The sequence below is a fragment of the uncultured Shewanella sp. genome, from assembly GCF_947501225.1.
Lineage (GTDB): Bacteria > Pseudomonadota > Gammaproteobacteria > Enterobacterales > Shewanellaceae > Shewanella.
On sequence record NZ_CANMUW010000024.1, the window covers coordinates 1 to 57,671 of the forward strand.

Annotated in this window: 49 protein-coding genes, 1 tRNA gene and 2 pseudogenes (1 of these 52 running past the window's edge); 27 read left to right on the forward strand and 25 right to left on the reverse strand. The window is 49.6% G+C overall.

Annotation, left to right across the window (positions count from 1 at the left end):
- Positions 1 to 116: 116 nt before the first annotated feature.
- Positions 117 to 193: transfer RNA gene (locus Q1B47_RS20525), tRNA-Arg, on the reverse strand.
- 248 nt (positions 194 to 441) lie between these two features.
- Between Q1B47_RS20525 and Q1B47_RS20530 the strand changes: the two genes are divergently transcribed.
- Entirely contained in the window at positions 442 to 3,069 is a 2,628-nt protein-coding gene (locus tag Q1B47_RS20530) for a diguanylate cyclase (RefSeq protein ID WP_299798206.1), read from the forward strand.
- Positions 3,070 to 3,146: 77 nt separating this feature from the next.
- Here Q1B47_RS20530 and rep read toward each other — a convergent pair whose 3' ends face one another.
- A complete protein-coding gene (gene rep, locus Q1B47_RS20535) occupies positions 3,147 to 5,159 on the reverse strand; it encodes a DNA helicase Rep (RefSeq protein WP_299798209.1) in 2,013 nt (670 codons plus the stop codon).
- 266 nt (positions 5,160 to 5,425) lie between these two features.
- On the opposite strand from rep, the gene Q1B47_RS20540 reads away from it, so the two are divergent.
- The 8 genes from Q1B47_RS20540 to Q1B47_RS20575 all read left to right on the forward strand — a co-directional run bounded on the left by Q1B47_RS20540 (position 5,426) and on the right by Q1B47_RS20575 (position 16,358).
- Positions 5,426 to 6,022 carry a TetR/AcrR family transcriptional regulator gene (locus Q1B47_RS20540; protein WP_299798212.1) on the forward strand — a complete coding sequence of 199 codons (597 nt, stop codon included), beginning with the start codon at positions 5,426 to 5,428 and terminating at the stop codon, positions 6,020 to 6,022.
- A complete protein-coding gene (locus tag Q1B47_RS20545; protein WP_299798215.1) occupies positions 6,019 to 7,137 on the forward strand; it encodes an efflux RND transporter periplasmic adaptor subunit in 1,119 nt (372 codons plus the stop codon). Before Q1B47_RS20540 ends, Q1B47_RS20545 begins: the two co-directional genes overlap by 4 nt.
- A 12-nt stretch (positions 7,138 to 7,149) precedes the next feature.
- Positions 7,150 to 10,233 (forward strand): multidrug efflux RND transporter permease subunit, encoded by a 3,084-nt coding sequence (locus Q1B47_RS20550; protein WP_299798218.1) that lies wholly within the window; start codon positions 7,150 to 7,152, stop codon positions 10,231 to 10,233.
- A gap of 151 nt (positions 10,234 to 10,384) precedes the next feature.
- On the forward strand, positions 10,385 to 10,645 hold the full coding sequence (locus tag Q1B47_RS20555) for an accessory factor UbiK family protein (RefSeq protein WP_299798221.1): 261 nt from the start codon (positions 10,385 to 10,387) through the stop codon (positions 10,643 to 10,645).
- A gap of 417 nt (positions 10,646 to 11,062) precedes the next feature.
- A complete protein-coding gene (locus tag Q1B47_RS20560; RefSeq protein ID WP_299798224.1) occupies positions 11,063 to 11,878 on the forward strand; it encodes a phosphatase PAP2 family protein in 816 nt (271 codons plus the stop codon).
- A 96-nt stretch (positions 11,879 to 11,974) separates the two neighbouring features.
- Entirely contained in the window at positions 11,975 to 12,454 is a 480-nt protein-coding gene (locus Q1B47_RS20565) for an Lrp/AsnC family transcriptional regulator (protein ID WP_299798227.1), read from the forward strand.
- Positions 12,455 to 12,777: 323 nt separating this feature from the next.
- A complete protein-coding gene (locus Q1B47_RS20570; protein ID WP_299798230.1) occupies positions 12,778 to 14,136 on the forward strand; it encodes a sodium-dependent transporter in 1,359 nt (452 codons plus the stop codon).
- Positions 14,137 to 14,354: 218 nt separating this feature from the next.
- Positions 14,355 to 16,358, forward strand: a complete 2,004-nt coding sequence (locus Q1B47_RS20575) for a TonB-dependent copper receptor (protein ID WP_299798232.1) — start codon at positions 14,355 to 14,357, stop codon at positions 16,356 to 16,358.
- A 71-nt stretch (positions 16,359 to 16,429) separates the two neighbouring features.
- Here Q1B47_RS20575 and Q1B47_RS20580 read toward each other — a convergent pair whose 3' ends face one another.
- The 8 genes from Q1B47_RS20580 to ilvC all read right to left on the reverse strand — a co-directional run bounded on the left by Q1B47_RS20580 (position 16,430) and on the right by ilvC (position 28,061).
- The gene (locus Q1B47_RS20580) at positions 16,430 to 17,872 is read right to left on the reverse strand and encodes an MBL fold metallo-hydrolase (RefSeq protein ID WP_299798346.1); all 1,443 of its coding nucleotides are present in this window, start codon (positions 17,870 to 17,872) and stop codon (positions 16,430 to 16,432) included.
- A 132-nt stretch (positions 17,873 to 18,004) separates the two neighbouring features.
- Entirely contained in the window at positions 18,005 to 19,144 is a 1,140-nt protein-coding gene (locus Q1B47_RS20585) for an alanine--glyoxylate aminotransferase family protein (protein WP_299798236.1), read from the reverse strand.
- A 295-nt stretch (positions 19,145 to 19,439) separates the two neighbouring features.
- Positions 19,440 to 20,990 carry a threonine ammonia-lyase, biosynthetic gene (gene ilvA, locus Q1B47_RS20590; RefSeq protein WP_299798240.1) on the reverse strand — a complete coding sequence of 517 codons (1,551 nt, stop codon included), beginning with the start codon at positions 20,988 to 20,990 and terminating at the stop codon, positions 19,440 to 19,442.
- Position 20,991: 1 nt separating this feature from the next.
- Positions 20,992 to 22,842 (reverse strand): dihydroxy-acid dehydratase, encoded by a 1,851-nt coding sequence (gene ilvD, locus Q1B47_RS20595; protein ID WP_299798243.1) that lies wholly within the window; start codon positions 22,840 to 22,842, stop codon positions 20,992 to 20,994.
- Between the two features lie 166 nt (positions 22,843 to 23,008).
- The gene (locus Q1B47_RS20600) at positions 23,009 to 23,932 is read right to left on the reverse strand and encodes a branched-chain amino acid transaminase (RefSeq protein WP_299798246.1); all 924 of its coding nucleotides are present in this window, start codon (positions 23,930 to 23,932) and stop codon (positions 23,009 to 23,011) included.
- 73 nt (positions 23,933 to 24,005) lie between these two features.
- The gene (gene ilvM / locus Q1B47_RS20605; protein WP_299798249.1) at positions 24,006 to 24,266 is read right to left on the reverse strand and encodes an acetolactate synthase 2 small subunit; all 261 of its coding nucleotides are present in this window, start codon (positions 24,264 to 24,266) and stop codon (positions 24,006 to 24,008) included.
- Between the two features lie 58 nt (positions 24,267 to 24,324).
- Positions 24,325 to 25,998: an acetolactate synthase 2 catalytic subunit gene (gene ilvG, locus Q1B47_RS20610; RefSeq protein ID WP_299798349.1), complete on the reverse strand. Its 1,674-nt coding sequence runs from the start codon at positions 25,996 to 25,998 to the stop codon at positions 24,325 to 24,327.
- 581 nt (positions 25,999 to 26,579) lie between these two features.
- Complete coding sequence (ilvC, locus tag Q1B47_RS20615) at positions 26,580 to 28,061, reverse strand: ketol-acid reductoisomerase (protein WP_299798252.1); 1,482 nt, start codon at positions 28,059 to 28,061, stop codon at positions 26,580 to 26,582.
- Between the two features lie 222 nt (positions 28,062 to 28,283).
- Between ilvC and ilvY the strand changes: the two genes are divergently transcribed.
- From ilvY to Q1B47_RS20630, 3 genes are all read left to right on the forward strand, one after another.
- Positions 28,284 to 29,156, forward strand: coding sequence for an HTH-type transcriptional activator IlvY (ilvY, locus tag Q1B47_RS20620; RefSeq protein WP_299798255.1), 873 nt, complete (start codon positions 28,284 to 28,286; stop codon positions 29,154 to 29,156).
- 168 nt (positions 29,157 to 29,324) lie between these two features.
- On the forward strand, positions 29,325 to 30,152 hold the full coding sequence (locus tag Q1B47_RS20625) for an ABC transporter substrate-binding protein (protein ID WP_299798258.1): 828 nt from the start codon (positions 29,325 to 29,327) through the stop codon (positions 30,150 to 30,152).
- A gap of 130 nt (positions 30,153 to 30,282) precedes the next feature.
- Positions 30,283 to 31,086: a GGDEF domain-containing protein gene (locus Q1B47_RS20630; RefSeq protein ID WP_299798261.1), complete on the forward strand. Its 804-nt coding sequence runs from the start codon at positions 30,283 to 30,285 to the stop codon at positions 31,084 to 31,086.
- 47 nt (positions 31,087 to 31,133) lie between these two features.
- On the opposite strand, the gene cysE is transcribed toward Q1B47_RS20630, so the two are convergent.
- Positions 31,134 to 31,925 (reverse strand): serine O-acetyltransferase, encoded by a 792-nt coding sequence (gene cysE / locus Q1B47_RS20635; protein WP_299798264.1) that lies wholly within the window; start codon positions 31,923 to 31,925, stop codon positions 31,134 to 31,136.
- Between the two features lie 225 nt (positions 31,926 to 32,150).
- Positions 32,151 to 32,396, reverse strand: coding sequence for a Rho-binding antiterminator (locus Q1B47_RS20640; RefSeq protein ID WP_299798267.1), 246 nt, complete (start codon positions 32,394 to 32,396; stop codon positions 32,151 to 32,153).
- Between the two features lie 203 nt (positions 32,397 to 32,599).
- On the opposite strand from Q1B47_RS20640, the gene Q1B47_RS20645 reads away from it, so the two are divergent.
- Positions 32,600 to 34,123, forward strand: coding sequence for a YifB family Mg chelatase-like AAA ATPase (locus Q1B47_RS20645; protein ID WP_299798270.1), 1,524 nt, complete (start codon positions 32,600 to 32,602; stop codon positions 34,121 to 34,123).
- 41 nt (positions 34,124 to 34,164) lie between these two features.
- On the opposite strand, the gene Q1B47_RS20650 is transcribed toward Q1B47_RS20645, so the two are convergent.
- Positions 34,165 to 35,211: an ABC transporter substrate-binding protein gene (locus tag Q1B47_RS20650; RefSeq protein WP_299798273.1), complete on the reverse strand. Its 1,047-nt coding sequence runs from the start codon at positions 35,209 to 35,211 to the stop codon at positions 34,165 to 34,167.
- Positions 35,212 to 35,461: 250 nt separating this feature from the next.
- Between Q1B47_RS20650 and Q1B47_RS20655 the strand changes: the two genes are divergently transcribed.
- Together Q1B47_RS20655 and Q1B47_RS20660 are read left to right on the forward strand one after the other, a co-directional pair.
- Complete coding sequence (locus tag Q1B47_RS20655; RefSeq protein WP_299798276.1) at positions 35,462 to 36,370, forward strand: acyltransferase; 909 nt, start codon at positions 35,462 to 35,464, stop codon at positions 36,368 to 36,370.
- 4 nt (positions 36,371 to 36,374) lie between these two features.
- The gene (locus tag Q1B47_RS20660; RefSeq protein ID WP_299798278.1) at positions 36,375 to 37,295 is read left to right on the forward strand and encodes an acyltransferase; all 921 of its coding nucleotides are present in this window, start codon (positions 36,375 to 36,377) and stop codon (positions 37,293 to 37,295) included.
- 32 nt (positions 37,296 to 37,327) lie between these two features.
- Here the strand turns inward: Q1B47_RS20660 and Q1B47_RS20665 are convergent, their stop codons facing one another.
- The 4 genes and pseudogenes from Q1B47_RS20665 to Q1B47_RS20680 form a co-directional block, all read right to left on the reverse strand.
- A complete protein-coding gene (locus tag Q1B47_RS20665; RefSeq protein WP_299798281.1) occupies positions 37,328 to 37,804 on the reverse strand; it encodes a DUF523 domain-containing protein in 477 nt (158 codons plus the stop codon).
- 110 nt (positions 37,805 to 37,914) lie between these two features.
- On the reverse strand, positions 37,915 to 39,006 hold the full coding sequence (locus Q1B47_RS20670) for a branched-chain amino acid aminotransferase (RefSeq protein ID WP_299798284.1): 1,092 nt from the start codon (positions 39,004 to 39,006) through the stop codon (positions 37,915 to 37,917).
- A 157-nt stretch (positions 39,007 to 39,163) separates the two neighbouring features.
- Positions 39,164 to 39,583, reverse strand: a complete 420-nt coding sequence (locus Q1B47_RS20675; protein WP_299798352.1) for a hypothetical protein — start codon at positions 39,581 to 39,583, stop codon at positions 39,164 to 39,166.
- 180 nt (positions 39,584 to 39,763) lie between these two features.
- Positions 39,764 to 39,928, reverse strand: a pseudogene (locus tag Q1B47_RS20680) (TetR/AcrR family transcriptional regulator); the annotation flags it as partial.
- Positions 39,929 to 40,117: 189 nt separating this feature from the next.
- Here Q1B47_RS20680 and Q1B47_RS20685 point away from each other — a divergent pair.
- From Q1B47_RS20685 to Q1B47_RS20705, 5 genes are all read left to right on the forward strand, one after another.
- On the forward strand, positions 40,118 to 41,620 hold the full coding sequence (locus Q1B47_RS20685) for a flavocytochrome c (RefSeq protein ID WP_299798287.1): 1,503 nt from the start codon (positions 40,118 to 40,120) through the stop codon (positions 41,618 to 41,620).
- A gap of 10 nt (positions 41,621 to 41,630) precedes the next feature.
- A complete protein-coding gene (locus Q1B47_RS20690) occupies positions 41,631 to 41,993 on the forward strand; it encodes a cytochrome c3 family protein (protein ID WP_299798290.1) in 363 nt (120 codons plus the stop codon).
- A 95-nt stretch (positions 41,994 to 42,088) separates the two neighbouring features.
- Entirely contained in the window at positions 42,089 to 42,826 is a 738-nt protein-coding gene (locus tag Q1B47_RS20695; RefSeq protein WP_299798293.1) for a cupin domain-containing protein, read from the forward strand.
- Between the two features lie 58 nt (positions 42,827 to 42,884).
- Complete coding sequence (locus Q1B47_RS20700) at positions 42,885 to 43,349, forward strand: DUF3299 domain-containing protein (protein ID WP_299798296.1); 465 nt, start codon at positions 42,885 to 42,887, stop codon at positions 43,347 to 43,349.
- A 43-nt stretch (positions 43,350 to 43,392) separates the two neighbouring features.
- Entirely contained in the window at positions 43,393 to 44,523 is a 1,131-nt protein-coding gene (locus tag Q1B47_RS20705) for a hypothetical protein (protein WP_299798299.1), read from the forward strand.
- Between the two features lie 176 nt (positions 44,524 to 44,699).
- Here Q1B47_RS20705 and Q1B47_RS20710 read toward each other — a convergent pair whose 3' ends face one another.
- Entirely contained in the window at positions 44,700 to 45,491 is a 792-nt protein-coding gene (locus tag Q1B47_RS20710) for a TetR/AcrR family transcriptional regulator (protein ID WP_299798302.1), read from the reverse strand.
- 341 nt (positions 45,492 to 45,832) lie between these two features.
- Here Q1B47_RS20710 and Q1B47_RS20715 point away from each other — a divergent pair, with 341 nt between their 5' ends.
- The 6 genes from Q1B47_RS20715 (at position 45,833) to Q1B47_RS20740 (ending at position 52,170) form a co-directional block, all read left to right on the forward strand.
- Positions 45,833 to 47,350 carry a flavocytochrome c gene (locus Q1B47_RS20715; RefSeq protein WP_299798305.1) on the forward strand — a complete coding sequence of 506 codons (1,518 nt, stop codon included), beginning with the start codon at positions 45,833 to 45,835 and terminating at the stop codon, positions 47,348 to 47,350.
- A gap of 5 nt (positions 47,351 to 47,355) precedes the next feature.
- Positions 47,356 to 47,724, forward strand: coding sequence for a cytochrome c3 family protein (locus Q1B47_RS20720; RefSeq protein WP_299798308.1), 369 nt, complete (start codon positions 47,356 to 47,358; stop codon positions 47,722 to 47,724).
- Between the two features lie 49 nt (positions 47,725 to 47,773).
- Positions 47,774 to 48,907 (forward strand): hypothetical protein, encoded by a 1,134-nt coding sequence (locus tag Q1B47_RS20725; protein ID WP_299798310.1) that lies wholly within the window; start codon positions 47,774 to 47,776, stop codon positions 48,905 to 48,907.
- A 211-nt stretch (positions 48,908 to 49,118) separates the two neighbouring features.
- A complete protein-coding gene (locus Q1B47_RS20730; protein ID WP_299798313.1) occupies positions 49,119 to 50,192 on the forward strand; it encodes a hypothetical protein in 1,074 nt (357 codons plus the stop codon).
- 205 nt (positions 50,193 to 50,397) lie between these two features.
- The gene (locus Q1B47_RS20735; RefSeq protein ID WP_299798316.1) at positions 50,398 to 51,141 is read left to right on the forward strand and encodes a cupin domain-containing protein; all 744 of its coding nucleotides are present in this window, start codon (positions 50,398 to 50,400) and stop codon (positions 51,139 to 51,141) included.
- Between the two features lie 402 nt (positions 51,142 to 51,543).
- On the forward strand, positions 51,544 to 52,170 hold the full coding sequence (locus tag Q1B47_RS20740) for an outer membrane beta-barrel protein (protein ID WP_299798320.1): 627 nt from the start codon (positions 51,544 to 51,546) through the stop codon (positions 52,168 to 52,170).
- A gap of 49 nt (positions 52,171 to 52,219) precedes the next feature.
- On the opposite strand, the gene Q1B47_RS20745 is transcribed toward Q1B47_RS20740, so the two are convergent.
- Positions 52,220 to 53,728 carry a Na+/H+ antiporter NhaC family protein gene (locus Q1B47_RS20745; protein ID WP_299798323.1) on the reverse strand — a complete coding sequence of 503 codons (1,509 nt, stop codon included), beginning with the start codon at positions 53,726 to 53,728 and terminating at the stop codon, positions 52,220 to 52,222.
- Between the two features lie 167 nt (positions 53,729 to 53,895).
- On the opposite strand from Q1B47_RS20745, the gene Q1B47_RS20750 reads away from it, so the two are divergent.
- Positions 53,896 to 54,099, forward strand: a complete 204-nt coding sequence (locus tag Q1B47_RS20750) for a cell division protein ZapB (RefSeq protein ID WP_299798325.1) — start codon at positions 53,896 to 53,898, stop codon at positions 54,097 to 54,099.
- Between the two features lie 26 nt (positions 54,100 to 54,125).
- Here the strand turns inward: Q1B47_RS20750 and Q1B47_RS20755 are convergent, their stop codons facing one another.
- From Q1B47_RS20755 to Q1B47_RS20780, 6 genes and pseudogenes are all read right to left on the reverse strand, one after another.
- Positions 54,126 to 54,338: a DUF1107 domain-containing protein gene (locus tag Q1B47_RS20755; RefSeq protein ID WP_012144525.1), complete on the reverse strand. Its 213-nt coding sequence runs from the start codon at positions 54,336 to 54,338 to the stop codon at positions 54,126 to 54,128.
- A 692-nt stretch (positions 54,339 to 55,030) separates the two neighbouring features.
- Positions 55,031 to 55,642 carry a thiol:disulfide interchange protein DsbA/DsbL gene (locus Q1B47_RS20760; RefSeq protein ID WP_299798334.1) on the reverse strand — a complete coding sequence of 204 codons (612 nt, stop codon included), beginning with the start codon at positions 55,640 to 55,642 and terminating at the stop codon, positions 55,031 to 55,033.
- A gap of 124 nt (positions 55,643 to 55,766) precedes the next feature.
- Complete coding sequence (locus Q1B47_RS20765) at positions 55,767 to 56,771, reverse strand: serine/threonine protein kinase (protein WP_299798337.1); 1,005 nt, start codon at positions 56,769 to 56,771, stop codon at positions 55,767 to 55,769.
- Positions 56,768 to 57,061, reverse strand: coding sequence for a DUF3630 family protein (locus tag Q1B47_RS20770; protein ID WP_299798340.1), 294 nt, complete (start codon positions 57,059 to 57,061; stop codon positions 56,768 to 56,770). The genes Q1B47_RS20765 and Q1B47_RS20770 overlap by 4 nt, the downstream gene beginning before the upstream one ends.
- Positions 57,062 to 57,084: 23 nt before the next feature.
- Positions 57,085 to 57,384, reverse strand: a complete 300-nt coding sequence (locus Q1B47_RS20775) for a hypothetical protein (RefSeq protein ID WP_299798343.1) — start codon at positions 57,382 to 57,384, stop codon at positions 57,085 to 57,087.
- 128 nt (positions 57,385 to 57,512) lie between these two features.
- Positions 57,513 to 57,671 (reverse strand): annotated as a pseudogene (locus Q1B47_RS20780) (hypothetical protein) (its annotated part continues 336 nt past the right edge of the window); the annotation flags it as partial.

Here is a 57,671-nt window from a genome sequence, read left to right on the forward strand (position 1 = left end):
TGACTGATGGGGCTCGAACCCACGACAACCGGAATCACAATCCGGGGCTCTACCAACTGAGCTACAATCACCACTGACTTTCAACTTACCTTGCTAACATGACGTCCTAATCAATCTGGTGCACCCAGAAGGATTCGAACCCTCGGCCTCACCCTCCGGAGGGGTGCGCTCTATCCAGCTGAGCTATGGGTGCCTGCCTTGTTAGCGCCGCATATAGTATGGATTATTTGCCTCTACGTCCACACCTTTCACGCTTTTTTTTTCTGTTTGCTTAAGTTTTAACTCAATTGTGCATATTTTCATTCACTTTAGATTGTAAAGGTCAAAAAAACGGCGCTAGGTGTCAAGTTTATGGCTTGGCGCTGCTGTTTTTTTATGCTATCAATACATGTTAGTCCAAATCGAGCTTCAAAATAATTAAAATCGCGATTGGCGGATACCATGTTTAGGGAAGAATCGACTCAATATTCTCAATACGAAGTCGGGCGCATGCAAAAAAGGATTGCACGCCTGAGAAACTTAGCTCTTAAGTATAAAAGAGCCGAAGTCACTCAAAATATGCTGCTGGAGATCTCAAATCTGGCGGCTCAAGTAGACACACCCGAAGCCTTCTACTTAGGTATCCACCGCTCCCTGAATGTCCTGCTCCATGCCGATAATTTCTATGTGGCGCTGCTCAACAACGATACGGGTATTCTTGATATTCCTCTTTTCCTCGATGAAAAAGATCCCCATCCCTACGACTCCTACCCCAGAGAGGAGCTCTCAGAAACCTTAGTCAGTGGCATTACCGGCTATGTCCTGAGAACCGGGAAGTATCTGCTCTGTGACGAACCCAAGTTTAATGAACTGATAGCGAGCAAACAGATAGTCAGCAGAGGCGCTCCCTGCCATCACTGGCTCGGTGTTCCCATTAAGGTAAATAACGCTGTTGCCGGTGTCCTGGTGGTGCAGAGCTACTCGCCAAGCATTAGTTTCAACGAGATGGATATTGAACTGATGAACTTTGTCAGTCATCACATATCCGGCGTTATGGAGCGACTTCAGCACCAGGAGCAGCTCGAACAGGCAATTGTTCAGCGTACCAAAGAACTCAGCATAGCTTACGACAAGCTTAAGCAGGAGGTGTTCGAAAGGCGGCGCGCCGAACGACTTCAACGCTCTCTGTTTGAAATAGCCGATCTGGCAACCTCTAATATCGACAGTGAAATCTTCTATTCTGAACTGCACAGAGTTATCAGCCATCTGATCCCGGCAAAAAATTGTTATATCGCCCTGCTCAATCAGCAACTCACCCATATCAGCTTTCCATTTTACGTCAGCCAGGCCAACAGCTCTTTACCCGTCAGCAGGAAAGTATCCGACGGGCTCACCGAATATGTGATAAAAGCCAGAAGGCCTCTGCTGCTGCATAACCGTGAACTCGTGACCTTGGTTGAGGCCGGCGAGATCTATAACCAAACACCGAAACTCAGTTGCACTGACGATATTTATCAGTGGATAGGGATCCCCCTGTTTATCCATGGCCAGGTTCGTGGCGCATTGACGATATACAGCCTCAGCATGACACAGAGTTACCAGAAAAAGGATCTGGAGCTATTGACCTTTGTCTCTCAACATATCGCCACAGCAATAGAACAGAAACTATCTGCGGAGACGTTAAAGAACAGCTACGAACAGCTTGAGGAGAAGGTATTAGAGAGAACACAGGCGCTTGCCATGCTCAATCAGGACCTTGAGAATGAGATAGCTCACAGACGTAAAGTAGAGCAGCAGTTGGTGCACGACGCCAACCACGACACCCTGACAGGCCTCCCTAACCGCTCTATGTTTATGGAGCGCCTATCCCAGGCCGTAAAGCATATTAGAAGACATAGTTTGGACCGGTTCGCCCTGCTATTTATCGATTTAGACAGGTTCAAACTCATCAACGACACCCTTGGGCACCTCGAAGGCGATCGCTTCCTGATAGAAACCTCATCACGGCTTAAACTCTGCATACGCGATAACGATACTCTTGCCAGAATAGGCGGAGATGAGTTTGTCATCCTGCTCGACAGCATCAAAGGTACCGACGATGCCGAAGAGGTGGCAGAGCGGGTACTGACCGAACTATCCCGCCCCTATAAGCTTGCCAACCAGCACTTTATATCCGGTGCGAGTATCGGTATCGCTTTTAGCCACAACCATAAGTCGGATACATGCGAGTCTCTGTTGAGAGACGCCGATGCGGCCATGTATCAGGCGAAAACCAATGGTAAGGGGTGCTATGTCATTTACGATGATGAGTCTCAAAAGCTGATAAACAAAGATGTAAAATTAGAACTCGAATTACAAAATGCCATCTCTAACCATGAGCTGCTTCTGAGCTACCTCCCGATTCAGAACCTTAAGACACAGGCCACAGTGGCTTTAGAACCCAGACTCTATTGGAACCATCCCGGGCTAGGCAAGATCAAGCAGGCACATCTGAACAATATTGCCGAGCACTGTGGCCTGACAACCGAACTGGATATCTACCTGCTGCAGCAGCTCAACAGCGATTATACGACACTGCAGAAACACTCTCTGGATCAGTTGCCGCTACATATCAATATATCCGCCAAACACCTTAAGCATAAGCACTCGGTAAGGCAGCTCAAAAACGCCCTCAAACAGAGTTGCTTCACCCCTGACCAGTTATGGCTGTTTTTCGATGAGAAAGGCTTTATTCTCGATACCGACAACCACATCAATGCCTTCGAGCAGTTAACTAACCTGGATGTTAACCTTGGTTTAACGGGTTACGGCAGTGCCAACAGCGCTCTTAGCAGTCTCACCTTCCTGCCGCTACAAGGGCTTAAACTCGATCCCAGCTATGCCAAACACCTGGAAAGCGAGCAACATATAAAGTTATTAAAAGCGCACTTTCTGACGGCTCAGGCATTAGAGCTAACTGTCTTTGTCGATGGAATAGGAACAACACAGCACAGAGAAGCTCTGCAGGAGATAGGTTTTACTCTGGGACAGGGTCAGGCACTGGGGAAAGTCTTACGCCTGTCGACGGTATCGGATCTGGATTGTGCATAACGCGCTAACCTATGCGAAATTCAGCCAGAGCACAGCTTCACCACTATTAAAGTGAAGCTGCTACCGGTTAACTCAGGCTACTTTTTAAACATATCTCTCAGGTTAGCGATATTGGCTCTGCCCGCCTGCTGTCGCTGCTGCTCACTCTGCGGCTGTTTACGGTTTTCCCAGACGAGATCGTCCTGGGGCAACTCCATCAGGAAACGACTCGGTTCGCAGCGCATGGTCTCACCGAATTGGCGGCGCTCGCGGCACAGAACGAACCAAAGTTCCTTCTGAGCACGGGTGATCCCTACATAAGCGAGACGGCGCTCCTCTTCGACATTATCCTCATCAATACTGCTCTGATGAGGCAATATCCGCTCCTCGGTACCGACCATAAACACATAGGGAAACTCCAACCCTTTAGAGGCATGCAGGGTCATCAGTTGAACCTGATCACCGCCTTCATCTTCACTGTTTCGCTCCATCATATCCCTGAGGGTTAAACGAGTGACCACTTCAGGCAAGGTCATCCCCTCATCGAGCTCATCACCTTCAAGCATTTCGGTAACCCAGCGATACAGTTCGGAGATATTCTTCATCCGCATCTCGGCCGCCTTGGCACTGGTACTCGTTTCGTAGAGATAATCCTCATAATTGATATTACGGATCAGATGCTTCACCGCTTCCACCGGCTCTCCCCGTGTCGCACTCTCTCCCGTATCGACAATAAACTTACCGAATTTATAGAGAGAGGCCATCGCGGCGGGTGCCAAATGGTGATTCAGTTCAGCCTCGAAGATAGCTTCAAACATAGAGATGTGACGCTCGTTAGCATAGTTCCCCAGCCGCTCAAGCGTCGATGGACCGATCCCCCGCTTAGGCAGATTAACTACGCGCAAGAAAGCATTATCATCGTCAGGGTTCACCACCAGCCTGAGATAAGCCATGATATCTTTAATCTCTGCCCTGCCGAAGAATGAGGTTCCGCCACTGAGTTTGTAGGGGATCCTGTTCGTCATCAGTGCCCGCTCAAGCAAACGCGATTGATGGTTCCCCCGATAAAGAATGGCGTAATCACCATATTGAGTCTTGCCGACAAATTTATGCCGAACCATCTCAGCGATAACCCGCTCGGCCTCCTGCTCCTCGTTAGCGGCGATCATCACCCTCAATGGTTCGCCATAGGCAAGTTCACTAAAGAGCGCCTTGTCATAGACGTGGGGATTGTTGGCGATAAGTATATTGGCGGCCCTTAAAATACACTGACTCGAGCGATAGTTTTGCTCAAGCTTAATTAGTTTAAGCTTGGGGAAGTCTTTACCCAACAAGACCAGGTTTTGCGGCTTGGCACCACGCCAGGAGTAGATAGACTGATCGTCATCCCCAACAACGGTAAACCTTGCCCGTTCTCCGACCAGGAGTTTAACCATCTCATACTGACTGGTGTTGGTATCCTGATACTCATCCACAAGCATGTACTGTATACGCTTCTGCCAACGCTCCCTCACCTCCTGGTTATGCCTTAACAGCAAGGTGGGCAGCAGAATAAGGTCATCAAAATCCAATGCGTTATACGCCTTCATATGCTTAGCGTATCTTTGGTACATGCCGGCAAAAAGTTTCGACTGCTCATCTCTGGCAATCTTCAGTGCCTGATCGGGAACGACCAGATCCCCTTTCCAATTGGAGATAGCCGTCATCAGCATCTTGAGCAAGTCTTTATCACCATCGAATTCATCTTCGGTGAGCTCTTTTAGCAGTGCCAGCGTGTCTTGATCATCGAACAGGGAAAAGCCGGGTTTTAATCCTACGACCTTATGTTCACGCTTAATGATCTCCAGGCCTAACGTATGGAATGTGGATATCCACAGGCCACGGGCCTCTTTGCGTCCCATAGACTGAGCAACACGCTCTTTCATCTCACGTGCCGCTTTATTGGTAAAGGTTACCGCCGCAATCGTCCGAGCCTGATAACCACACTTCTGCACCAGGTAGGCGATCTTATTGATGATCACTCTGGTTTTACCGCTACCGGCGCCAGCCAGCACCAGGCAGGGGCCAGAAACATAGTGAACAGCATCATTTTGTCCGGGGTTTAGCTTCATCTTTTAACTTTTACCAGCAAACTAAGAAATATTTTGGGAACCGTGAATCATACCAGAAATTAGTAAAAGCCTTCCTTTTTTATCCAAAACAAACACGGTTAAAACTAATTATATGGCTAAGTGTCTACTACACTGAGTTAAGTTTGACTCGTCTATCTCTCAAATTTTCATTCGTCTGGCGAAATCGATAATTGCGATATTGATGCCGGTAACATAGAATAGTGAATGAACGTTCATTCAGAACATATCCTCATATGAAAGGTATTATGGATAACAAACGAGAACTTATATTCAAAGCTACCGAGAAGATCATTGCCACCAAAGGGCTCCAAGGCCTCTCGATGCAGCAGATAGCTCAGGAAGCGGGTGTTGCCGCAGGCACTATCTACCGCTACTTCACCGATAAGGAGGAGCTGATCGCTGAGCTCCGCAAAGATGTATTACGCGTAGTAGCAAGTCATATTCTGAAAAATTGTGAAGAGGGGACACTCGAACAAAGATTTAAACGAGTCTGGTTCAATATCGTCGAATTCGGACGTCGCAGGACTCTTGCAAATCTGAGTTACGAACAATATATCCACCTCCCCGGCATAGACAGCGACCCCCATCAAGCCTTCGAGAGAAGCACCTTCGAAGGACTACACCATATCTTCAGCGAGGGAAGAGATGCCGGCGTGTTTCACGACTTACAGGATAAAACCCTGTTTGCCACCTCGCTGGAGCCGGCAATAGCTTTGGGAAGAAGCATACGTCGCGGCCAGATGAAATACGATAAAACTGAACTGGAGTTTGTCTGCAACCTCTGCTGGCAATCCATATTGACACCATCAAACACTACTCAGAAGGAGCAATCAGGACAATGAAAAAGTGGACCCTGATTATGCTAATCATCGCACTGCTGGCCTTTGGCTCGGTAATTGGTTTTAACATCATGGTTAAAGGCAAAATTGCCGATGCCATCGCCAATATGCCAGAGCCGGAGTCACCGGTGACGACCATGACACTTATCCCGGAAAACTGGCAGCCCACCATAGATGCTATCGGCTTTGTAGAACCAAACCAAGGCGTCACCATTGCCAATGAACTTTCCGGCGTAGTCTCCGAGATAAACTTCGAAAACGGTAGCGCGATAAGCAAGGGAGATAGCCTGATTGTGCTCGACTCTAAGGTTGAAAAGGCTAACCTGAAGAGCAAAATGGTTCAACTACCCGCCGCCGAAGCCGATTTCAAACGACTTTCACGCCTCTACAAGCAAAAATCGGTATCAAAACAAGATCTGGATAACAGCGAGTCAAAGTACCTGGCGCTCAAAGCCGATATTGAAAGCCTGACGGCCACAATAGACCGCAGAGAGATCGACGCTCCATTCGATGGTTTAGTGGGGATCCGCAGCGTTAATTTAGGTGAGTACCTGCAGGCAGGTACAGATATCGTTCGCCTCGAAGATATCAGCACCATGAAGATTCGTTTTACCATACCTCAGACACAGCTGCCGCGCATCTCGACCGGACAGGTGATCCACGTCTATGTCGATGCCTACCCACAGCAACCCTTCGAAGGGAAGATCTCTGCGATCGAGCCTGCAGTTTTCTATCAGAGCGGCCTGATTCAGATTCAGGCAACTATTCCAAATATCGATGCAAAACTGCGTAGCGGTATGTTTGCACGAGTCGAAGTGTTGCTGCCGGAGATGACCGAGCAATTTGTACTGCCACAAACCGCCATCAACTTTACCCTTTACGGAAACTCTATCTATGTGCTTAACGAAGTAACGGAAGATGGTCAGACATTCAATCGTGCCAAGCAGATCAACGTAGAGGTACTCGAACGTAATGGCAACTTTGCCTTAGTGACCGGTGAGTTGAAGGCAAACGATCAGATTGTCACATCGGGTCAGATCCGTCTGAGCAACAACAGCAAAGTCAAAGTGACCGAAAATAAGGCGTTAACGCCTCCGGCCACTATGCCACAACTATAACGGGAGCTGGCAATGCGCTTTACTGATATATTTATTCGCAGGCCGGTACTCGCCGCCTCGATAAGTTTCCTGCTGTTACTGTTAGGGTTTTACTCACTCAGTAGCATGCAGGTTCGTGAATACCCTGAGATGACCAATACGGTAGTCACCGTATCCACCAGCTACTACGGTGCCGATGCCAACCTGATTCAGGGCTTTATCACTCAGCCTCTCGAACAGGCCCTGGCCCAGGCAGATAATGTAGACTTCATGACATCTGAAAGCTTTTTGGGAAGCTCGAAGATCACAGTTTACATGAAGCTTAATACCGACCCCAATGGCGCCCTGGCCGACATTTTGGCCAAAGTCAACTCGGTACGTTCTCAACTCCCAAAAGAGGCCGAGGATTCGACCGTAGATATGTCTACCGGCTCTCAGACCTCGGTACTCTACATCTCCTTCTACAGCGATGAGATCAACTCCAGTCAGATCACCGATTATCTGGAACGAGTGGTAAAGCCCCAGCTGTTCACCATCGACGGTGTGGCTAAGGTCAACCTCTATGGTGGTATCAAGTATGCGATGAGGATCTGGCTGGATCCGGCAAGAATGGGGGCCTTCGGTCTCTCATCTTCTGAGGTGATGCAGGTTTTACAGGCCAATAACTATCAATCTGCGGTGGGTCAGGCTAACGGAGTATTTACCCTGTTTAATGGTACCGCCGACACTCAAGTTGCCACGGTCGATGAACTTAAACAACTTGTTATCGGCAGTAAAGAGGGGCTCGTAGTTCGCCTCGGTGATATCGCCGATGTCAGCCTGGAAAAAAGCCATGATGTCTACCGCGCCCTTGCCGATGGCCAGGAAGCCGTAGTGGTTGCACTGGACGTAACCCCAACGGCAAACCCCTTGGTTGTCGCCGCCGATGCTCGTGCACTCATGCCCGATATCGAACGTAACCTGCCGGTGTCGATGAAGACCAGAATATTATATGACTCCTCTCTCGCCATCGATGAATCGATTCAGGAGGTGATCAAGACCATAGGTGAAGCAGCACTGATCGTTATTGTAGTGATCACCTTGTTCTTAGGCTCACTGCGCGCGGTCGTTATCCCTATTGTCACCATCCCGCTCTCCCTGATTGGCGTTGCCATCATAATGCAGATGTTTGGCTTTACCCTCAACCTGATGACACTGTTGGCCATGGTGCTCGCCATCGGCCTGGTGGTCGATGATGCCATCGTAGTGGTTGAAAATGTCGACAGACATATCAAGCTGGGCGAATCACCATTCAGAGCCGCCATTATCGGTACCCGTGAGATAGCGGTACCCGTGATCTCTATGACCATTACATTGGCTGCGGTGTATGCACCGATCGCTTTGATGGGAGGCATTACCGGCTCACTGTTTAAGGAGTTCGCTCTCACCTTAGCCGGTGCGGTGTTTATTTCGGGAATAGTGGCTCTGACCCTGTCACCCATGATGTGCTCGAAGATCCTCAAGCCTCACTCTACCCCTAACCGTTTCGAACTGACTGTCGAGAATTTCCTCGAAGGCATGACTAAACGTTACCAGGGGATGCTGAATGCGGTCATGGAGCGCAGGCCTGTGGTTATCGGCTTCGCCCTTATCGTGTTTGCCTCTCTACCCGTGATGTTCAGCTTTATTCCGTCTGAGCTGGCACCTAACGAAGATAAGAGTGTCGTCATGATGATGGGCACAGCCCCCTCTACCGCGAACTTAGACTATATCCAGTCCAACATGGCACTGGTCACGGATATGATTAAGTCACACCCTGAGTCGGCTGCCTCCCTGGCCTTCGTCGGTATCCCTAACTCTAATCAAGCCTTCGGCATCGCCCCCCTGGTGCCGTGGAGTGAGCGTGATAAGAGTCAAAAAGAGATGCAGAAGATGCTTGGCGAAGAGGTGAAGCATGTGCCGGGTATGGCTGTCACCACCTTCCAGATGCCTGAACTGCCGGGTTCATCGGGTGGCCTGCCTATTCAGTTTGTTATCACCACATCCAACTCTTTCGAGAGTCTGTTCCAGATTGGAAGCAGTGTGCTGGAAAAGGTGCAACAGAGCCCATTGTTTGTCTACTCGGAGATCAACCTCAAATTTGACTCCGGCACCATGAAGATCCATATCAAGCGCGACCTTGCGGGTACCTATGGCATCACCATGCAGGATATTGGTGCAACACTGACCACTATGATGAGTGACGGTTACGTTAACCGCATCAACTTAGATGGCCGCTCCTATGAAGTTATTCCTCAGGTAGAGCGACAGTATCGTGCCAATCCTGAGGCGCTCGATGGTTTCTATGTCAAGGCCGCCGACGGAAAATCGATACCGCTATCCAGCCTTGTCGATATCGAGATGATAGCCGAGCCTCGCTCCCTGCCTCACTTCAATCAGATGAATGCATTGACAGTAGGTGGTGTGGCGACGCCGGGCGTGGCTATCGGTGACGCCATCGATTTCCTTAAGACTATCGGTGATAACGATCTTCCTAAGGGCTACAGTTATGACTTCTTAGGTGAGGCGCGCCAATATGTCACCGAAGGTTCGGCCCTGTTTGCGACCTTCGGGCTGGCACTCGCCATCATCTTCCTGGTGCTGGCGAGCCAATTCGAGAGCGCTAAGGATCCTTTGGTTATTCTGGTCTCCGTGCCGTTGGCTATCAGTGGTGCACTAATCGCGCTGGGCTGGACACATATCTTTGGCCTGTCATCGATGAACATCTATACCCAGGTGGGACTGATCACTTTGGTTGGCCTGATCACAAAACACGGTATCTTGATGTGTGAAGTCGCCAAGGAGGAGCAACTACATAACGGTCTGAGTAAGATGGAGGCGATTAAACTCGCAGCCACGATACGTTTACGTCCGATTCTGATGACAACCGCAGCTATGATTGCCGGCTTGATCCCGCTGCTGTTTGCGGTTGGCGCAGGCGCTATCGCACGCTTCAATATCGGTCTGGTGATTGTTTCGGGTCTGGCAATCGGTACCCTGTTTACCCTGTTCGTTCTACCGGTTATCTACACCTATCTGGCAGAGAAACATGAACCGCTTCCGGTATTCGATGAAGAGGGACATATTGCGGCGAGCTAATGGCAACTCGCTCATAGCTTAAACATAAGGCCCGAATAATCTTATATGTTCGGGCCTTTTTATTTACACAGCTTTTATTTTCCAATAATCCCTGGCTCAGGTACAATCTTAACCAATAATCAAAGGCGATAGCCCACAGCGGAAATAGACCATGATCAATCCAAAGAAAATCGAAGAGGTTGCCAAGCAACTGAGCGAAAACCTGCCCAGCGGACTGAAACAATTCGCTGGTGAGTTTGAAGAGAAGAGCAAGCAGGTCCTGCAGAGCCAGTTGATGAAACTGGATGTCGTATCTCATGAGGAGTTCGAAGTTCAGCAACATGTGCTACTAAAGACACGTGAGAAGCTCGAAGCCCTACAGGCCCAGGTTAATGCGCTGGAGAAGAGACTCAACGAGAGTGAAAGTGAATAACTCTCTATTACGCCAGTCGACAATAAAAAAGAGCGCTAAGGCGCTCTTTTTTATTGTCTTGTGCCCCTTATTTAGCTTCTGCACTATTAGCCGCATAAAGTAATAGCTCCCCCCGCCAACACAGCAAGATCTTTCACGATAACTTGCCCTTTTCTCGCCACAATTGATCACAGGCTTGCCCCATAGAGCCGGTAAATTTTGCTTCAATACTCTCATCACTCGCCACAAAAACCGGTACTGTGAAATATGATGTGCATAGTTTTACACCTGTGCTAACTCAATGTTAATGCCTTGTCCTCAATGGAGCTAAATAGTCGGTTTATCTGGCTATCCGCTTGGCAATGCTCCTGTTGCGCGTTAGCCTACAAACCTCTTTGTCAAAGAGCCCTTAACCATAATAGTTGTGAGGCCATTTTTTTGAAGCTGTTATCTTTACTGAAATCTCGCTCTCCGCTTCCCCCTATGGTAATTGGCTGGGCAATTTTAACCATCATACCGGCCCTCTTGCTGATATCGGGAACAAAACTGTTTCCGTTATTATCACTGAATTCTCTCTCGGCAGAGGCGCTATTCTGGTTAACGTCATCGGGAACGGCTCCCTATGGCGTCGCAACGGTACTCCTCATCCTGCTGCTCAGTTACCATCGCCTCAGCAGAGCCCAGTTTATCAGCCTGTTTCTCACCATCTCTTTGGGGATGTTTACCACACTGGGGCTTAACCACTATCTGAAACCTTTCTTTAGTGAGGCTCGTCCCAATGCGGTTTGGTTAGAGCAGCAATACCTGCTCAACACCACAAACTTCTACGATCATACCAAGAGTGAGCGTAAGGCACAGATGTCGGCGACACTGGAACGGCTCGAGCACGCCGAAACAGAGTTGGTGCTCTCACCGAGGATCAAGCAACATTGGAAGAGTGAGGTAGGTTTCGCCTTCCCCTCAGGGCACACACTCTTTGCCATCACTCTCACCATGATAACGAGTTACTACCTGTTATTAGCCGGAAACTCGGTACTGCCGACCATCTTGTTAATCTGGAGTATCACCATGGGATTCAGCCGCATGCTGCTGGGTATGCATTGGGCTCAGGATGTGTTGGCATCGACGCTGCTTGGTGGAACCATCGGACTTTTCAGCCTGTTTCTCACCCATAAAACCTTTCCCTTTGGCCACAGGGGATATATATATTTGAGTGGCAAGCTCAGAGGGAGACGGGGTGCCCTCAAATATTGAAAGCAGCCTGAGCAGCGAAATTGATGCTAATGGGAGCAGATAAGGCTATGCTACTCTCCTCAACGTTAACCTCGAACCTATACGAGACCCGATGCCATGGCAGAGTTACAACTCGACCAGACAGATTTTGCAATTCTTAAGCTGCTTCAGAGTCATGGAAAGCTATCTAATCAAGAGCTTGCTGAAAGAGTAGGCTTATCTCCCTCTCCCTGCTCCAGACGGGTCAAGGCTCTGGAGGAGTCCGGATTCATTGCCGGTTATGCTACACTCCTCTCCGCAAAGCATTTCAATCTGTCATTGAAGGCCTATGTTCAGGTGAGGTTGGAGAAACACTCACACGAGATCCTTGAATCATTTGAAGCACGGGTGTGCAGTTATGATGAGGTACTGGAGTGCTGTCTGCTTACCGGGAGTGACGCAGACTATCAGCTTAAGGTACTTGTCGAAGATATGGGACAATTTAAGGTGTTCTTACTCGATAAGCTCACCACCGATCCGCACATTGCCGGTGTGCACTCAAGCTTTGTGCTCAAACAGGTGAAGAACCAAACAAGCATACCTCTCCCCCAGCCTTAATCCCATGCTATGTCACCTCCCATATAGAGGTGGCATAGTTCAGAATATAAACAAGTCTCCAGTCCCATCGCGCTTTTCAGTGAAATGAGGCCCAAAAAAGTAAATTAATTCGAACGCGACTTTATTGCGGCAACAACAAACTCACCAACAACTCACGCAAACTTATTTCACCAAAAACACCAACACAGCAATTTAAAGTTAAAAAAATGGCAAATCTTGAAACCCAAATCTAAAAAATAACATTTTAGCGACATTAAACACCATTGACCTGTATAGATAAGTCTCTATCATGCGCCCTCTTGAAAACAGAGAGAGAGGCAGGCATGGCCAGCACAAATTCAAATCACTTTAGCTCAAAATTGGGCTTTATCATGGCGGCGGCAGGCTCAGCCGTTGGCGTCGGCAACATCTGGGGGTTCCCGACTCAAGCCGCAACTCATGGTGGTGGTGCCTTTCTGCTTGTGTATCTGGTGCTAATTTTGATTTTAGGGTACCCGATGCTCGTCGCCGAGCTGATGATTGGACGCCACGGACAGACAAACCCCGCCGATGCGATGGCAAAGCTTGGCGGCAACACACTTAGCAGGAGTATAGGTAAAGTTATCGGCTTTACCTCAATTATCACCGCGACCTTGATCTGCACCTTCTACACCATATTGTCGGGTTGGTTTGTCAGCTTCGCTCTGGCTCCCATCGCGGAAATATCCGGATTCTCAGAGGCATCTGATTGGTTGATGGATTTCTCTGTGTCACGAAACCTGCTCTTCACGACCCTCTTCATCTTGATGGTTATCTGCGTAATACGTCAGGGCGTACAGCAAGGGATCGAACGCTGGTCAAAACGTCTGATGCCACTGCTGCTGATTATCCTGATATTGGGCGTGGGCTACATCCTGACCCTGCCCGGTGCGATGACCGGACTTAAGGTACTATTGGTACCTGATTTCTCCCGGGTTTGGGACCCCGATGTTCTCGTCGGCGCCCTGGGGCAAACCTTCTTCTCCCTGAGCGTAGGTGCTGGTGCCATGATGGTTTATGGCGCTTACTTAAACAGGGATGATCATCTGGGTAAGCTAACGGCCTACGTAACCCTTACCGATACCTGTGTCGCCTTTCTTGCGGCACTGATGATTATCCCGGCCATGTATGTGGCTCAACATAATGGGGTACAGATCTTCGCTGAAGATGGCAGCTTGTTAAACTCAGACACCTTAGTATTCACTGTGCTGCCCGCACTGTTTGACACATTAGGGGGCAACTTACAATATCTGTTGGCCTTTATCTTCTTCGTGCTGATGACCATAGCAGGCCTTACATCTGCCATCTCTATCGTCGAAGTCCCCACCAGTTATCTGGCGGAGAAAAAAGAGATGAGCCGTAACAAGGCCACCTATCTGGTTGGCGCGCTGATCCTTGTCCTCTCCCTTACCGTGGTAATGAACTTCGGGCAACTGTTTGGCTTTATGATCACCTTAACCACAGAGCGTGCTCAACCTCTTATCGCCTTAGGGATCGCCATCTATCTGGGCTGGGTATGGCAAAGAAACGGCTTGCTGAAAGAGATCCAGGCTCAGGATGGCGCCGATAACCAAAGCATGTTCTGGCGTATCTGGCCCGTTTATGTGAAGTTTATCTGCCCGCTGCTTATTACACTCATCATAGTGCAACTGTTTAATAAGTAGCATCCCGGCACTTGTACTCCGCTAGGCAAACACTCCTCCCCCGGCCGAGGGAGGAGCAGGCAAAAGGGGGAATTTCGGCAAGCAGATGATATCTGTCGGTGGAGATGTGAGAGAGATCAATCTCAGCTGTGACACATTGTCGCACAACTTGCCTTTACCTTTGTTAACACGCTGAACATCTGCGAAAAAGACGCAACTAAAAATAATAGAGCGTCGTCATGAAACATAAAAAAACAGCACTGGCCTCAGTGATAGCCGCCACCGTGAGCATTCCGGCTCTGGTTTTCCCCCACACATCTCTGGCTTCAGATGAGCCGAGAAACTGTGAAAATACCCGATGTGATGACTATATCGTCATCACCGGAGACCTGATGCGCGAGCCGACAAAAGTCGTCACCGATCCCAAGAAACCCCGACTTCCGCTCCCCTCCTACGATGGGGCAGGATTTCTGAAAACGATTCCAGGGTTCAGTATCAGTCGAAAGGGGGGCGCCGGTGGTGATCCGTCACTAAGGGGCATGGGGGGCTCACGCATCAGCATAGTCGATGATGGTCAACATGTGTATGGCACCTGTGGCGGACGCATGGATCCACCGACAGCCTATATTTACCCGGAGGCCTATGACAGCATCACAGTGATCAAGGGGCCGCAAACCGTGAAATATGGTCCGGTAGGATCTGCGGGGACGGTGCTGTTTGAAAAAGACAGACACAGCTTTATCGAACCGGGCGCCGAAGGACGGGCCAGTATCACTGGTGGCAGTTTCGAACGCCAGGATTATATCGTCGAGCTTAAAGCCGGTGATGAAAACCACTATCTCGATCTCGATGTCAATCAATCCAGCAGCGATCACTACCGGGATGGTGACGGAAACACGGTGCAATCGAGCTATGATCGCAACAACTACAATATCGCACTCGGCTGGACCCCGACGGACACCAGTGTATTTGAACTCGCTTATGGTAAGTCTGATGGCGAAGCCGAATACGCCGACAGAGCCAACAAAGCCCGGGTGATCAACAATGAAAATATCACCCTGTTGACTCAATTCGAGCTCGACTCAGATCTCATCAGCGAAATAGAGTTTCAGGCCTACAGCAACAAGAATGACCATATCATGGATCAGTTCGATCAGGGGGTGAACTCAGGCGTCAATGTTCGCCGAAAAACCTCAGGCGGACACCTATGGATAGAACTCACGCCGGGTGAGAATTTAACAGCGACCTTAGGTATCGACTACATGCAAAGTACCCATGAGGGGCGCGGCATAAACCCTGAGCTTGATAACGGTCTCGACGACCTGCTATCGAAACCATTCAAAGATAATATGCGCTATGAAAATATGGGGTTATTTATCGAATCAGACTACGCCATAGGAGGGGGACACCTGCTATCCGGCTTACGTTTCGACAACTGGGATACAGAGCTGTTTGTCGCACAGACAGGTAAGCGTAATGACAAGTTATTCAGCGGTTTCATTCGCTATGAATACCTCAGTGGTAATAACCAATACTACTTAGGCACTGGCCACGCACAACGGATTCCCGACTACTGGGAGATCATGAAGGCCAGTCCTGACAACGGCTCAGCCAAGGCATTCGAGCTCGAGCCCGAAAAGACAACCCAACTGGACATTGGCTGGATATACCAGGGTGATATCGAACTATCCAGTTCACTCTATTACGGCAAGGTCGATGACTACATCCTGGTAGACTCAAACACTCCTATGACCAGCGCCTATAATATCGATGCGACCATATGGGGCGGTGAGGTTGGCGTAACCTACCCCTTTACAGAGCAGTGGTCGGCGCAAACGACACTCAGTTATAGCCATGGTGATAATGACACCCAGGATACTCCCCTCGGGCAGATATCTCCGCTGGAGGGACGCATATCGGTCAACTATGAGGGAGAGGAGTGGACCGCAGGGCTATTCTGGCGCCTGGTTGCGGCGCAGGATCGTGTCTCTATCGGCCAGGGCAATATCTCGGGCCAGGACCTGGCCGAGAGCAGTGGCTTTGGTACGCTGGCCATCAATGGAACCTGGAAACATGCCGATACCATATTGGTGAGTTTCGGTATCGAAAACCTGTTTGATATCACCTATGCAGAGCATGTGAGTCGTTCAGGTGCCGGTAACGATATCCCGGGTAGCGAGCCCATGTTCCAGGTCAACGAACCCGGTCGAACCGCCTGGGTAAAACTGGATTACTCCTTCTAGCCGGCCTAACAAGCTGTAAGCCCTGCTAATCAACTCCCGCTCCCGGGCTATCGTCAGGGAGCGGGGTAAATTCAAGGCGTTACCCATATCAGCTCGGGTAAACCGCTAAGATCGAGTTTATCGCCATAGGTGGCGATAGCGAGGGCATCGGGACAGATACTGCGGCTCAGGTTCAACTTATCGACCAGACCATTTTGCGCCTCCGGCTCACCATGTATCAAGACCAGTGGCGGCCTGTCTTTAAAGTGACTATACCAACGTATCAACTCGGCCTGATCCGCATGGGCAGAGAGTCCGCCAACCGTATGTATGGTCGCCTTCACATCTATGCTCTTGCCGTGAATAGTGATCTCATCGACACCATCGACGATTGCCCGCCCCGGTGTACTGATGGCCTGATACCCACAGATGATCACATCACACTCAGGCCGCCAAAGGTTGTGCTCCAGATGACACCGGATACGTCCACCATTACACATACCACTGCCGGCAATGATGATGAGCCCCTTGTGTACTTCATTGAGTCTCATCGACTCATCGGTACTGAGAATAAACTCCACATTGGATAGCAGCGGGTGCTGTCCCGGATGCATACGGGTGAAGCGTTTAAAATCATCATCCATCAAGGGATAGTTATTCAGATAAACCCGGGTTGCCTCTATCGCCATGGGACTGTCGAGGCAGATCTCCCATCGCGACAGATCCCACTCCCTGGCATATAGGTGAAACAGGTATAACAACTCCTGAGCGCGTCCCACCGAGAACGCAGGCAGCAAAATATTGCCACGACTCTCACTGATAGCCTTTGAGAAGATCTGTTTAAGCTCTTCGATCGTATCTTCCCAGCTACGATGCACACGGTTACCGTAAGTGCTCTCCATCATCACCAGATCGGCACTGTCGATTAAACAGGGGTCGTTCAATAAGGGCATGCCCGCCCGACCCAGGTCACCACTGAAGACCAGTTTTTTTTGCTCTGCCCCCTCGCCTAAGAAGAGCTCAACTATCGCCGAACCCAATATATGGCCGGCATCTGAGAGGCTTATGTCGACATGGGGAATGACCCGGGCCACCTCACCATAATCCAGTAACACAAACTGAGCCATGGCCCTATCGACATCCTCCTCAATGAAGAGTGGCTCGATAGGCTCCATCTCCTGCTTGGCCCGCTTCTTATTCAGCCTTTCAGCGTCACGGCGCTGAAGCATTGCCGCGTCTTTCAGCATGATGGCACATAACTCTGCGGTGGCCTTATGGGTGTAGATAGGGCCGGAGAACCCAGATTTAACCAGTAGCGGAAGACGACCGGAATGGTCGATATGTGCATGACTTAACACGACGGCATCGATTGTTTTGGGATCGAACAGAAATGGCTCGTGGTTACGTAACTGATCAGCCTTCCCCCCCTGAATAAGTCCACAGTCTAAAAGCAGTTGCCGGCCATCAACCTCCAGCAGATGGCAAGAGCCGGTGACCTCTTGCGTCGCCCCTAAAAACTGCAGCGTCATTCTCATATCCATGGCCCGTTTTATTATCCGTTATCAATTTAAGGATAGACTATGTTCCTACCGATAAAAGAAAAAGCAGCATTGAATTACTTCAATACTGCTTCTGTTTACCATCTGATATTCAAACAAAATCAGGAATTAGTTCAATACATCTTCCAGCGCTTTCAGGCACAAGGCGACATTTTCGCGACGGGCACCGAATCCCATCAGACCGATACGCCATGCCTTACCGGCCAACGCACCTAAGCCAGCGCCGATCTCCAGGTTATAGCTCTCTAACAGTTGTGCACGCACGGCTCCATCATCGATCCCCTCGGGTATATAGACCGCATTGAGCTGAGGCAGGCGTGATGCTTCATCAACCACAAACTTAAGACCCAGCCCTTCCAGCCCCTGACGCAACACCCGGTGCATATCTGCATGGCGCTGCCAAGCCGCCTCTAAGCCTTCGTTAGCCAACAGGCGCAGTGACTCATGCAGGGCGTAGAGCGCATTTACAGGAGCCGTATGGTGATAGCTTCGTTTACCACCGGATGCGCCGCCGCTCCAGTATCCCATCACCAGAGTCTGATCCAGGAACCAGCTCTGCACCGGCGTTTTACGGGCCTTTAGCTTCTCTACCGCTGCGGGAGAGAAGGAGACCGGTGACAGACCGGGCACGCAGGAGAGGCACTTCTGACTACCGGAATAGATGGCATCTATGCCCCACTCATCGACTCTCAGTTCGACGCCGCCCAGTGATGTCACCGCATCGACGATAGAAAGACAATCATGTTGTTTGGCCAGGCCGCACAGGGCCTTTGCATCGGATAGCGCACCGGTCGAGGTCTCCGCATGAACAAAGGCTAAAAACTTGGCATCCGGATGCGCCTTCAGCGCCGCCTCCACATCCTCAGGGTTTACCGGCTCCCCCCACTCGTTGTCGACCACAACGGCAACGGCGCCGACACGCTCGACATTCTGACGCATCCGCTCACCGAATACACCATTACGGCAAACAATCACCTTCTCACCCGCTTCAACCAGATTGACGAAGCAAGTTTCCATACCGGCGGAGCCCGGCGCCGAGACGGCAAGGGTCATCTCATTGGTCGTCTGGAACGCATACTGGATCAGCTCCTTAAGCTCATCCATCATGCCGACAAACAGGGGATCTAAGTGTCCTATAGTTGGACGGGACTGAGCGGCAAGCACCTCCGGGTAAACATCCGACGGACCCGGACCCATCAAGGTTCTACGTGGGGGATTAAACGCATCGATATAGGGTGCAACTAACATCTTCTTTCCTCGGTAAGGCCTTCTCTGAGAGATAAGGGGGTTAAGATTCAGCATCTGACTGATAGTGTCGACACTAACTCCCTACGTATTAATTAGTTATATGAATAAATATTGACATCTGTGTGCCTCATGGCATCTTATTTTTTTGCTTTTATGAGTACAACTGGACTTAAGGCTAACAGCCAGCTGTGCTCTCAATAAATTTAAACTAGTGTTTTAAAAATCACAATAACATAAAAAAGGACGCACTAGCGTCCTCTGTATCATCAGCCTGTTGCTCTGAATCTCTATTATCCTACTCTCTATTATCCAGGAAGAGCTTATAAGCCGGGCTGGATGTCTCCTCCTGATAGACGAAACCAAGCTCAGTTAAGAACTGCTGAAAAGCCAGGTTGTCACACTCCGGCACCTCAAACCCCGCCAGAACACGCCCATAGGCCGCGCCGTGATTACGGTAGTGAAACAGGCTGATATTCCACTTGCTCTGCAGAGTTGTCAAAAACTTAAACAGTGCCCCCGGATGCTCGGGGAACTCGAAACTGAACAGACGCTCATCGAGCTTCTCCGGCGGATGACCACCAACCATATACCTGACGTGCAGCTTTGCCGTCTCATCGTGGGAGAGGTCCTGCACCTCGAAGCCATCCCCCTCAAGAGTGGTTATGATCTCATCGAGTTCAGATTTCCCGCCCGACAGACGAATACCGGCAAACACAACGGCCTTATCACGGCTGCTGAAGCGGTAGTTAAACTCGGTCATTACCCGTTTATTCAGCAGCTCGCAGAACCGCAGGAAGATGCCGGGACGTTCCGGTACCTTAACCGCCAGGATAGCCTCTTTCTGCTCACCGAGTTCGCACCGTTCGGAAACATAACGCAAACTATGGAAGTTAACGTTGGCGCCACTGAGAATAGCCGCGACCTTCTCCCCCTTACCCTCATCGCCCATATACTTCTTCAGCCCGGCAAGAGAGAGCGCCCCTGCGGGTTCGGCTATGGCTCGGGTATCTTCGAAGATATCCTTAACCGCGGCGCAGATCTCATCGGAACTCACTGTGACCACATCATCGACATATTCACGGGCGAGTCTGAACGGCTCATCACCGATCTGCTTAACGGCAACACCGTCTGCAAACAAACCGACCTGTGGCAGAACAACCCGCTCGTCGGCCTCCAGCGCCATCTTCAGACAGGCGGAGTCTTCCGGCTCGACACCGATAATTTTAACTTGGGGCATCACCGCCTTATAGTAAGCGGCAATACCGGCAATCAAGCCTCCGCCACCAACGGGAACGAAGACCATCTCAAGATCCCGCTGCTGCTGCAACATCTCCTGAGCCACCGTGCCCTGACCAGCAATCACGGCCTCATCATCGAAGGGAGCGACATAGATGCGCCCCTCCGTCTCGGCGAGCTCTTGAGCATGAGCATTGGCCTGATCGAAGGCCTGACCGTGTAGCAGTACCTCTCCACCGAGGCGGCGCACCGCATCGACCTTGATATCCGGTGTCGTTTCCGGCATCACGATAACGGCACTTATCCCACGCGCCACCGCCGACATGGCCACGCCCTGAGCATGGTTTCCGGCCGAGGCGCATACCACCCCGCGTCGGCACTCAGGTGCCGTCAGCTCGGAGATCTTGTTATAGGCTCCCCGCAACTTAAAGGAGTGAACCGGTTGCATATCTTCACGCTTAAGGAACACCTGACAGCCGAGTCTGGCCGAGAGTTTATTCAGGCTCGATAACGGCGTCACCTTAGCCACATCATAGACAGAAGAGAGCAGTATCTTCTGCAGATAATAGTGGGCTAAATCTAATTTCTCTTTGGAGGCTAGAGCCAGCATATCAATCCTCCAGCTTACTTGTGTCTCGCACCGCGCCCTTATCGGCACTGGTTGCGAGCATGGCATAAGCCTTCAGAGCCATGGAAACAGAGCGCTCACGATTGAGCGGCTTCCAGGCTTGCTTACCTCTGGCATCCATCGCGGCGCGGCGGCTAGCCAGTTCATCATCACTGATGGCCAACTTGATTGAGCGGGCCGGAATATCGATCTCAATTCTGTCGCCTGTTTCCACCAGCCCTATGGTACCGCCGGATGCGGCTTCCGGTGACACATGACCGATAGACAGCCCCGAAGTACCACCGGAGAAACGGCCATCGGTAATGAGTGCGCACGCCTTACCCAGACCGCGAGACTTAAGATAACTGGTCGGATAGAGCATCTCCTGCATACCCGGCCCCCCTTTAGGCCCCTCATAGCGAATAACCACCACATCTCCGGCAACGACTTCACCACCTAAGATGCCGGCAACCGCGTCGTCCTGACTCTCATAGACCCGGGCCGAACCGGTAAAGGTATGATTTTCTTCATCTACGCCCGCCGTCTTAACGATACAGCCATCCACGGCAATATTACCCGAGAGCACCGCAAGGCCCCCCTCCTGACTGAAGGCAAACTCACGCTTACGGATACATCCCCCCTCACGATCATCATCGACACTATCCCAGCGACACGCCTGGCTGAAAGCCATAGTCGTCGGGATGCCGGCAGGCCCTGCCGAGAAGAACCTGTGTACCTCCTTCTCGCTGTTCTGGACAATATCCCACTTAGCCAGTACCTCTTTCAAGCTAGCCCCCGCCACATGGTGTGCATCGCTATGGATCAGACCGGCCCTGTCTAGCTCCCCCAAAATCCCCATCACACCACCGGCACGATGAACGTCTTCCATATGATATTCGGGTGTAGAAGGCGCTACCTTACAAAGGTGTGGAACCTTGCGGGATAATCTATCGATATCTTCCATGGTGAAGTCGACTTCGGCCTCCTGCGCCCCCGCCAGAAGGTGCAATACGGTATTACTCGAGCCGCCCATGGCAATATCGAGAGTCATGGCATTTTCGAACGCTTTGAAGTTGGCTATATTACGTGGCAGTGCAGACTCATCATCATGCTTATAGTAGCGGGTCGTCAGATCCATGATGCGACGCCCCGCCTCCAAAAATAGTTCACGACGATCGGCATGGGTCGCCAACATTGAACCGTTACCGGGTAACGATAAACCTAAGGCCTCGGTCAAGCAGTTCATCGAGTTGGCGGTAAACATACCCGAACATGAACCACAGGTCGGGCAGGCACTACGTTCGATCTGTTCGCTCTCCTCATCCGAGACCCTGTCATCGGCGCCGGCAACCATGGCATCGACCAGATCCAGCTTGATGAGCTTATCCGATAACTTAGTCTTGCCCGCTTCCATCGGCCCGCCGGAGACGAAGATCACCGGAATGTTGAGCCGCAGTGCCGCCATCATCATGCCGGGGGTGATCTTGTCACAGTTCGAGATACAGACCAGCGCATCGGCGCAGTGAGCATTCACCATATACTCTACACTGTCTGAGATAAGCTCACGGGAAGGCAAGCTATAGAGCATACCGCCGTGCCCCATGGCGATACCATCATCGACGGCAATAGTGTTGAACTCCTTAGCTATACCGCCCGCCTCTTCGATGGCACCAGCCACCAATGAGCCCATATCTTTAAGGTGGACATGACCGGGAACAAACTGAGTGAAGGAGTTAGCAATCGCAATAATCGGCTTTCCGAAATCATTCTCTTTCACACCGGTTGCACGCCATAATGCGCGGGCTCCGGCCATGTTACGACCTTCGGTACTGGTAGCTGAACGTAATTTTGGCATTGCGATTGTCCTTTTGAGGAAGGTTCGAGTTACTGGTTCCTAGTTCCTAGGAGGAGCAACCAATTCAACCTTCTAATTAATTTCTTTAAACCCTAGAGCATAAACTCTCAGGCATCTCTATTCTTTGCTTTTCCGGATTCCAGGTTCTCACTCCTGGAACCTTCTTTTACAACACTTCCAACCAGCCCCACTTATCCTTCGTCTCGCCGGTAAACAGGCCGAAGAAGCAGTCCTGAACCTCCTTCGTCACGACGCCACGTTTACCACAACCGATATCGATACGATCGACGCTGCGTACCGGCACGATTTCGGCCGCGGTCCCCGTCATAAATATCTCATCGGCAAGATAGAGAAACTCACGGGAGATCGGCTCCTCCACGACCTCATAACCCAGATCCCGTGCCAGGGTGATGATGCTATCCCGGGTCAGCCCCATCAGGATAGCGGCCGTGGCCGGTGGCGTGTATATCTTTCCCTTCTTGACCACAAACAGGTTAGCACCGGCTCCTTCGCTGACCAGGCCATTGATATCCAAGGCTATCCCCTCATGAAAACCGTTACGCTTAGCTTCTGTCGATATCTGTATCGATGACAGGTAGTTTCCTCCGGCCTTGGCACCCGTTGGTATGGTATTGGGTGCCAGTCGGTTCCAGGAGCTAACCGCTACATCGACCCCGGCCTCCATGCTGTCTTCACCTAAATAGGCTCCCCAGGGGAATGCCGCCACCATCAAATCACAAACGGCATCTTTGGGAGGAGTGATCCCCATTCCGATATCGCCATAGAAGGCCAGAGGACGTATATATGCGCTCCTCAGATCATTCTTCAGCACACTATCACAACAAGCCTGCATCGCCTCATCAAAAGTGTAAGGGATTGGCATACGGTAGATTTTAGCCGAGTCGAACAGACGCTGAACATGATCGGTCAAACGAAATCCTGCCGGCCCCAGGTGAGTATCATAGACACGGATCCCCTCGAAGACAGATGAACCATAATGCAAGCCGTGAGACATAACATGCACCTTGGCATCAGCCCAGGGCATTACTTCACCATTAAACCAAATGAACTCAGCTCTCTTTGCGGTCATATCTCTTCCCTCAATCTCTCTCAATCTCTTTAGCAACTACAACGTGTTAATTTATCTTGTCTTTCAAAAGCGACTAACTGGCAACTTTTTCCGGCCTTATCGCCTCCATGGTTAGCACCCGGCACTCGATAACATCGATAAGTTTCTCCAGCTGAGTGGTGAGCAGCTCAATCGCACGCTCTCCCTCGACCAGCATATCCAGACTGGCATTCTTAGAGTCACCTGATTGCATATTCATCCCGGTGACTCTGAAACCACGATGGCGCACGACTCTGAGTACGCGCTCTAACACCTCAGGGCGCTGAGCAAGGGTTAAGGTTAATGTGTTGATCATCTCTGCTTCTCCGTCATGTCAGTCTTAAATATGGCCTTGCTTGTAGTCGATAACGTCATCATGTCGATTTATCCATCTCCTCCATCATGTCGCGATTCGAAGCCCCGGGTGGAACGAGTGGCCATACGTTATGCGCATCATCAATCCGCACATGCAGCAGATAAGGCCCTTCACAATTGATCAGGTGTTCCAGCGCCGCTTCAACCTGATCTGTTGTAGTGATGGTTCGACCGGGAATATCGAACGCCGATGCCAGGGTGACAAAATCGGGATTATCGGAGAGGTCGGTCTCGCTATATCTCTCCTCGAAGAAGAGCTGCTGCCACTGCTTTACCATGCCCAGTTTTTGGTTATCTATGAGTAAGATTTTGACCGGTAACTTACGCCGCTTGATAGTGGTCAGCTCCTGCACATTCATCATAAATGAGCCATCTCCGGATACGGCAACCACGGTTGCGTCGGGACGGGAGACCTTGGCACCGATGGCGGCGGGTAAGCCGAACCCCATGGTGCCAAGTCCCGCACTGGAGAGGTGGTCTTCTGGTTTACGGAACCACATATGTTGCGCCACCCACATCTGGTGCTGACCCACATCGCAGCACACCACACTATCTTCGGGTAACTTATCGGCTAAACGATTCAACATGGCAGGGGCGAAGATGAGCTCGCCGGGCCTGTCGTAGTTCCAGCTATGCTCACGCTTAAGCTTAGCGACTTCACTCTGCCAGGGGGCTATCTCAAGCGATGTGCACATGGCCGGTAAGATCTGACGAAGGTCGCCGGCGATGGCGACATCCGCAAGACGCAGCTTGCCCAGCTCTGCGGCATCGATATCGAGATGGATCACCTTGGCGTGCTCGGCAAATGAGGCCAGGCGTCCGGTAACACGGTCATCGAAACGTGCACCGACAACGATTAGCAGATCGCACTCCTGAACGGCAATGTTCGCCGCCTTAGAGCCATGCATGCCTAACATACCTAAGTAACCGGGAGTGTCATGCTTGATCGAGCCCAAACCTTTGAGGGTTGCAACCGAAGGCACGCCAGTGGCGTCGATAAACGCCCTTAACGGATCGACGGCTCCGGCCATTCCGACGCCACCACCAACATAGAGCATTGGCTGCCTGGCTTGCCTGAGCAGAGAGAGTGCCGCATCAATCTTTTCTGCATCAAACTCGGGCTCGGGAGTACGCGCCTGCAGCGGCGTCCTGTACTCGAGCATACCTATCTGGATATCTTTGGGAATATCGACCAATACCGGACCGGGACGCCCCGAAGCGGCAACTTCGAACGCCTTATACAGAGTCGGGATCAGCTCATCCATCTCGGTGACCATGAAACTATGCTTAGTGCACGACAGCGACATCCCCAGAACATCGATCTCCTGGAAGGCATCGGTACCGATCACTGCCGTGGAAACCTGACCGGTAATAGCAACCAGGGGGACAGAATCGAGTAGAGCATCGGCAAGTGACGTCACCAAATTTGTGGCACCGGGCCCGGAGGTTGCAAAACAGACCCCGGTCTTACCGCTGGCGCGGGCATAACCCAGGGCGGCAAACGCCGCGCCCTGCTCATGACGACTCAGCAGATGCTCTACCGGCGCACCATAGAGGGCATCGTAAATAGGCATGATGGCACCACCCGGGTAACCAAATATGTTGGTGACACCGTGAGCCGCTAATACCTTGATGACCGCGTCAGCGCCTCTCATCATCTGCCCCTGCTTCATCTGCCCTTGCTCCATCTGCCACTCTCTCTGTTTCTCGACCTCAGGTGAGTACTCATTGAAACTCACTGTAAGTCTGTGTTTTTAAGGGTAGAGCCCTGTCTAACTCAGCGTTTTACTAGATTATTCTGGGCCCTAAACGAAAAACCCCCCGGTCCTTTCGGAGCGGGGGGTTAGTTGCAATCTTTTACCTGGTTAGGTTGGTCGATGCGCCGTGCGTAGCCCCCGCTGTGATCTAATAATCACGACGGTAATAATCTCAATAATGAGTAGGGCTACTTGGTTAAACATGCTTGACCTGTTTCCTGATTAGTTTGCTAAAATTCTGTCTCTTCACCAGTGAAGAGTTATTAATCAATACCACAAAGCCAATAAAAAACACAACAAAAACCTTTTCACCCACAAGAAACAAACCATTTATCTCTGTTAAGCGATAACCAAAAAGTTGTTCGCTCAAATGTGTTGGCTAACCAGCCTTTCATTAGAAATTATCTTTTACTTCAATGGTTAAACTTTATGCTTTCTATGACTTAGCTTTGCCGACTGACCCGGCAAATGACCGGGCCAATCACCATAAAAAAATATTACTTCTCTTCGACGATGCGCTGCATCTCTGTCATGTAACCACGCAGTTCGGCGCCAATTTTCTCGACGCCCGTGCCACGAATCGCAGCATTGACTTCGATCAGGCGTTGATTATCGACGCCGTTGCCACTGTCGCTCAGACCGGCACCTAACACCTCTGGAGACATGCCGTTAACGTAGTCACGCAGTAAAGGCAGGGCGGCATGGTTAAACAGGTAACAGCCATACTCTGCCGTATCTGAGATAACGATATTCATCTCATAGAGGCGCTTGCGGGCAATCGTGTTCGCAATCAGTGGCGTCTCATGTAGTGACTCATAATAAGCCGACTCTTCGATGATGCCGGAGGCGACCATAGTATCGAACGCAAGCTCAACACCGGCTTTGATCATGGCAACCAGGAAGATCCCTTTATCGAAATAGGTCTGCTCATCGATGCTCTCATCACTTTGAGGTGCATTCTCAAAAGCCGTTTCACCGGTCTCCTTACGCCACTTAAGAAGGTTGGCATCATCATTTGCCCAATCTTCCATCATAGTCTTTGAGAACTCACCGGATATGATGTCGTCCATATGCTTCTCGAACAGAGGAGCAAGAATACCCTTAAGCTCTTCGGCCATCTCGAACGCCCTGATCTTGGCCGGATTAGAGAGGCGATCCATCATGTTGGTGATACCGCCATGCTTGAGCGCCTCGGTCGTTGTCTCCCAGCCCTGCTGAATCAACTTAGCTGCATATCCGGGCTCAACGCCATCGGCAATCATCTTCTCGTAACCAAGGATTGCACCGGTTTGCAGCATGCCGCAAAGAATCGTTTGCTCACCCATAAGGTCAGACTTAACTTCGGCGATAAACGATGAGTGAAGCACACCAGCCCTGTCACCACCTGTCGCACTGGCATAGGCTTTCGCAATCTCGAAACCATCGCCTTTAGGATCATTCTCAGGGTGAACCGCAATCAGAGTTGGCACACCGAATCCACGCTTATACTCTTCACGAACCTCGGTACCCGGACACTTAGGAGCAACCATGATGACAGTGATGTCATCACGAACCTGCATCCCCTCTTCGACGATGTTGAAACCGTGAGAGTAGGACAGGGTCGCACCCTGCTTCATCAGCGGCATCACGGTATTTACTGCATCGGTATGCTGCTTATCCGGCGTCAGGTTAAGCACGAGATCAGCATCAGGGATCAACTCTTCGATAGTACCGACCCGAAAGCCGTTACCGGTAGCCTTTTGATAAGAGGCGCGTTTCTCTTCGATAGCCTGAGCCCTGAGGGCATAGGCGATATTCAGACCAGAGTCGCGCATGTTCAAACCTTGGTTCAGGCCTTGGGCGCCACAACCTAAAATGACGATATTCCAGCCCTTGATGAAGTCACAACCTTCACTAAATTCGCTGCGTTCCATGAAACGGCACTGAGCCAGTTGTGCGAGTTGTTGACGCAAATTCAGAGAGTTAAAATAGTTAGCCATCTGATATACCACCTTCTGTATCGAATTTAGAAAAGTCGCTCATCTCATCTTGCCTGAGCGGTGATTGAGATCACTATAGCGCATGATTTCAATTGCTGAAAATGATATATTCGGGACATAGTATTGCATTTTATGCAACATAAGACGGCTATCGGCCAGACTCTGTTTCCTCGATTAGGAGGAAGCTTTTTAGTCTTTGTCATGAATCTAAGGAGTTCAGTTTTGGATATAAAGACCATCAAGCTATACCTGCACCTGACTGAGAGTCTGCACTTCTCCCGCACCGCTCAGGCTATGCATGTCAGTCCATCGACCCTGAGCCGGGCGATGCAGAGGCTTGAGGATGAGGTGGGGGCCAAACTTTTTCAAAGGGATAATCGCAGTGTCGCTCTAACCAGTGCCGGTGTAGAGTATCGTCACTTTGCCGAACAGACGCTGGATCACTGGACCAAGCTGAAAACCAAGATTGATCCCAAACAAGATCTGCTAAGAGGCAGGCTCAATCTCTACTGCTCAGTAACCGCCGCCTACAGCCACCTGCCCGGATTACTCGATAGATTCAGGCGCGAACACCCACTGGTCGAGATAGCACTGACCACGGGCGATGCGGCCAACGCCGTCAGGGAGGTGAAAAATAACAGCGCGGATATCGCCATTGCGGCACTGCCGGATCCTTTTCCCGACACTCTGCACTTCGCCAAGATAGATGATATCCCCCTGGTCATTATCGCCCCGACTTTTCGCTGTCAGGTACAGGAGTTATTGACTGAATCCTATATCCCCTGGGATCGCCTTCCCTTTATCGTCCCCGAACACGGACCGGGAAGACATAGAACCGACAACTGGTTTAAACAACTCGGGTTATCTCCCAACATCTACGCCCAGGTCTCGGGACAGGAGGCCATCGCTTCTATGGTTGCACTCGGCTGTGGGGTCAGTATCACTCCCGAAGTCGTGATCAGCAACAGCCCGGTCAGAGACAGAATTCAGATAATCCCGAGCCCCATAGCCATTCCGCCCTTCGAGTTAGGCTGCTGCTGCAGAAATAAGAGGTTAGAGGATCCCATAGTGGCCGCATTTCTTAAGGTACTTTAGTGAGATAGCCTGAGCTCGATTTAACATCTCACTCAATAAGCCCTATCCCCTCAAAAAATAGTGCATATCATGAACAGTTCACTTAACAGCGCCTGAGCTCGGTTAATCAAACCAAACGTATAGCCTTTGCTATACTCAGTATCAACGGCGTTCGGCAGAATATTACTAATGACCTTAAGACCTTACAGTTTGGTGTTTGCTCTCTTATTTTCAATGCTCACGGCACCATCGGCGGCGGAGCAGAGTGAGGTGCTGCCTAGGCTGAAGTTTTGCGTAGAGGATACTGAGTTCCCCCCCTTCAATTACTTCAAACGAATCGATGGAGAGAAAGGAGAGTCGGCCGGTTATGATGTCGATCTTCTCAAGCTCGTTTTCGAGCCATCGGGTATCGAGTACAAGGTGGTAGCCCTGCCGTGGCGCCGGTGTCTGAAAGAGGCCAGTGAAGGAATAATCGATGCCGTGATGAGCGCCTCCCTCAACCCTCAACGAGCTAAAGAGTATTTTCACTCTGACGCCTATTATTATCTCAATCCCAGCTACTTCTATCTCAGAACAGACTTCCCTGACGGGCTGGATATACAGGCACTATCGGAACTGGAAAGTCACGGGAACATTTGCGGCATTAAAGGGTTCAACTATGTTAATTTCGGCTGGATAAACCTAACCAAGCTCTATGAGATCAATGAGATATCAAGCCTACCTACCATGCTGGAAAAAAAGCGCTGTCGCTTCTTTTTGGCCCGTAAAGAAACTCTGGCCGGCACCTTAGCCCTTAATAACCTTCACCGGTTTGAACGTCTTCTCGGAAGGAGTACAGTGCCAAATCTCAAACCCGAGCCCTTTCATATGCTGATATCACGCAGGTCCGCTGCGGCCGGGCTAATTCAGAATCTATTCAATGAAAAGGTCAAACAACTTAATCAGAGCGGAGAGCTGGAAAAACTCCTCGAACAGCACCTGCATGAGCTCAGGCTAAATGCCAGGAATAACGACTGACTCCCACAGTTGATAAGCAAATACACGCGAGCTCACCGAGCCGGGCATCAGAAATGATTTGCTCATCTATACTTATTAGCAAACACCCCATCTGTTAATAGATTGATTATGAATCATATATAAACTGCCTATGAATATTTTTGCTATATTCCTGGTTTTATCGGGGTTAACGGGGCTGTGTGCCTCCCTGTTTCCTACGCATCAGATGTGTAACATCCCCGATCATCAACATAAAGGCTGGCTACTGCTGCTTAATCTGATCTTTATGTTTATCCTGGGGTATCTGGGATATATCTGGATGCTTATTAACCGTGAAATCGGCACACTGGAGATGATAGTCGCCACCATATTCTGTGGTGGCGGTATGTTCGTGTTTATCATCACAAAGATGAGCCGGGAAACCATATTAACCCTGCAACAAACGATTAAGGCAAAACATTATCAGGCCCATCACGATCAATTAACGGGTCTGCCCAACCGCAGCCTGTTTTATGAAGAGCTGGATAGGTTGATCGCCATCAGCGACCAAAAGTTTTGCTGCCTGATGATGGATCTCAATGACTTCAAGATGGTTAACGACACATTCGGTCATGCCGAAGGCGATCATGTTCTGCAGATCGTGGCGCAAAGGATAAACAAAATCATTCCAACCGGCGCCCTTGCGGCTAGGCTGGGAGGGGACGAGCTCACAGTGGTACTTCCCCACGCTCAGGATAGCGACGCGCTTACCGTAGCGAAAACGATTCAGCAGGAGTTGCTCAAAGATATCAGTTGCGGAAAACATTCATTAATCATAGGCGTCAGCATTGGCATCGCCGAGTACCCCAGAGATGGAGATAATCGCAAGAGTTTAATGAAGAGCGCCGATATCGCTATGTATCATGCGAAGAAGAATGAAGATAATTTACAGATATTTACGCCCCATATGGGCTGATAACGGCTCTATCAACCCATGAAACCAAATCTCTGTTAAGGATAAGTTTAAGCCACCGCCGTTGAGTCGAGGAAGTTCTGCTCCATCGTCTCGGCCGGGCACTCTGATACGGGTTTACCTACCACCTTAGCGGGTACGCCAACCACGGTCGTGTGGGGAGCCACATCGGTTAAAACTACTGAGCCCGCGCCCACTTTTGCGCCCTGACCCACTTCGATATTGCCCAATACCTTAGCCCCGGCACCTATCATGACACCTTTTCGGATCTTAGGATGACGATCGCCCTGCTGATTACCCGTGCCGCCAAGCGTGACCGACTGCAGCAAGGAGACATTATCTTCTATCACGGCCGTCTCGCCGATGACGATGCCGGTGGCATGGTCAAACATGATCCCCGTGCCTATCTTACAGGCCGGGTGGATATCGACACCAAACACCTCAGAATTGCGGCTCTGAATAAATTGAGCTAACTCTCTTCTGTCCTGCTGCCACAGGCAGTGAGCCAAGCGGTGAACCTGTATCGCCTGAAAGCCTTTGAGGTTGAGCATCACGGTCAAGTAACTGCTCACTGCAGGATCACGATCTTTTACCGCCTTAATGTCGGTCGCCACATTCGTCAACATCTCATCACAATGAATAAAAGCTTTATCGAAGAGTTCACGGAAGGTGAAGGGGGATACCACGCCATCGGAGAGCTTATTAGCAACAACAAAGCTTAATGCCGAACCCAGACACTCATGGTTGAGAATCGAGGTATACACATGACTGGCCAGGAGGGGTTCTTGTTGTACCAGAGCCTCAGCTTCTACCCTGAGCTGTTCCCAAACTTCATAACGCATATTGTTGCTCTTAAAATAATGAAGAAATTGCCGAATAATGATCTTAACTCAATCACTGAATAATACATCTCGCTGTAAGAGCGATTAGTTATATGGAATAACAATTGGTTTGCAACTGCATCTCAAAATGTGCGCCATAAAGTAGAAAGCCTTTTTTTTAATCGTCTCGCTGTATGGTAATAGCCTATAAGGCATTAATTGGAGGGATAGTGAAGCATAATACAATCAACTGATATTCACGCTGTTAAAATGGGGATTTTCAGTAACGGCCGTCATCCTCTTAATGCTATCGAGCACGATCGAAACGGATTCGCCGCCACTTTCTATAACGATACACTCCTTCCTATGATCATCGATACAGGTCGTCTTCGCCACACCCACAACCTCCTCTCCCGAACGCAAGGTCAGCAAGAGCTCAATCCTGTACAGGCAGGCAATCTCGATGTAATCATGAATATCACAGCGAATCATCTCATCACCATCATTTTGTGTTGTGAAATTTAGGTTTTAATTATAGTGAGACTTTATCTAACAAGATCTCCGGAATAGCAATATATCAATTCCCTCCCCCTCAATTCCGACACTGCCAGTCGAAATCACCAATCTCCTGCTACACTCAATACAGCAAGCTAATACACTGATAAAACAATTAAACTAAACAAAAGGATTTGTTTATGGCAATCGCCTGTGTCGCCACCCGTGCCAGCAAAGGAGTCGAGGCTCCCTCGGTTACGGTAGAGGTTCACCTCAGTAATGGTCTACCGGCCTTCAATCTTGTCGGGCTTCCCGAAACCTCGGTCAAGGAAGCCAAGGAGCGGGTCCGCAGCGCGATCATCAATGCCGGCTTCGAGTTCCCCATGCGCCGTATCACAGTCAACCTGGCTCCGGCCGATCTCCCCAAGCAAGGGGGAAGATATGATCTGCCCATCGCCATAGGTATTCTTGCCGCATCAAAGCAGGTCCCTAAAAACTCACTGAAAGATCATGAGTTTGTAGGCGAGCTGGCACTCTCGGGTCATATACGTCACTGCCATGGCCTTTTACCCGTCATTGTCGATGCCCGAAAACAGGGGACCACACTGGTGATCCCCCTTGATAACAGACCTGATGCGGAACTGGTGGGATATCATAAGGCGCACTTCGCCTCTCATCTGCAAACCTTGAGCGAATATCTGCATGGACAGTGTCCACTGCCGGGAATACAGACCGAACTCGAGTGGATAGAAACAGAGGAACAGCCGCAAACAAGCTGCATGAGTGAAGTGATAGGCCAGTATCAGGCCAAGCTGGGTTTAGAAATTGCGGCCGCAGGCAATCACAACCTGCTCCTTCTGGGCCCTCCGGGAACGGGGAAAAGCATGTTAGCCAGCCGGATGATGCAGCTGTTACCACCACTTACCTATGAAGAGGCGCTGGAGGTTGCGGCGCTACACTCAGTGGCCGGTATCTCACTCGCCCCCGGACAATTTTATAAGCGTCCATTTCGCAACCCACACCATACCAGCTCGTCTATCTCCCTGGTAGGAGGTGGCAGCAACCCAAAGCCCGGAGAGATCTCTCTGGCTCATAGGGGAGTCCTCTTCTTAGACGAGGTGGTCGAATTTCCACGTCGGGTACTCGATTGCCTGCGTGAGCCGATGGAGACCGGCGAGGTCGTCATCTCCCGCGCCGCTGCCAAGCTGACCTTCTCCAGTCGATTCCAACTCGTTGCGGCGATGAACCCCAGCCCTTGTGGAGATGTGGATAATGCCAGAGCGACGCAAGATCAGATACTGAGATACCTGTCACGCCTGTCCGGACCATTTTTAGATAGATTCGATCTGACCATAGAGGTACCTAAACTGCCCGCCGGAGCCCTGACTCAAAAGGCCGATGGTGGAGAAACCAGTGAGTCGATAGCGAAGCGGGTAAAGAGTGCCCGTGAGATCCAACTCAGTAGGGCGGGTAAACTCAACAGTGAATTGAGTGGTAAACAGTTGCAGCAGACAGGTGGCTTCGAGCAAACAGACCTGGTATTTCTCGAGCAGAGTGTCAACAAACTGGGCTTGTCGGTGAGGAGCTATCACCGGCTGCAGCGCGTGGCTCGCACCATCGCCGACCTGCAGGCCAGTAAAGGAGTCGATCGCAGTCATATAGCTCAAGCACTGGGTTACCGGGCCATGGACAGGTTATTAAACAGCCTCAAATCGGCTTACTAATCCCAATGAATAAGCAGTGAAATCCGAGTCATCAAGCTTCCCTATTTTGCCCCTACAGTGGCACCACAACCGAGGTTTTCATCGGGATCAGACAGGCAGAGTTTATGACTTATAATTGCTCTCCAATCTCGACTGAGCAAAGCCTTGAAATATTCGCTTCCGGGCTCCAGTAAACTAAACAGGGGGAATGGGGGGCTAGCACTGTATTGATCGCCGTGTCGGTGCTTGGCAATTTTATCCATGACCACCGCCCCTGCAAGAAAGTGGCCTCCGCCTAGCGCTGCTATCTTGCCCTGCTGGCGCAAACGCAATACTTTTTCTGAGGTATTGACGGTACTGATGAAAATGTCCTTCCCGGCAATAACGCCTTGCTCCTCCAGCGCCCGTAATACCCCAAAAGCCATATGATCATTCGCTGTCCAGATACCGGTCAAGTTAGGGTAACGTTGAAGCATCTTTAGTGTCAGCCAGTAGGCCGAATCTTCTCGCCAATGGGCGTAAACAACCTGATGCAAAGTCAAATGAGGTTGTGAGCTCAAAAAATCAGTTGCACCTGAGGTCCTATTTACCGATGCAGGGGTCAGGGTATCGCCTGAGATGCATATGACTTCGGCGGGTTCTGAGCCGATGGCTTCAGCTAAGGCTAACGCTGAAGCCTGGCCAATAGAGTAGTTATCAGGCACCACCGCAGGCAGGAGGAATTGCTGCCAATGGGGATCTTCCATAAGCAATGCCCTCTCCTCCTTACTGATATCGTTAAGCATCAAGGCCACATACACAGGCAGACCGTAAAATGATTTAAGCATTTTCGAAGCGCTAGCCTCTTCGCTAACCAGTACAACATACTTAGGCAGTTTTTTTGATCGTACCAAGGCATTAACCTGATCTATCATCAAAAGACGATCTCGGTTAGCGTGAAAAATTTCAAGCTTCAAATCAAATAAGTTTGCCGCCTCAACCATTGCTTTATCAACATCACCCCAAAAGCTTTCTTGCGCTTTTCCCGGATTAAAAAATACCACATCGGTCTTGGCTTTCACCTGAAAACAAAACAGGTAAAGCAGACAAAGTAGAACTACTGGCTTCATAATGCCCCTCTTTCCTGTCGACATCTTTAGGCTGCCGGCAAAGTAGCAATGATAATCATTACAATAATAAGCTTAGTCAACTCCCCTGCAAGCAACAAATTCGGTATTTTCACAATTACAGCAAAATGTGGGTATTTTCCTGAAGAATTCATAAGAAAATGTGAATATTTTGGCGTTAGGACACATCAAGATTGAGCAAATGTCCTACTGCTAGTAGTATAGGTCTCCAATTTTTATCGGGGGATCTTAAGTGGGCGGAGTTTTTTCATCAATCAGAGGCTGTCTGGCATTCGCATGCTACGTCATAAATACCCTTTTCTGGGTGTTACCCATCGTCATTCTAAGCCCGATTAAACTCATCCCTATCGCTGCGACACGAACGGCCAGCTCCTCAATGTTAGATAGCTGCGCTACGGCCTGGATCACAGTAAACGGCGTAATAGAGCGTATCTTTCACCCTGTACGCGTCCATCTTCACAGTGATGCCGAGCTCTCTCCCAAAGAGTGGTATATGGTGATCGCCAACCACCAATCCTGGGTCGACATCTTAATACTGCAACGGGTATTGAACCGTAAGATCCCTTTCCTGAAATTCTTTTTGAAGAAGGAGCTGATCTTCGTGCCATTTCTGGGCTTGGCCTGGTGGGCTCTCGACTTTCCATTTATGCGCCGCTATAGCACGGCCCAACTGAGGAAAAACCCCAAGCTTAGGGGGAAAGATATCGAGGTAACAAAGAGGGCTTGCGCAAAATTTAAGTCCACACCGGTCAGCGTGATGAACTTTGTAGAGGGTACCCGTTTCAAGGCACATAAACATAAGAAACAGAACTCTCAATTCTCACACCTGCTGAAACCCAGGGCCGGCGGACTCGCCTTCGCTTTATCGGCGATGGGGGAACATATTCATAAGTTGGTCGATGTTTCAATCTATTACCCTGAGAAAGTGCCTAGTTATTGGGACTATATCAGCGGGCAGGTTGAAGAGGTTCACGTGCATATAAGAGTCTCTGAGATAGCTGAGGAGATGCGTGGTGATTATATGAAAGATAGAGAATTTAAGATCTCATTTCAGGAAAAACTCAACCATATATGGCTGGAAAAAGATCAAAGACTCGAACAACTCGCCCAACAACACGCTGCAACTCAGAAGGTGTCCTAGCAAGATGTTGAATTTTCTTCCCGGCTCAGTGCTATATTTCATCAGCTCAATCCTGCTCGTCATCAACACGACAATCTGGGCGGCTTTGATCAGCTTAGGGGGGCTCATCAAGCTCATCCTTCCATTCACTGCCGGACGCAACTTCCTCACTCAGATCATGAATAAGTTTATGTGGGCCTGGGCCACCTGCAATGGCGGAATACTATTCCTGCTGGCCGATATCGAGTGGGACATTGAAGGGCTGGAGAAGCTGGACAAACATGGCTGGTACCTATTGATCAGTAACCACCTCAGCGGTTTCGACATTGCGGTACAAACCTATGTACTGCGCAACCATATTCCTATGCTGAAGTTTTTTCTTAAGCGAGAGCTCCTCTACGTCCCTATGCTTGGCTTGGGCTGCTGGGCGCTGGATATGCCATTTATGAGCAGAACCAGTCCAGCTAAGCTCAAGAAAAACCCTAAGCTTAAGGGTAAAGATCTGGCCACGACGCGACGGGCCTGTGAGAAGTTTAAAAGCATCCCCACCTCAATTATCAATTATGTTGAGGGCAGCCGTTTCACCGAAGAGAAGCGCCTGCGCCAGGATTCACCTTACCGTTACCTGCTTCGCCCCAAGGCGGGCGGCATCGCCTTCACCTTGTCGGCCATGGGCGAACAATTTACTAACCTGCTCAATGTGACCTTAGTCTATCCGGACGCAAAATCGGATCCCCTCTCTGAGGTGATGCACGGTAAAATCAAGAAGATCACGGTAAAAATTGAGGTATTGCCGGTGCCCCAAGTCGATAATAAACGCTATCTATCCGAGGGGCAGTACCGTGTCGAATTCCAACGCTGGCTAAACCAACTGTGGGAAGAGAAGGATGAACTGATACATCAGGTGATGCTAAAAAATGGCGTAGCCAAAGAAGACAGGTCTTAACGATATAGTGCCTGTCCCAGTGATTCAGGCACTTAATCCTCTTTTAAAAATCTGGCCAGCTCCTCTAACTCATCTTCACAGAACACCTTAACCCCAGCCGCAGTGAGAGCGTCTGTTGTAACTCCATTCCCCTCGATGAGTCGCTTAGCGAAATTCCCGTCATAGATAGCCCCAGAACCACAGGAGGGACTTCTCGCCTTGAGAATCGCCACCTTAACACCCGCAGCTTTAGCAAGCTCGACGGCCTGATCCGCACCATCAATAAACTGAGGGGTCACATCCACTCCCTCTTTCGTTAGCACCCGACTTCCAACGCGCTCAGCGGGCGCCCTGGGAGTGCTTAAACCGCCTGCGCACTCAGGACAAAAACTGATTAATCGCCCCTCTCGTTTCCACTGCAGAAGCAGGGGATGTAACAGCTCATTATCACCGCCATCGTAGCGCACCCTTTCTCCGAGCAGACATGAACTCACCAATATTTTATCTGGCCGGACTAACTTATCTGCCATGCTCCCACCTTCTCCTTTCGATTAATGTGATAAGCCCTTCTTCTCTTTCGATGATAAAGCAACAGACACAAAAAAGGCGCCGTTGAGCGCCTTCTGACTTACGGGATAACTTATGGCGCCACTCGTGCTACATGTTGCACCCACCCCTCCGGGCCTTCGATTTTCCCCTTCTGTATATCCGTGAGTACCTGATACAGACGACGAGTATGTTTACCAACATGACCATCACCCACAATAACTACCCGATTATCTTCGAAGATATATGACCCCACAGGAGATACAACCGCGGCAGTACCAAATCCACCGGCCTCGATGATCTCACCGGATTCGATATCGGCGATAAACTTGTCCAGCATCACCGTCTCCTGTCGCACTTCACAGCCAAGGTGCTCACCCAACTCTAGGATGGATTGTGAGGTGATGGATTTAAGAATTGTATCGGTAAAGCTTGGAATGATCACCGTGCCATCTTTCAGAATATGAAAGTGATTCATGGCACCAACCTCTTCGATCTGCTTGTTGCTGGCATCGAGGTAAAGTACCTGTGCGGCGCCATACTCGGCAGCAGCCTTACCTGCCTTCAACGATGCCGCATAGTTACCTGCAGCCTTAGAGGCTCCAGTACCACCGGATACCGCGCGGTGAAATCGCTCGCTGATCAGCAGGCGAATCGCCTTATCGAATCCATCAGAGTAATAGGGGCCACTCGGACTCAACATCACACAGAAGGTATATTGTTCACTGGGACTGACAGACAGCCTGTCTTCGGTAGCAAAGATAAAGGGACGAATATAGAGGCAAGCCCCCTCCTGCATCGGGAACCAGAGTCTGTCGACATCGATCAAGGCATTGATAGCTTCCAGCTGCATCGCCTCAGAGAGCCCGGGAATACAGAGGATATCGGCAGATCGATTGAGTCGCTCTGCATTCTTATCTAAACGAAAGGTGTAAATTTCACCGTCTTCATGCATGAAGGCTTTCGCGCCTTCAAACACGGACTGACCGTAATGCAGGGCAATTGCACCGGGTGCAACTTCAAATGGCCCGTAGGGGACGACTCTTGGATCACACCACTGTCCGTCGCGATAATCCATTAAAAACATATGATCGGTTCTGAGGTTACCGAAGCCCACATCTGTTTCAGGCTCGAACTGCTCAGTACGGCGCTCTAACGCAGGTTTTAAATTATAAGTTATTTGCATTGCTTACCACCTTGATTACTGAATAAGCAGCGTATGGATGCAAGGCAATAAAGTCAAGTGGAATGGGGCTTGTCACCGACTCTCACAGAAATAAGAATGAGGATATACTCCCCTAACTCCAGGGGCTATCAACGCCCTAAGCAGAGCGCTATTCGCCCTACGTATTGTCTCTGCAGGTCAGCTGTTTGCCTATACCTAAGCAGGTTTCACAGGTTCGAATCTTACTCTTGCTCTTATCCAGAAATTCACTGATGCGCAATCGCATATCCTGCATCATCTCCATAGTGATCGGCCGCTGCCACTGATATCGATTCATCAGGCGGCTGATGTGCCGCAGACTGGTCTCCTCGTCTGCGGTGAAATACTTCTCATCCATTAACCGACTCTCGTAGGTAGAGGCCGCTCCACCGAGAAAAAAGTAGAGTGACTGTGTAAGATCTCGAATATCGAGTTCGGAGGCCTCCAACTCACCGGAATTAACAGCATCTTCCAGGGGAACCCGAATACAGCTCCAGAACAAATTAACCCGATTACGGAGCACTTCAATTTTTTCAGGGCTCGCCATCTGCCAAAACATACTATTTATTGATACAACTCTCAAAATATTAAATATTGGGCTACGTTTAACAACTTCGAAAGTAAATAAAATAGGCAGCACGGCTCGCTGGTAAATATCAAGCTCAGGGTGTTCTTTTATAAAAACAGGTATTTGAGTCGATGTTGTATTCCTTAGAAATAAACAAACCAACACATCTTCCTTAGACTCAAAATATTTATAAAGAGTATTAGTCGAGCACTCAGCTCCCTTTGCTATCTGCGCGAACCTGAAAGACACAACCCCCTGTTTATCAATCAGATTTTCAGCGACGTCGAGTAGTTGATTACACCTTACCGCATCACAATGACTGCTGGGACAATGCATTACAAATAACCTTTAAATACTATATAAACATCTATATTATTGCGCTCTTACTAATTTGATACTTAAAAGAAACATTTTCTTGAACATCACCACAAAAAACTTTCTTCCCAAATCCAAAGTGTGATTTTGCGCATATTTGAACAGGCCGCTCGAGCATATTGTAATCCCAAGTTAACCGGAGATAACAATATGCAAACAAGACGTTCTTTTTTAAAACTAGGTGCAGGAGCCGCGGCCGCTGGCGCCTTGGCTCCCCTCACCGTCAGCGCAAATTCATCTGACATAAAATGGGATGAAGAGCATGAGATCATCATCGTTGGTTCCGGTTTTGCCGGGCTGGCAGCAGCCGTCGAGGCTGGCAAGCTAGGCGCTAAAGATATCGTCATATTCGAGAAGCTCGGCGTCTATGGCGGTAACAGCACACTGAACGCCGGACAGGCCTGTTTTGCCAATACCGATCTGCAGAAACAGCTGGGCATCGAAGACAGTGCTGAGCTCATGGTTCAGGATCAACTTAAGTCGGGCCGTGGATATGCCAGTGAAGAGCTGTTAAGACACAGCGCCGAACTGGGACCCTATATCTATCAGCTCACCAAAGACTGTGGCTGTGTCTATCGCGACCATATCATCAACACCGGCGGAACCAGTGCAACCCGCAGCCATCAGGTGGTGGAACGCAGCGGTGCGGGCTTTATCCGCCCAATGCTTAAGACTGCAAGAAGCTATGGCGTAAAAACCAAGATCCGCCATAAGTTCGAGCACCTTATCACAGCAAAAGACGGTACGGTACTGGGCATTCAGGTTCGAAAGGGCTACCACTTCGGCCACGAAGACTCAGGCAAACTCATCAATGTTAAGGCCGAAAAGGGTGTATTGATTGCAACCGGTGGTTTCGGCGCTAACGTTAGCTTCCGTCAGGCATTGGATCCAAATCTGGGAGCCGAGGTCGGCTGCACTAACGCTCGCGGCGCTACGGGCGATGGTCTGATTGCCATGTTGGCCGAAGGCGCTATGCCGGTTCACTTAAGCTTCATTCAATCGGGCCCCTGGGCATCACCGGATGAAGGTGGATTCGGATATGGTGCAGGCTTCTCGCTCTATAACTTCCCTCACTCTATCGCTATCGACCGCAGCACCGGCCAACGCTTCATGAATGAAACGGCAGACCGTAAAACCCGCGCCGACTTAGAGGTTCAGCGTCGTGATAAAGATGGCAAGCCAAACCCTGCACTGCTTATCGCACCTAAGCACGAAGCGAAAAAAGACCCTTCTATGGCTAACGTGCTCAAGTATAACGTCGCCTGGGAGTTCGACAGCGTTGAAGCTATTGCCAAGCATTTCGATGTGCCACTTAAGCCACTGAAAAAGCAGATTGAAGACTGGAATAAGTATGTCAAGGCCGGTGAAGATCCCCAATTTGGCAAGCGTATGAACATGAGTACCGGCATCTATCTGACAGCTCCCTTCATCGTTCAACGTCTGTGGCCAAAAGTACACTACTGCCAGGGTGGCATTCAGATTAATGCCAAGGCAGAAGTCATAGCTGCAAAAACCGGCGAGAAAATTCCAGGTCTATATGCCGCAGGCGAGGTTTCCGGTGGTGTTCACGGCGTCAGCCGCTTAGGTGGATGTTCAACCCCGGAATGTATGGCATTTGGTGTCACTGCCGCTCGCTCAATGATGAAAGCATAAGGATAAAAAAATGAAAAAATTTAACACATTACTTGTGCTCACTCTCGGTGCTTGTTTAGCGATGTCGGTTCAGGCTCGCGAAAAAAGAGATTATCACGAGATGGTCTACGACTCAGGTTGTAAATCCTGTCATGACCAGGGGCTGAAAGCCTTCCCATCCGATGAATCATGCCTGCAATGCCATGACATGGCGGAGCTTGCGGAGCAAACCAAACGTGTGGGGCACGATGCCAAGCAAAATCCTCACGACAGTATGCACTATGGCCAGGAAGCGCCATGTATGGAGTGCCACGGCGAACATACACCGAAGAAAGCGATCTGTATGGATTGCCACAACTTCGACTTCCCCAAATTTAAATATGAGCATAAATAAGCAAAGCCTATTTATCTCGATGTGAATATGGAGCTGCCTGTCAGCTCCAAAGTAAAAGCAACAACATAATATTAAAGTAAAACAAGGAAATGATGATGAAAAAACTACTTTTAGTTTCAGCAGTACTTGCCACAGGTTGCGCTACAGCCGCCGATAAGCCTGCCGACAAGCCATGGCACAATGAGAAGCCTACGCTGTCGACAATTAACGCACCGACTAAGGTCATGCCTATGGTGTGTAAGCAAGAGCAAGCGATGGCGTACCTGAAAGAGCTGCAATCGGGCGAAAAAGATATCTATAGCGTTAAGTCGAACGATCACGGCGGTAAAGGTGCCAATGAATCGGGCTGGTTAACCTGGCGTGTAGAAGATCCAAACAACCTTATTCCATGCCCGGAAGGTGGCGCAGCGGCAACTGAAGTGGGTATGTGCTGGAAAGAACTTAACGATGAACCAACTGTAATTGGTCTGGTTCGTGTAGCTCCTGGTACTGCCGCTCCTCACTACCATCGTGAAATGGAGTGTTACTACGGTCTGAGTGGTCAGGGTCTGACTTGGGCTCAAGAGCGTATGCAACCATTTGGTCCTGGCGACTACATCGAGATCCCAAGTAAGGCGATGCACTACACGCCAAACACCTATGATGATCAAGACTTGATCTACATGTACTGGTTCCCACTAGACGGCAAGTTCTCAACCTTCAAGTACCAGTGGCCACAAGATGTGGGTCCAGGTGAGCAGCTGATGTTTGACTTCATTCCATACACTAACTCTAAACTCGTGCGTTCTGGTAATGGTGGTTACGGTTGGGACGTAGTCCAGAAATCTAAGTAATCAAACTTAACCCTTAAGCAGAGATTGAGGCCAGATTATCCTGGCCTCATTAAATAATATGAAAAAACTTATCCTGGCTCTTAGTTTACTCTTTAGTCCCGCGCTCATAGCCGAAGAGGCGATATCGATCCTTTGGAACAATTTAGCTCCCGGACCTGCGGATCTCCCCGTGACAGAAAACGTCAATCTTGAACTGGATGGTAAGAAAGTGATTATCCCCGGTTTTGTGGTTCCGCTAGATGGGAAAAATAGTGGCTATACCAAAAACTTTCTACTAACACCACAACAGGGCGCCTGCTTTCACAAGCCGCCTTCACCACCTAACCAGTTGATCCATGTCTCTTTCGATGTGCCGATCGCCATCCCCGATCTGCAACAGCCTATGTATATCGCCGGGACCCTGAACGTTAAAAGTGCACAGGCAGGATTTGCAAAAACCGGATACCACATAAAAGGCGTCGAGGCTATCGCGTACCCGGTGAAGATCAACACAGCCGATACGGCTGACGATCACCAACACTGAAGCAATATAAAACCAATTAAAAACTAATTAAAAACCGAAGGTAATGATGATGAAAAAGACACACTTTGCGTTTTCTGCGCTTGTGACTGCGATGACCATAGCGGGGTTATCGGCACCTGTAGCGGCAGAAGATGGTATCGATGTCGGTGGCGCAGTACGCGTTAACTATGGCTACAAAGATTACAGCGAAGCCTCCAAGGACAAGGGCGGCGATCTGACATTCGATATGGCCGCCATCAAGTTCAACGGTAAGAAGGGCGACTGGGGACTCTCTGCCGAGTACCGCTTCACCTCAAGCACCGACTATATCAAATATGGCTACGGCTATTACGACATCAATCCCGACTGGCAGCTGCAGTTTGGTATCAACAAGGTGCCATTCGGTAACCCCGGCTTCATCTCTAACAGCTTCTGGTTTGGCATCCCCTACTACCTGGGTTTCGAGGATGACCATGATATTGGTATCAAGGCTGTGTATGAGAGCAATGGCTGGCACACCGACCTGGCCTTCTACAAAAACCCGGAATATGGCGCGAGCGAAAATAAACGCTACGCCACCGATCTCTATACCGGCACCATCAACGGCACCGAGTACAACAACGAAGAGACCAATCAGCTAAACCTGCGTCAGACATATAAATTTGACCATGCAGGCGGCTCCACCACAGTCGGCGGCTCGGTGCAGTTTGGCCAGATATACAACAGCAAGACCGGCAACACCGGCGACCGCTACGCTGCAGCGCTTCACCTGGACAGCAGCTACAACGGCTGGAACCTGCAACTGCAGGCGCTGCAGTATGAGTACGATGCCGCCGACGCCGTCGATCCCAATAAGATTGGTGTCTCCGTGGTCAGCTGGCAATATGAGATAGCCTCTAAGGGACAGTCATACAGCGCTAACATAGCCAAGACTGTCAACACAGATTGGGGGAGCCTCAAGTTCTACAATGACTTCGGTATCATGACTCCGGATGTGGACGACAGCAGCTATGATGACAGTCTGCAAAATGTTACCGGTGTCGCGATTGCGGCGGGAGCCACCTACACTATGGTCGATTTCATCATGGGTAAGAACATGACCTTCTCTACCGCAAACAACGACCATGTCGGCCTGCCTGAAGTGGGCGATGACTGGGACAAGCGCGTTAACATCAACTTCGGCTATTACTTCTAAGGGAGATAGGTGATACCGATTTGTATATAAAGGAGCCCGGCGCCGTTCCCTGCCGGGCAAACTTTCAGTTTAATTTCAGGACCACAGAGCGTCTGCTCCATCACATCACGTCACACCATATCGACAACTTAGGTCCGGCCTTCGACTCAAATCGAAGGCTTTTTTTCTAATGCTACTTAACCTGCTAACTGTTCTAACCGAGTACAATGGCTCTCATCACTCTCTTGAGAGCAGGCCAATGCGCTGCATGCCGCACATGTCATATGATCGCGGTAGTGCTTATCGAAAAACTGCACCGTCTGCTCCTCGAGTAAATCAAACAACGCCTGATTAAGTGGCTTTTCCCATCGGTACTGCCCCATCAGCTTTGCAAGGTGGCGGTAACAGGTCTCGCGTCGATTAGAGAGGTACTCGGGCGCGATCAACTCGCTCTCAAATTGAGTCAATGAACCTGTCAGATAAAAGGTGATCCCCTGAACCAGCTCCTTAATCTGCAACGGCGTAGCATCCAATTCGCCATTTTCCACGGCTTCATTAAGAGAGGCGGTAAACCACTCCCAAAACGCATTGATCCGCTTCTTGAAGCGCTCCACCTTCTCATCGCTGGCCAACTGCCACACCATGGTATTTACCGATACAGATCTCAGGGTAAAAAAACTCTTGCTGCGCTTGATGGTTTCGAAGGTAAACAGGATTGGCAGTAGTACTTTCTCCTGGGCCGTCAACTCAGGGTGCTTATCGATGAAGATAGGAAGATGGTTAGAGGTCGCACTCCTGAGAAACAGGCAGACTAAGACATCCTCTTTTCGTTCGAAGAACTTATAGAGGGTACCGGTAGAACACCCCACCTCTTTAGCCAACTGCGAAAACTTAAATGACACTATACCTTGTGACTCGATCAGCTGCTCGGCAGCATCGAGTATCTGGTTACAACGTATCATGGGCAGTGCTTCAGTAGGACATTTCATCAGTAAGACCTTATTTACCTAATTGAGCCGATTATGCGCCGTTAACAAACAGGGATTACAGGCGTCCTTTCACTAATCGGGACTAACTTCACGCAAAAATAACTTTATTGGCGGGCTTTGTGAGTTACCTCATATAAACATTCCGGTAAAATTTAATAACACTCTATAGAACTTCTCCAACATTTTTACGGGCCGTAAAAAATGGAATCTCTCAGGAGTAAATTTATTCGGGACATGACTCACGAATAAATTTGTCACTGAAAAAATCCCGTGATTTAGTTCACCTTTACACCCCAGCCATACCTTTATCTTGGTGTCATTCCGAAGTTGAGGGTACAAAAATGCAAGACAGAAGAGGTTTTTTAAAACTGGGTGCCGGTGCGGCACTGGGCGGACTGGCATCGACTATGCCTGGTACTGTCATGGCCAGTGAGTGTGGAGAAATTAAGTGGGATGAATCTGCCGATGTGATCGTAGTCGGTTCAGGTTTTGCGGGCCTTTCTGCGGCACTGAATGTTAAACGCAGCGGTGTCGGCTCTGTACTGGTTCTGGAAAAGATGCAGGTCATCGGTGGTAACTCGGCCATCAATGGTGGCTGGCTGGCGATACCAAAAAACCCAACCCAATTAGCTCAAGGCGTGAATGATGACTCACCGGAAGAGCTGGTTAAGGATCAGATCATCTCGGGCCGTGGTATGCAGAACGAAGCCGCACTTCGCCAGATTGCCAATCGCGCTCTTGATGCTTACGAGTTATGCATAGAAACCGGTGTTAAATTCCGCAAGGACTTTAACATTCAGGTCGGCGGTCATAACAAGGCTCGCGCCATAAGAACCCAACACGGCACTGGCGGCGACATCACCACTAAGCTTTACGAAGCAGGCCTTAAAGAGGGTGTCGATTACCGCCTGCAACACTATATCGAAGATTTCGTCATGGACGGTCAAAAGATCATCGGCCTTAAGGTGCGTAAAAACTACCGCTTCCCGGATCTAAAGACAGGCAGCACAGTTTTCATTAAAGCCAACAAAGGCGTGGTCTTAGCTAACGGTGGCTTTGCTCGCAACATGAAGCTTCGTGAAGTTGTTGACCCTTCTCTGGATCCAACGCTTGATTGTACTAACGCTCTGGGCGCTACGGGTGAAGTAACACTTACCGCCATGGCGCACGGTGCTCTTCCGGTACATATGAATCTGATCCAAACCGGCCATTGGGGCTCACCCGATGAAGGTGGTTTCGGTTGGTCAAACGCTCTGCTCTCAATCGGTTGGCATCAAGGTGTGGCGATGAGTGTCCTGAACGGTAAACGCTTCATGAATGAACGTGCCGACCGTAAGACATGCTCGGAAGCCATCATGAAAAATCGCAACGCCGACGGCAGCCCCGCCTATCCGGTGGTGTTCTTCAACTATGACAACTACGCCAAAGACGACCGTGTTGTACGTGCACTACGTGACAAGATGGCTTGGAAAGTCGACTCATTAGATGAGATTGCGGCAAAATTTGATATCCCGGCGTCGGAGCTAAAACGTAGCGTTGTTGAATACAACAAGCACGTAAAGGCGCGTAAAGACCCTCTGTTTAATCGCAAAATGGACACGGCTGAAGAGTTAACAGGCCCATTTGTTGTATCACGCATCTGGCCAAAAGTGCATTACTGCATGGGTGGTCTGAAAACCGATTTAGGTGCGCGCGTACTTGACGGCCGCTCTATGGAACCTATCAAGAATCTATACGCTATCGGTGAGGTAACAGGGGGGGTCCACGGTGAAGCCCGCTTGAGCTCTACCTCCTGTCTGGAATGTTTGACGATGGGCATCGTCGTATCTGAAACCATCAAATCTGACGTGCAGGCTTAATCACTATGAACAAATTAATGTTAACACTTCTTATAGGCCTGACCCTCTCCGGCAACGCATTTGCCGGCGATCTGGTGAAGATGAAAGGCAAGACTGAAGGCCGAACCAATCACGAGTTTATCTATGAAGATGGCTGCCAAAGCTGCCACCAAGGTTCGGGAAGGAAAAATGCGACAGATAGCGCCTGCGTCGAGTGTCACGGCGAGATCAACAGCATAGAGATTGACGAGAGCAAATTGGCAATCGAAGAAGCCAACCCGCACAGGTCATTCCACTACAACCAGGGCGCCAGTTGCTTAGCTTGTCACGGCGAACACGAGAAAAAAGCACCGGTATGCGCCGAGTGTCACCGCACCTGGTTCGAAGTGATGTAACGAGTTCGAAAATTAAATATAAAACAGTAACAATACTAAATGGGTAATGATGATGAAAAAATCCACCAAGTTTATGTTGTCGATGGTGGCAACGGCGATAGCACTGACAGGTTTTAACGCCAGCGCTGAAGATCAGGAAGACGGTATCAATGTCGGCGGTGCCGTTCGCGTTAACTACGGCTATAAAGATTACAGCGAGGCATCGAAAGACAAGGGTGGCGATCTGACTTTCGATATGGCTGCCATCAAGTTTAACGGTAAGAAGGGCGACTGGGGATTAGCGGCTGAATATCGCTTCACCTCCAGCACCGACTACATCAAATACGGCTACGGTATCTACAATATCGATCCTGAATGGCAGCTACAGTTTGGTATCAACAAGGTGCCGTTTGGTAACCGTGACTTTATCTCTAACAGCTGGTGGTTTGGTATTCCTTACTACTTAGGTTTCGAAGACGACCATGATGTCGGTGTTAAGGCTGTTTATAACAGCGGCGGTTGGCACACAGACTTAGCCTTCTATAAGAATGCCGAATATGGTCCAACGGAGAACAAGCGTTACGCGACCGATCTATACACAGGAACTATCAATGGTACCGAGTATAACAACGAAGAGACCAACCAGGTTAACCTCCGCCAGACCTATACGGCAGAACATGCTGGTGGCTCAACCACCTTCGGTGGCTCTGTAGAATATGGTCAGATCTACAACAGCAAAACAGGTAATACCGGCGATCGCTATGCAGCAGCACTTCATTTAGACAGCAACTACAATGGCTGGAATCTGCAACTGCAGGCGATGCAGTATGAGTATGATGCGGCAGATGCCGTCGATTCGAACAAGATTGGTGTTTCGGTAGTAAGTTGGCAATATGAGATCGCCTCTAAGGGTCAAGCCTATAGCGCCAATATCGCTAAGACCTTCAAAACAGACTGGGGTAGCGTGAAGTGCTATAACGACTTCGGTCTTATGACACCCGACGTCGATGACAGCAGCTACGACAACAGCATGCAGAACGTTACCGGCTGTGCCGTCTCAGCAGGTCCTACTTACACCATGATCGACTTCGTCATGGGCAAGAACATGACCTTCTCAACCGCTAACAATGACCATGTAGGTCTGCCGGAAGTGGGCGATGACTGGGACAAGCGCGTCAACATCAACTTCGGTTACTACTTCTAGCAAGCAAAGCCTAAGTAATCGCAGGTTCAGGGTTGCTCCCGCATCTGAACCTGCTCTTAGCGCAAACATAGTAGCTCAACCTTCTGATTTTAATACGGATCATGTTTTATATTAGTCCATGACTTTTACTTACTGATTTCCCCGTAGATTATTGAATCAAGCCCTATTTTATAGGGCTTTTTTTTAGACCAATCCTTTCATGTAGAAGATTATGAACATAAAAACAACGCTATCACTCTCCCTGCTGCTGACCTACCTTACCACGCCATCAGCTTTGGCAACCGAATATGAAATGGGTGGTTTTCTCAAGGCCAATGCCCGCTACGTCGACGGCACCATAGCATTTCAACCCAGCTGGAACGGAGACGGTACGATTCAAGAGGAGGCAAAACGCACCCAATTTGGCGCCCAGGAGAGTCGATTTAATATCAAGCTGACCGAGGGTGATGTCATAGGTTTTGCCGAGATAGACTTTGTCGGCTCCTCCCAGGGTAATCCGGTAATATCCAACTCATATAGCCCCAGGCTCAGGCATGCAATGATCCAGTACCGGGAGTTTACAGCCGGACAAACCTGGTCAACTTTAGTCAACACTACTACCTTCGCCGAAACCGCAGATCTTGGCGGCCCTTTAGTGGGACAGGCAATGGTAAGACAGGCGCTACTGAGATATCAAACAGCGCATTGGCAGATTGCCCTGGAAAACCCATACACCTATGGCACGCAACCCAGCGACACTCAGGAACAAAAAAGCTGGATAGATACCGATAATGACTATATTCCCGATGCCATCGTCCGCTATGACAGGCAAGGTGCTTGGGGCAACCTGTCGCTGTCGGGTTTAGTCCGGTATCTGGATCCCGGCGATACCGCGCAACTGGGTGTGGGCGCCTCTTTCGCGACTAAGATAAACACATTTGGCAGGGATGATCTCAGGCTCCAGCTGCACTACGGCAATCTTGGGCGATATGTGGGTACCGATGCGGCCAGAGATATCATCCGGGGCGAGATAGAGACCACAAGCTCAGCAATGTTTGCCTATCGGCATTTCTGGGGGGAGACTACCCGTTCCAGCATCTTCTATGGCCACACTCGCACCGAGGTGGAGCAGACAGAGCGCGCTCACTTTGGCGTCAACCTGTTCACCAACTTAACGCCGGCATTAAATGTAGGGGTAGAGGTGGGCCGATACCGAATCGACGACAAAGGAGACTCATGGCCTGATATGCCTGAACAAACCGGGCAATCAAACTATGCTCAGTTCACCCTGCAGTTCCATATATAACCCGTGCGGGGCGTGACTCCGTCGGGGGTGAAGCTGTTTTCAGGTAAGAATATTCGCGAGCTCCGTCACGAATAAGTTTGCTGCCAAAAAGAGCACGTGATCCAATTCACCTTTACGGCACCATTATCACTTTATTGTTAGTTCAAGCCCAAAAGAACAAGCACAATATCGCAGCTTTCGGGCATCAAGCCATAACAGGATATGAATGATGAAACTAAAAATGATGTTCGGCCTTGCCGCACTAGCTTCAACCACAGCATTAGCCGCGGGTCCACAGTGTAACCACTCACAGCTACCATTCCAGCAGATGACGCCGGTTCCATACGACAGCACGCCATACTCACCGCAAGATACTATGCCTGAGCAGTGTCGCGACCCACAGGTCGAAGCCTATATTGCCGACTGGGAAGCGGGCAAGATCGATTTCAACAGCATCAAGTCCAACGATAGCATCGCACCCGATCAGCGCTTCTGCAAGACCATGGACGACGACGGTAACATCATGGAAGCCAAGAACTGTGAGCTGGCAAATGCACCGGTTGGATATCTGTGGAAAGAGCTTTCAGACAGCCCGGTTGTGATCGGTATTACCAACGGTGGCAAGTCAGATCACGCACCACACTTCCACGGACAACCTGAGTGTTACTATGTGGTCAACGGTGAAGGTAAGACGCTTGCCGACAACAAGTTCCAAACCTTAGGCACAGGTCAATACTTCTACATCCCAGGCGCGACTATCCACAACACACCAATCATGAGCGATAAAGGATTAGGTGTAATGTACTGGTATCCAAACAATGCACATTTTGATGGCTTCAAATACTACTGGCGTAAAGATGTGAAGAACCTTCGCGTGGCAGAAGAAGCGTTCGATCGTGTGGATGCGATCCGTAAGCGCGATCTAAACTTAGGTCCATATGGTACTAACGAAGCATTCTTCAAGAAGTAAATAGTCAGACGACTGGCGGCCGAGGATCTTCGGCCGCAATACCTTCACCTTACGCGAACGCCACCAGACACTCTCACCATCCACTCTAACTTTTCGAGTTCTCTGTAGAGTCCATTTCGACGCATAACAAATTGGCCATGTTCTGCGGGCCGGGTTACTCCCGTGGTTCAAATGAAGCCAACTAACAAGAGTTGAATAAATACTCTACCCAGGTAAGACAAATTAGAAGCAAACCAATAACGCATTAAAAACAAACAAGTATTTTTTGCGACCTGGATAATAAAATTCAAAATTTGGCTGTACTTCATACGGTATTACCATTCAGTCATCGTTCAGCTAGTGTCACTTAATATGCCCTCAACGAAACGAAATAACGATTAATTCAGAGAGCGAGAACATATTATGAAAAGCAGATCTTTGGTTTTGGCAGCAGTCGCTGCAACAGCAATTTCAGCTCCTACCTTCGCAGCAGATTGGTTTATCGGTGGTACCGTCGGTGCACAGCAAAACAAATATGAAGGTTCAGTTAATGTAATCGATCCAATCGATCCTGGCTTCTCTGTTCCAATGACTGGCTCAGAGAAAGAGAACAATGCCGTATACGAACTGCGTAGCGGTGTTTACTTAAACGACCAGAACCGCGTTTATGCGACCTACTCTTATAACTCAGATGATTTCTCTAAGCAGCAGAGTCTGTTGATGTCATACGATTACCTGGTTGGTTTAGGCGACAGCAATAAGCTTAACTGGTTTATCGGTGCAACGGCTGGTGTTAACCATGTAAGCCCGGATACAAGTGTAGTAAGTTCGAGCAACAACTTCGTTTGGGGGGGGCAGACAGGTCTGATGTATCAGATCAATGACAAGCTGAGCACCGAAATTGGTTACCGTTACCTGAAGCAGGATTACGATGTATCACACTTTGAGAGTGCGATCTCACCAGCTGCAGCAACAGGTCCTGGCATTCAGTCTAATCTATCACTCAACGACAGCCAGCAACTATACTTAGGCGTTGACTACCGCTTCTAATCCAGTCACCTAAAAGAGCCCCGCAAGGGGCTTTTTGTTATGAGTCAAATCATCTAACTTCTGTTCCCCCCTCTTCAAGCAGCTCGCCGCTCCGGGCAAATTTTCCATTCAATAGAGTCAGTAGCAGGAAAAGCGCCACGGCAGTCACTGTAACGATAAGCCAAACGGCAAAGCCAGAAATGGTAAGGTTCGTCAGTTGATAACCCAGCAAAGACGCCAGGGCAGCGATAACAGCGAAGGGAAGTTGGGTGATGACATGGGAGTGAGGCGAACAACCGCTGCTGGTTGCACTCAACACACTGGTATCAGAGATGGGCGAGCAGTGATCGCCGAACACAGCTCCCGCCATTACGGCACTCAGCGCCGGAATAAGCATAGTCACATCGACAGCAACGGCTATCTCTCCGCCGATAGGCAGCATTATCGCAAATGTTCCCCAACTCGAGCCGGTTGTGAATGCCATCACCGCGCATAACAGGAAGGTACCGGCAAGGAGAAAGTGCGCAGAGAGGAGTTGTCCGGCCCACCCGGCCAACAGCTTAGCAACCCCCAGATCTTTGATGACGGCACCGATCATCCAGGTAAATATCAAAATGCCGATGGCAAAACTTATCCCCTTAATACCCGACAATATATCTCTTATCAGCTGACTAAAAGGACGACCGCCAAGCTTAAGTAGTACAACACTGGTTAGGGTTGCCAGTATGCAGGCGTTTCGCATCGATCCGCCGATATCCGCATGGGTTAACCACTCGGTGATATTCCAACTTCCGGAGGACACGGCCCCGGACCACAGGGTGAAGCCGATAGAGGAAAGGAGTAAGCTTGCCATAGGGAGACCTAATAGCCAGGCATTACCAAGGTGAACCGGCTCGGGAGAACTCTCTTTATGCTTTTCCCCCTTGAAGCCACGGCCAGACCAGGCCACCAGCAGAGAGAGCCCTATAACCGTAATCGCATAGAAGTTGAGCTGTGCCATCTCAAGAAATGCCTGCAGCGGAGAGACCGGGAGCAAGGCTATCCCGGCCAGTATCGCCATCACGTAAGGCCCCCAGCTCGAGAAAGGCAGGAGCGAACACAGAGGCGAGGCATTGGAGTCGACCAGATAGGCTATCTGCTCTTTAGGCATGGCGTAACGTTGACTCAATGGCTGACACACATGACCCACTGCGATACAGCTGAAGATCCCGTCGATGAAGACCACCCAACCTAAGAAAACGACCCCCAACCTCGCCTGTCTGCCGTTTCGAATTCTATGATATAACCAATCGGCAAATGCATTGACGGCGCCGCCTCGTGCCAGCAGCTGAGTCATCGCCCCGAGCAGTACCATCGCAGTCAATACATTCAGGTGCCAGATCTGCCAACTTCCACCTGAGTAAACTTGCCGGCCGGCTGTCACAGCTAAATATTCAAGTGTCGCCAAGGGGTTGTAGGAGGCGAGCATAAAAGCACCGGAGACAATACCGACACCTAAAGCTAAAACTGTTTTTCTCAGTGTCAAAGCCAAAATGAGAGTCAGGGCCAGAGGCAGGAGTACGGCAACGTTCGCTGTCATTGAGATGTACCACAAAGAAATTGGGAGGAGAATATGAGTGACATCATAACACGTACAAAAAAGACACTATTGTCATTAAATTTTGGACATTCAGCATAATTAACTATTCACTACAGTATCTGCACTGATAGAATCACAATACCATCCAGAAACTATTAGGACTCCCCATGAGCCTTGAACTACTGTCCAAACTGGAGACAAAAATCCAGGCAGCACTCGAAACTATTGAGCTACTAAAAATGGAGCTTGAAGAAGAGAAGCAGAAAACTAACAGCCTGACAGAGCAAAACCAACAGTTGAGCCAAGATCTTAATTCTTGGAATGAAAAAGTCACCGGACTTGTTGGCTTGCTCAATGAAGAAGTGAACTAAAAAACAGATATAGCTTCGGCGAAGATCTAAGCTATCTTCGCTTCGCTACTTTGAGCCTCGATAAGCTCATTTAGCTCCAGAATTGCCAGCTTCACATTCGGTTGGGTTCGCCTCGGTAACAAAAACCTCCCCTTCTCAAACTCTAATCGACCCAGGTCTTTAACCCAGATCACCCCAGATAGAAAGATTCGCGCGTGTTTTACGATAAGCTTTGGTGCATAGACAGGAAAAACTCTCACATAGCCTCCGACCGCTTTATTATTAATACTTGGATCATACTCTGTCTTTGACAGGTGTTTTAGTCTGAGAGTTTCATTAAAACTTAATTTTTTTTTCGCCTCTGTAAACCAAGCCTTACTACAGCAAAAAATTTCATTGTCTATCAGACTAATAGCTAATGGACCTCATAAAATTGTCACTTGCCAATAAATTGACTCCCTGTTAAATTAGAATAGTTACTCAGGGTAAAACTGAGCCTGATGGCTCGATGACCGTATTTCTTGCGACCAGGAAATACGGTTTTTTTTATGGTTTCTCAAGAGCAAAAGAATCAAGCCAACGGCTGTAAAGTTGTAAGACAAGGATTGCCTGAAACATTCAAACCTTACGGCTCTGAAACATTCGCGGCTAAAGCCGCTCCTACAGGGCAAACAAGAAGCCCGGACACAACGTCGATTGTTAATCGTCCATGACAATCGACATAAATGTTCCTGACACAAATACCAAAGCTTTCCTTGACCTACACGGATGTAGGGAATGCCGTAGTGCTGTCCGGAACAGACATCGGCCCCTGGTTAATCTGCATAAGTGTTCCAGACACAAATACCAAAGCTTTCCGTCCATGGGCTTTGGCATAAGTGTTCCAGACACAAAAAAGGAGCCATCAGGCTCCTTTAATGTTAGACGCTTATAAAGCTAGTTTATCAATAGCTTACTTCATCGAAGTCAGGTAGTAAGCGATATCCAACAGCTCATCGTAAGACTTGATGGCACCGGTCTCTACACGGTACTTACCATTAACGACTAAGGCCGGTACACCGGAGATCTTGGCATTCTCAGTAGCACGTTTCATCTGTGACATCTGAGCACTCACCATAAATGAGTTTGCCGCAGCATCGAAGTCTTTACCGTCTACGCCATTGGCGATAAACAGCTTACGAATGTCGTCACGATTGGTGAAATGCTGCTTCTTGTCATGTATTGCAGAGAAGAGTGCATGTTCAATTTTTGCATCGACTTTAAGTTGGTGAGCAACGGCGAAGGCACGTGACATCTCTATGCCCATCTCCTTACCGATAAACTCCACATGGTGCTGCTTAAACACGACACCTTCAGGCTTATTCGCCTTGATCTTTGGCACTTCAGTCTTAGCAAAATTAAAACAGTGTGGGCAGTAGAACGAGAAAAACTCCGCAATCTCAGGCTTGGCGGTTGCCGGTCCCTGATTAATTACCGTGTAGTGAACACCCTCTTTGTAATCGGCTGCAATGGCCGCTATCGGTGCTATCAACATAGCAACGGCAATAAGTAATGCTTTTTTCATGCTTTTATCCTTTTAACTCTAAGCAGGTTCTGTAAATTCTCTGCAGACTAACATAATCTACATTTTGAGAGTATCTCAAGCTTAAAGTTCAATTTTCTGTTACAAAATGAGTTGTTGATTGCGATCAATAACCGGGGGTCAGACTCAACGCAGGCTCATCGAGTACGGCAAGCTGCTCTTTAAATGAGAGGATCTGTTGCTCCCAATACTTCTCCTCCGCATACCAGGGGAAGTTCATCGGGAAGGCGGGATCCTCCCACCTGCGACTCAGCCAGGCATTATAGTGCAGCATTCTCATCGCCCTCAGGGGCTCGATAAGCGTTAATTCACGGGTATCAAAGTCACAAAACTCTTCATAGGCTTCAAGCAAAATATCCAGCTGCAACAGACGCTGTGAGCGTTCACCGGTCAACATCATCCACAGGTCCTGAATGGCCGGTCCCGTGCGGGCATCATCGAGATCGACAAACCCAGGACCGTCGGGAGTCCATAAGATATTGCTGGGATGAAGATCGCCATGAAGGCGGATCTGTTTATGGGGCTGCTTAAACCAGATCTCTTTGGATTTTTCTAATACCTGTTCGACTATGGTGAAATAGGGAGTGACCAGCGATTGGGGCACATGGCCGGACTCTTTAAGCCAGAGCAGGGACTCATCGCCAAGCATCTGAGGGTTCACCACAACCCTATGCTCGAATTTTGCCTGCTGTGAAAATTGATGAATTCTGCCGATGAAACGTCCGGTCGCCTCCAACTGCTCAAGGTTATCCACCTCAAACGAGCGGCCACCTATCGATGGAAACAGGGCAAACCTGAATCCCTGATAATGGTGCAGTGAACGGCCATCGATAATGACCGGTGTCGCGATGGGGATCTCCTCATCGAACAATGCCTGCGAGAAATCATGCTCCTCCTGGATCTGCTCATCGCTCCAGCGCTCCGGGCGGTAGAACTTAACCACATAGCGGACACCATTATCACACCGGAACTGGTAAACACGGTTTTCGTAACTGTTGAGCGCCATTAAGCCTGTTTCCGGGTATATGCCCAGGCTCTCTATCGCATCTAAGATCAGATCGGGCGTCAGTGTCCGGAAGTGAAAACCGGAGCCCTGATGAGTTTGGCTCATAGATGAGGCTCCAGCAGGCCGGCTAAATATTGCAGCACTTCAAATTCATTATCACTTTCCACCGATAACCAGCAGATATCCCCATAGAACTCATAGTTGAGCTGCATATGGGTACCTTCAAACTCCAGCAACCACTGATGTCTGTCGGCTCCCCACTGTTTGTCTAGCACGCGGGAGTCTGTTGCCTTAGCCAGCGACTCGGCAAACCGTTCAAATTGCTCAAAATCAATATCGGCCTGAATAGACAGGCTCCTGCACTCCCGATTGAGCTGTAATGAATCTAACTTCATTAAATATGGTCTCTCTTCTTGTATCATGGCTGCAGTGAATCCAGCATGCTATCGCAGGTTAACTCCCCGTCATCGGTGGCGACACACAGGTGTCCGCATTGGAAACTGCCAACTCCGGAATCACTCAACCGAATAAGCCCTCTTCCCTTGGCAATACATTGCTCGGATGTTGCATAGTAGCCCGAAATACTTTTGCTCAAGGTTACCGAATCGGGGATCTCTTTCGAGTCGGCATAATAAAACAGTGTCCACTGCGGATCTTGGGTACATGCAGTTAAACTTGAAAGTGACAGAAAAAATATAACCAAACGACGCAACCCCATAACCTCTCCAATCCATTCACGAATTCAACCCAATAAAAAAGGCGAAACTTAGTTCGCCTTATTTTACACCGCTTACTAATATAGCTAAACCACTTAATGACGCAGAGTTCGCTGGCTTAATCAGCCGCTTATTTTGCCGCCTTAGCCTTAGCTTTTTCGATTCGCGTTATACGACCTTCAAATCCAGTCACTGTACCATCGAGCAGGCCATATTCGATCGCCTTCTGGCAAACTTCTATTGCACCGTCAAACTGTCCACTATCGTTGAGAAGTGTCGACAGATGCAT

What these genes read in the sequence shown, in the direction of transcription:
- Q1B47_RS20555 (WP_299798221.1), top strand. Translation starts at nt 10,385, where the DNA reads ATGATCAATCCAAAGAAAATCGAAGAGGTTGCCAAGCAACTGAGCGAA.
- Q1B47_RS20675 (WP_299798352.1), bottom strand. Translation starts at nt 39,583, where the DNA reads ATGTTTTGGCAGATGGCGAGCCCTGAAAAAATTGAAGTGCTCCGTAAT.
- ilvC (WP_299798252.1), bottom strand. Translation starts at nt 28,061, where the DNA reads ATGGCTAACTATTTTAACTCTCTGAATTTGCGTCAACAACTCGCACAA.
- Q1B47_RS20705 (WP_299798299.1), top strand. Translation starts at nt 43,393, where the DNA reads ATGATGATGAAAAAGACACACTTTGCGTTTTCTGCGCTTGTGACTGCG.
- Q1B47_RS20565 (WP_299798227.1), top strand. Translation starts at nt 11,975, where the DNA reads ATGGCAGAGTTACAACTCGACCAGACAGATTTTGCAATTCTTAAGCTG.
- Q1B47_RS20695 (WP_299798293.1), top strand. Translation starts at nt 42,089, where the DNA reads ATGAAAAAACTACTTTTAGTTTCAGCAGTACTTGCCACAGGTTGCGCT.
- Q1B47_RS20580 (WP_299798346.1), bottom strand. Translation starts at nt 17,872, where the DNA reads ATGAGAATGACGCTGCAGTTTTTAGGGGCGACGCAAGAGGTCACCGGC.
- Q1B47_RS20645 (WP_299798270.1), top strand. Translation starts at nt 32,600, where the DNA reads ATGGCAATCGCCTGTGTCGCCACCCGTGCCAGCAAAGGAGTCGAGGCT.
- Q1B47_RS20745 (WP_299798323.1), bottom strand. Translation starts at nt 53,728, where the DNA reads ATGACAGCGAACGTTGCCGTACTCCTGCCTCTGGCCCTGACTCTCATT.
- Q1B47_RS20725 (WP_299798310.1), top strand. Translation starts at nt 47,774, where the DNA reads ATGATGAAAAAATCCACCAAGTTTATGTTGTCGATGGTGGCAACGGCG.
- Q1B47_RS20660 (WP_299798278.1), top strand. Translation starts at nt 36,375, where the DNA reads ATGTTGAATTTTCTTCCCGGCTCAGTGCTATATTTCATCAGCTCAATC.
- Q1B47_RS20530 (WP_299798206.1), top strand. Translation starts at nt 442, where the DNA reads ATGTTTAGGGAAGAATCGACTCAATATTCTCAATACGAAGTCGGGCGC.
- Q1B47_RS20750 (WP_299798325.1), top strand. Translation starts at nt 53,896, where the DNA reads ATGAGCCTTGAACTACTGTCCAAACTGGAGACAAAAATCCAGGCAGCA.
- ilvA (WP_299798240.1), bottom strand. Translation starts at nt 20,990, where the DNA reads ATGCTGGCTCTAGCCTCCAAAGAGAAATTAGATTTAGCCCACTATTAT.
- Q1B47_RS20640 (WP_299798267.1), bottom strand. Translation starts at nt 32,396, where the DNA reads ATGATTCGCTGTGATATTCATGATTACATCGAGATTGCCTGCCTGTAC.
- Q1B47_RS20665 (WP_299798281.1), bottom strand. Translation starts at nt 37,804, where the DNA reads ATGGCAGATAAGTTAGTCCGGCCAGATAAAATATTGGTGAGTTCATGT.
- Q1B47_RS20710 (WP_299798302.1), bottom strand. Translation starts at nt 45,491, where the DNA reads ATGAAATGTCCTACTGAAGCACTGCCCATGATACGTTGTAACCAGATA.
- ilvM (WP_299798249.1), bottom strand. Translation starts at nt 24,266, where the DNA reads ATGATCAACACATTAACCTTAACCCTTGCTCAGCGCCCTGAGGTGTTA.
- Q1B47_RS20650 (WP_299798273.1), bottom strand. Translation starts at nt 35,211, where the DNA reads ATGAAGCCAGTAGTTCTACTTTGTCTGCTTTACCTGTTTTGTTTTCAG.
- Q1B47_RS20690 (WP_299798290.1), top strand. Translation starts at nt 41,631, where the DNA reads ATGAAAAAATTTAACACATTACTTGTGCTCACTCTCGGTGCTTGTTTA.
- Q1B47_RS20625 (WP_299798258.1), top strand. Translation starts at nt 29,325, where the DNA reads ATGACCTTAAGACCTTACAGTTTGGTGTTTGCTCTCTTATTTTCAATG.
- Q1B47_RS20540 (WP_299798212.1), top strand. Translation starts at nt 5,426, where the DNA reads ATGGATAACAAACGAGAACTTATATTCAAAGCTACCGAGAAGATCATT.
- Q1B47_RS20720 (WP_299798308.1), top strand. Translation starts at nt 47,356, where the DNA reads ATGAACAAATTAATGTTAACACTTCTTATAGGCCTGACCCTCTCCGGC.
- ilvG (WP_299798349.1), bottom strand. Translation starts at nt 25,998, where the DNA reads ATGAAGCAGGGGCAGATGATGAGAGGCGCTGACGCGGTCATCAAGGTA.
- Q1B47_RS20735 (WP_299798316.1), top strand. Translation starts at nt 50,398, where the DNA reads ATGATGAAACTAAAAATGATGTTCGGCCTTGCCGCACTAGCTTCAACC.
- Q1B47_RS20670 (WP_299798284.1), bottom strand. Translation starts at nt 39,006, where the DNA reads ATGCAAATAACTTATAATTTAAAACCTGCGTTAGAGCGCCGTACTGAG.
- rep (WP_299798209.1), bottom strand. Translation starts at nt 5,159, where the DNA reads ATGAAGCTAAACCCCGGACAAAATGATGCTGTTCACTATGTTTCTGGC.
- Q1B47_RS20770 (WP_299798340.1), bottom strand. Translation starts at nt 57,061, where the DNA reads ATGAAGTTAGATTCATTACAGCTCAATCGGGAGTGCAGGAGCCTGTCT.
- Q1B47_RS20715 (WP_299798305.1), top strand. Translation starts at nt 45,833, where the DNA reads ATGCAAGACAGAAGAGGTTTTTTAAAACTGGGTGCCGGTGCGGCACTG.
- Q1B47_RS20730 (WP_299798313.1), top strand. Translation starts at nt 49,119, where the DNA reads ATGAACATAAAAACAACGCTATCACTCTCCCTGCTGCTGACCTACCTT.
- Q1B47_RS20550 (WP_299798218.1), top strand. Translation starts at nt 7,150, where the DNA reads ATGCGCTTTACTGATATATTTATTCGCAGGCCGGTACTCGCCGCCTCG.
- Q1B47_RS20775 (WP_299798343.1), bottom strand. Translation starts at nt 57,384, where the DNA reads ATGGGGTTGCGTCGTTTGGTTATATTTTTTCTGTCACTTTCAAGTTTA.
- Q1B47_RS20685 (WP_299798287.1), top strand. Translation starts at nt 40,118, where the DNA reads ATGCAAACAAGACGTTCTTTTTTAAAACTAGGTGCAGGAGCCGCGGCC.
- Q1B47_RS20575 (WP_299798232.1), top strand. Translation starts at nt 14,355, where the DNA reads ATGAAACATAAAAAAACAGCACTGGCCTCAGTGATAGCCGCCACCGTG.
- cysE (WP_299798264.1), bottom strand. Translation starts at nt 31,925, where the DNA reads ATGCGTTATGAAGTTTGGGAACAGCTCAGGGTAGAAGCTGAGGCTCTG.
- Q1B47_RS20585 (WP_299798236.1), bottom strand. Translation starts at nt 19,144, where the DNA reads ATGTTAGTTGCACCCTATATCGATGCGTTTAATCCCCCACGTAGAACC.
- Q1B47_RS20545 (WP_299798215.1), top strand. Translation starts at nt 6,019, where the DNA reads ATGAAAAAGTGGACCCTGATTATGCTAATCATCGCACTGCTGGCCTTT.
- Q1B47_RS20760 (WP_299798334.1), bottom strand. Translation starts at nt 55,642, where the DNA reads ATGAAAAAAGCATTACTTATTGCCGTTGCTATGTTGATAGCACCGATA.
- Q1B47_RS20630 (WP_299798261.1), top strand. Translation starts at nt 30,283, where the DNA reads ATGAATATTTTTGCTATATTCCTGGTTTTATCGGGGTTAACGGGGCTG.
- Q1B47_RS20570 (WP_299798230.1), top strand. Translation starts at nt 12,778, where the DNA reads ATGGCCAGCACAAATTCAAATCACTTTAGCTCAAAATTGGGCTTTATC.
- ilvD (WP_299798243.1), bottom strand. Translation starts at nt 22,842, where the DNA reads ATGCCAAAATTACGTTCAGCTACCAGTACCGAAGGTCGTAACATGGCC.
- Q1B47_RS20700 (WP_299798296.1), top strand. Translation starts at nt 42,885, where the DNA reads ATGAAAAAACTTATCCTGGCTCTTAGTTTACTCTTTAGTCCCGCGCTC.
- Q1B47_RS20600 (WP_299798246.1), bottom strand. Translation starts at nt 23,932, where the DNA reads ATGACCGCAAAGAGAGCTGAGTTCATTTGGTTTAATGGTGAAGTAATG.
- Q1B47_RS20765 (WP_299798337.1), bottom strand. Translation starts at nt 56,771, where the DNA reads ATGAGCCAAACTCATCAGGGCTCCGGTTTTCACTTCCGGACACTGACG.
- Q1B47_RS20740 (WP_299798320.1), top strand. Translation starts at nt 51,544, where the DNA reads ATGAAAAGCAGATCTTTGGTTTTGGCAGCAGTCGCTGCAACAGCAATT.